The organism is Microbacterium murale, assembly GCF_014635185.1.
Classification (GTDB): domain Bacteria; phylum Actinomycetota; class Actinomycetes; order Actinomycetales; family Microbacteriaceae; genus Microbacterium; species Microbacterium murale.
The window spans coordinates 228319-285989 of the sequence record NZ_BMCM01000003.1; the positions used below are offsets into that span (position 1 = coordinate 228319).

General features: G+C 67.8%; 51 protein-coding genes (2 of these 51 only partly in view). 47 read left to right on the forward strand and 4 right to left on the reverse strand.

The window, feature by feature from the left end:
• The 7 genes from ruvC to IEV67_RS10715 all read left to right on the forward strand — a co-directional run.
• A protein-coding gene (gene ruvC, locus IEV67_RS10685) for a crossover junction endodeoxyribonuclease RuvC (protein WP_188436555.1) crosses the window boundary here: on the forward strand, positions 1-413 show its 3' portion. 172 nt of this gene lie to the left of the window's left edge; 413 of the gene's 585 nt are visible here — the last part of the coding sequence; its start codon lies beyond the left edge, outside the window; its stop codon occupies positions 411-413.
• 9 nt (positions 414-422) lie between these two features.
• Positions 423-1046, forward strand: a complete 624-nt coding sequence (ruvA, locus tag IEV67_RS10690) for a Holliday junction branch migration protein RuvA (protein WP_188436556.1) — start codon at positions 423-425, stop codon at positions 1044-1046.
• Positions 1039-2079 carry a Holliday junction branch migration DNA helicase RuvB gene (gene ruvB / locus IEV67_RS10695; RefSeq protein WP_229703026.1) on the forward strand — a complete coding sequence of 347 codons (1041 nt, stop codon included), beginning with the start codon at positions 1039-1041 and terminating at the stop codon, positions 2077-2079. Before ruvA ends, ruvB begins: the two co-directional genes overlap by 8 nt.
• Before the next feature lie 69 nt (positions 2080-2148).
• The gene (locus IEV67_RS10700; RefSeq protein ID WP_188436558.1) at positions 2149-2577 is read left to right on the forward strand and encodes a preprotein translocase subunit YajC; all 429 of its coding nucleotides are present in this window, start codon (positions 2149-2151) and stop codon (positions 2575-2577) included.
• A gap of 43 nt (positions 2578-2620) precedes the next feature.
• A complete protein-coding gene (gene secD / locus IEV67_RS10705; protein WP_188436559.1) occupies positions 2621-4348 on the forward strand; it encodes a protein translocase subunit SecD in 1728 nt (575 codons plus the stop codon).
• Complete coding sequence (gene secF, locus IEV67_RS10710; RefSeq protein WP_188436560.1) at positions 4348-5337, forward strand: protein translocase subunit SecF; 990 nt, start codon at positions 4348-4350, stop codon at positions 5335-5337. The genes secD and secF overlap by 1 nt, the downstream gene beginning before the upstream one ends.
• A 65-nt stretch (positions 5338-5402) precedes the next feature.
• Entirely contained in the window at positions 5403-7652 is a 2250-nt protein-coding gene (locus tag IEV67_RS10715; RefSeq protein ID WP_188436561.1) for a RelA/SpoT family protein, read from the forward strand.
• On the opposite strand, the gene IEV67_RS10720 is transcribed toward IEV67_RS10715, so the two are convergent.
• Together IEV67_RS10720 and IEV67_RS10725 are read right to left on the reverse strand one after the other, a co-directional pair.
• Complete coding sequence (locus tag IEV67_RS10720; RefSeq protein WP_188436562.1) at positions 7622-8212, reverse strand: type IV toxin-antitoxin system AbiEi family antitoxin; 591 nt, start codon at positions 8210-8212, stop codon at positions 7622-7624. The two genes, IEV67_RS10715 and IEV67_RS10720, sit on opposite strands and share 31 nt — an antisense overlap.
• A 51-nt stretch (positions 8213-8263) precedes the next feature.
• Positions 8264-9637 (reverse strand): DUF349 domain-containing protein, encoded by a 1374-nt coding sequence (locus tag IEV67_RS10725; protein ID WP_229703028.1) that lies wholly within the window; start codon positions 9635-9637, stop codon positions 8264-8266.
• 257 nt (positions 9638-9894) lie between these two features.
• On the opposite strand from IEV67_RS10725, the gene nirB reads away from it, so the two are divergent.
• From nirB to IEV67_RS10750, 5 genes are read left to right on the forward strand one after another with little or no spacing between them, the layout of a single operon-like run.
• The gene (gene nirB / locus IEV67_RS10730) at positions 9895-12423 is read left to right on the forward strand and encodes a nitrite reductase large subunit NirB (RefSeq protein WP_188436879.1); all 2529 of its coding nucleotides are present in this window, start codon (positions 9895-9897) and stop codon (positions 12421-12423) included.
• Positions 12420-12815, forward strand: a complete 396-nt coding sequence (gene nirD / locus IEV67_RS10735; RefSeq protein WP_188436563.1) for a nitrite reductase small subunit NirD — start codon at positions 12420-12422, stop codon at positions 12813-12815. Before nirB ends, nirD begins: the two co-directional genes overlap by 4 nt.
• Positions 12812-14068, forward strand: a complete 1257-nt coding sequence (cobA, locus tag IEV67_RS10740) for a uroporphyrinogen-III C-methyltransferase (protein ID WP_188436564.1) — start codon at positions 12812-12814, stop codon at positions 14066-14068. The genes nirD and cobA overlap by 4 nt, the downstream gene beginning before the upstream one ends.
• Entirely contained in the window at positions 14065-15198 is a 1134-nt protein-coding gene (locus IEV67_RS10745) for a uroporphyrinogen-III synthase (RefSeq protein WP_188436565.1), read from the forward strand. The genes cobA and IEV67_RS10745 overlap by 4 nt, the downstream gene beginning before the upstream one ends.
• Entirely contained in the window at positions 15195-15875 is a 681-nt protein-coding gene (locus IEV67_RS10750) for a sirohydrochlorin chelatase (protein ID WP_188436566.1), read from the forward strand. Before IEV67_RS10745 ends, IEV67_RS10750 begins: the two co-directional genes overlap by 4 nt.
• 109 nt (positions 15876-15984) lie before the next feature.
• Here IEV67_RS10750 and IEV67_RS10755 read toward each other — a convergent pair whose 3' ends face one another.
• Positions 15985-16926 carry a formate/nitrite transporter family protein gene (locus tag IEV67_RS10755; RefSeq protein WP_188436567.1) on the reverse strand — a complete coding sequence of 314 codons (942 nt, stop codon included), beginning with the start codon at positions 16924-16926 and terminating at the stop codon, positions 15985-15987.
• 144 nt (positions 16927-17070) lie between these two features.
• A complete protein-coding gene (locus IEV67_RS10760) occupies positions 17071-17355 on the reverse strand; it encodes a hypothetical protein (RefSeq protein WP_188436568.1) in 285 nt (94 codons plus the stop codon).
• A gap of 86 nt (positions 17356-17441) precedes the next feature.
• On the opposite strand from IEV67_RS10760, the gene IEV67_RS10765 reads away from it, so the two are divergent.
• The 35 genes from IEV67_RS10765 to hisG form a co-directional block, all read left to right on the forward strand.
• The gene (locus tag IEV67_RS10765; RefSeq protein WP_188436569.1) at positions 17442-18782 is read left to right on the forward strand and encodes a replication-associated recombination protein A; all 1341 of its coding nucleotides are present in this window, start codon (positions 17442-17444) and stop codon (positions 18780-18782) included.
• Positions 18783-18975: 193 nt separating this feature from the next.
• Positions 18976-19605: a 30S ribosomal protein S4 gene (gene rpsD / locus IEV67_RS10770; RefSeq protein WP_188436570.1), complete on the forward strand. Its 630-nt coding sequence runs from the start codon at positions 18976-18978 to the stop codon at positions 19603-19605.
• Positions 19606-19731: 126 nt separating this feature from the next.
• A complete protein-coding gene (locus tag IEV67_RS10775; RefSeq protein ID WP_188436571.1) occupies positions 19732-19926 on the forward strand; it encodes a hypothetical protein in 195 nt (64 codons plus the stop codon).
• 74 nt (positions 19927-20000) lie between these two features.
• Positions 20001-22661 (forward strand): alanine--tRNA ligase, encoded by a 2661-nt coding sequence (gene alaS, locus IEV67_RS10780; protein WP_188436572.1) that lies wholly within the window; start codon positions 20001-20003, stop codon positions 22659-22661.
• Entirely contained in the window at positions 22658-23131 is a 474-nt protein-coding gene (gene ruvX, locus IEV67_RS10785) for a Holliday junction resolvase RuvX (RefSeq protein ID WP_188436573.1), read from the forward strand. Before alaS ends, ruvX begins: the two co-directional genes overlap by 4 nt.
• A 2-nt stretch (positions 23132-23133) precedes the next feature.
• Entirely contained in the window at positions 23134-24609 is a 1476-nt protein-coding gene (gene mltG / locus IEV67_RS10790) for an endolytic transglycosylase MltG (protein ID WP_188436880.1), read from the forward strand.
• 4 nt (positions 24610-24613) lie between these two features.
• Positions 24614-25438, forward strand: a complete 825-nt coding sequence (locus tag IEV67_RS10795; RefSeq protein WP_188436574.1) for a shikimate dehydrogenase family protein — start codon at positions 24614-24616, stop codon at positions 25436-25438.
• A gap of 56 nt (positions 25439-25494) precedes the next feature.
• Complete coding sequence (gene aroC, locus IEV67_RS10800) at positions 25495-26724, forward strand: chorismate synthase (protein ID WP_188436575.1); 1230 nt, start codon at positions 25495-25497, stop codon at positions 26722-26724.
• Complete coding sequence (locus tag IEV67_RS10805; protein WP_188436576.1) at positions 26711-27229, forward strand: shikimate kinase; 519 nt, start codon at positions 26711-26713, stop codon at positions 27227-27229. The genes aroC and IEV67_RS10805 overlap by 14 nt, the downstream gene beginning before the upstream one ends.
• Positions 27226-28314, forward strand: a complete 1089-nt coding sequence (gene aroB / locus IEV67_RS10810; protein WP_188436577.1) for a 3-dehydroquinate synthase — start codon at positions 27226-27228, stop codon at positions 28312-28314. The genes IEV67_RS10805 and aroB overlap by 4 nt, the downstream gene beginning before the upstream one ends.
• A complete protein-coding gene (locus tag IEV67_RS10815; RefSeq protein WP_188436578.1) occupies positions 28311-28862 on the forward strand; it encodes a GNAT family N-acetyltransferase in 552 nt (183 codons plus the stop codon). Before aroB ends, IEV67_RS10815 begins: the two co-directional genes overlap by 4 nt.
• Positions 28859-29302, forward strand: a complete 444-nt coding sequence (aroQ, locus tag IEV67_RS10820; protein WP_188436579.1) for a type II 3-dehydroquinate dehydratase — start codon at positions 28859-28861, stop codon at positions 29300-29302. The genes IEV67_RS10815 and aroQ overlap by 4 nt, the downstream gene beginning before the upstream one ends.
• Before the next feature lie 94 nt (positions 29303-29396).
• Positions 29397-29957, forward strand: coding sequence for an elongation factor P (gene efp / locus IEV67_RS10825; RefSeq protein WP_033107080.1), 561 nt, complete (start codon positions 29397-29399; stop codon positions 29955-29957).
• 3 nt (positions 29958-29960) lie between these two features.
• A complete protein-coding gene (nusB, locus tag IEV67_RS10830; RefSeq protein ID WP_188436580.1) occupies positions 29961-30371 on the forward strand; it encodes a transcription antitermination factor NusB in 411 nt (136 codons plus the stop codon).
• Between the two features lie 65 nt (positions 30372-30436).
• The gene (locus tag IEV67_RS10835; protein ID WP_188436581.1) at positions 30437-33691 is read left to right on the forward strand and encodes a DEAD/DEAH box helicase; all 3255 of its coding nucleotides are present in this window, start codon (positions 30437-30439) and stop codon (positions 33689-33691) included.
• 205 nt (positions 33692-33896) lie between these two features.
• Positions 33897-35285 carry an MFS transporter gene (locus IEV67_RS10840; RefSeq protein WP_229703081.1) on the forward strand — a complete coding sequence of 463 codons (1389 nt, stop codon included), beginning with the start codon at positions 33897-33899 and terminating at the stop codon, positions 35283-35285.
• Between the two features lie 2 nt (positions 35286-35287).
• Positions 35288-36910 (forward strand): FAD-dependent oxidoreductase, encoded by a 1623-nt coding sequence (locus tag IEV67_RS10845; RefSeq protein WP_188436583.1) that lies wholly within the window; start codon positions 35288-35290, stop codon positions 36908-36910.
• On the forward strand, positions 36907-39009 hold the full coding sequence (locus IEV67_RS10850; protein WP_188436584.1) for a molybdopterin oxidoreductase family protein: 2103 nt from the start codon (positions 36907-36909) through the stop codon (positions 39007-39009). The genes IEV67_RS10845 and IEV67_RS10850 overlap by 4 nt, the downstream gene beginning before the upstream one ends.
• A gap of 90 nt (positions 39010-39099) precedes the next feature.
• Positions 39100-40677 (forward strand): Rieske 2Fe-2S domain-containing protein, encoded by a 1578-nt coding sequence (locus IEV67_RS10855; RefSeq protein WP_188436585.1) that lies wholly within the window; start codon positions 39100-39102, stop codon positions 40675-40677.
• Positions 40678-40748: 71 nt separating this feature from the next.
• Entirely contained in the window at positions 40749-41279 is a 531-nt protein-coding gene (gene pyrR / locus IEV67_RS10860; protein ID WP_188436586.1) for a bifunctional pyr operon transcriptional regulator/uracil phosphoribosyltransferase PyrR, read from the forward strand.
• On the forward strand, positions 41276-42241 hold the full coding sequence (locus tag IEV67_RS10865; RefSeq protein WP_188436587.1) for an aspartate carbamoyltransferase catalytic subunit: 966 nt from the start codon (positions 41276-41278) through the stop codon (positions 42239-42241). Before pyrR ends, IEV67_RS10865 begins: the two co-directional genes overlap by 4 nt.
• Positions 42241-43575, forward strand: a complete 1335-nt coding sequence (locus IEV67_RS10870) for a dihydroorotase (protein WP_188436588.1) — start codon at positions 42241-42243, stop codon at positions 43573-43575. Before IEV67_RS10865 ends, IEV67_RS10870 begins: the two co-directional genes overlap by 1 nt.
• A complete protein-coding gene (locus IEV67_RS10875) occupies positions 43572-44081 on the forward strand; it encodes a PH-like domain-containing protein (protein WP_188436589.1) in 510 nt (169 codons plus the stop codon). The genes IEV67_RS10870 and IEV67_RS10875 overlap by 4 nt, the downstream gene beginning before the upstream one ends.
• Entirely contained in the window at positions 44078-45220 is a 1143-nt protein-coding gene (gene carA / locus IEV67_RS10880) for a glutamine-hydrolyzing carbamoyl-phosphate synthase small subunit (protein ID WP_188436590.1), read from the forward strand. Before IEV67_RS10875 ends, carA begins: the two co-directional genes overlap by 4 nt.
• Complete coding sequence (gene carB, locus IEV67_RS10885; protein ID WP_188436591.1) at positions 45220-48507, forward strand: carbamoyl-phosphate synthase large subunit; 3288 nt, start codon at positions 45220-45222, stop codon at positions 48505-48507. Before carA ends, carB begins: the two co-directional genes overlap by 1 nt.
• Positions 48504-49349 (forward strand): orotidine-5'-phosphate decarboxylase, encoded by an 846-nt coding sequence (pyrF, locus tag IEV67_RS10890; RefSeq protein ID WP_188436592.1) that lies wholly within the window; start codon positions 48504-48506, stop codon positions 49347-49349. Before carB ends, pyrF begins: the two co-directional genes overlap by 4 nt.
• Positions 49342-50247: a guanylate kinase gene (gene gmk / locus IEV67_RS10895; RefSeq protein WP_188436593.1), complete on the forward strand. Its 906-nt coding sequence runs from the start codon at positions 49342-49344 to the stop codon at positions 50245-50247. Before pyrF ends, gmk begins: the two co-directional genes overlap by 8 nt.
• Positions 50248-50312: 65 nt before the next feature.
• Positions 50313-50570 (forward strand): DNA-directed RNA polymerase subunit omega, encoded by a 258-nt coding sequence (gene rpoZ / locus IEV67_RS10900; protein ID WP_033107065.1) that lies wholly within the window; start codon positions 50313-50315, stop codon positions 50568-50570.
• Positions 50571-50584: 14 nt separating this feature from the next.
• A complete protein-coding gene (gene metK / locus IEV67_RS10905; RefSeq protein ID WP_188436594.1) occupies positions 50585-51781 on the forward strand; it encodes a methionine adenosyltransferase in 1197 nt (398 codons plus the stop codon).
• Positions 51782-51824: 43 nt separating this feature from the next.
• Positions 51825-53765, forward strand: a complete 1941-nt coding sequence (locus IEV67_RS10910) for a primosomal protein N' family DNA-binding protein (RefSeq protein ID WP_188436595.1) — start codon at positions 51825-51827, stop codon at positions 53763-53765.
• A 25-nt stretch (positions 53766-53790) separates the two neighbouring features.
• Entirely contained in the window at positions 53791-54768 is a 978-nt protein-coding gene (gene fmt / locus IEV67_RS10915; RefSeq protein ID WP_188436596.1) for a methionyl-tRNA formyltransferase, read from the forward strand.
• Complete coding sequence (locus IEV67_RS10920) at positions 54765-56276, forward strand: RsmB/NOP family class I SAM-dependent RNA methyltransferase (RefSeq protein WP_188436597.1); 1512 nt, start codon at positions 54765-54767, stop codon at positions 56274-56276. Before fmt ends, IEV67_RS10920 begins: the two co-directional genes overlap by 4 nt.
• Before the next feature lie 4 nt (positions 56277-56280).
• Entirely contained in the window at positions 56281-56961 is a 681-nt protein-coding gene (gene rpe / locus IEV67_RS10925; protein ID WP_188436598.1) for a ribulose-phosphate 3-epimerase, read from the forward strand.
• A complete protein-coding gene (locus tag IEV67_RS10930) occupies positions 56958-57221 on the forward strand; it encodes a phosphoribosyl-ATP diphosphatase (RefSeq protein WP_188436599.1) in 264 nt (87 codons plus the stop codon). Before rpe ends, IEV67_RS10930 begins: the two co-directional genes overlap by 4 nt.
• Positions 57222-57258: 37 nt before the next feature.
• Positions 57259-57671, forward strand: partial view of an ATP phosphoribosyltransferase gene (hisG, locus tag IEV67_RS10935; protein WP_188436600.1) — the start only. The gene runs 427 nt beyond the window's last position; the window shows 413 of its 840 coding nt (coding positions 1-413); its start codon is at positions 57259-57261; its stop codon lies beyond the right edge, outside the window.

Consider the following 57671-nt stretch of genomic DNA (forward strand, 5'->3'; position numbering starts at 1 on the left):
TCAGGGCCGTTCTCGAGCAGCATCGACCGGATGCCGTCGCCGTGGAGCGCGTCTTCGCACAGCACAACAGCCACACCGTGATGGCGACGGCACAGGCGAGCGGAGTCGCACTGCTGCTCGCCGCAGAGGCGGGCCTGCCCGCCGCGACCCACACACCGAGCGAGGTGAAGGCCGCCGTGACCGGCTACGGCTCGGCGGACAAGAAGCAGGTGCAGGCGATGATCGCCCGCATCCTGCGTCTCGACGCGCCCCCGCAGCCCGCCGATGCCGCCGATGCTCTCGCGATCGCCCTCTGCCACGCCTGGCGCAGAGACGGTGCGACGGCAGGCGCATCCGAATCGCTGACGCCGGCGCAGCGCGCGTGGGCGGATGCTGAGCGTGTCGCTCGAACATACATACGATCAGGCTCGTAGGCTGGGAGGATGATCTCCTCGCTGCACGGGACCGTGCTCTCCACAGGCGCCGACCACGTCGTGATCGAGGTCGGTGGCGTGGGGTTCTTCGTCTTCGTCCCCGGCGACGTGGCGCACACGAGCCGAGTCGGCGAGCAGTTGCGCCTGCACACCAGTCTGATCGTGCGCGAAGACGCGCTCACTCTCTTCGGATTCGCGGAGCCGCTCGAGCTGGAGGTGTTCGGACACCTTCTGAGCGTCACAGGGGTCGGGCCGAAGTCGGCGCTGGGCGTGCTCGGACACCTCACGGTCGATCAGATCGCGACTGCCGTCGCCGATGATGACGACGCGCCGTTCCGGCGGGTCTCGGGGATCGGTCCGAAGACCGCGAAGCTCATCGTCGTGCAACTCGCGGGCAAGCTCAAGGCGCCATCGCCGCGCGCGGCCGATGCTCGCCCCGGTACAGGTACGGATGTCGTCGCACAACTGACCGCGGCTCTGGTCGGGCTCGGTTGGTCGGAGAAGGTCGCGAACGAAGCCGCGACGGAGACTGCGGAGGCGGCGAGCGATGCCGACCGCCGGTCCGTGTCAGCGCTGCTGCGTCAGGCCCTCGCCGCACTCGGCCCGGCCAAGGCAGGAGCACCACGTGGTTGACGAAGGGGCGTCGGAGGGCAGGAGCGCCGAACCCATCGACGAGGCAGAGCTCGCCATCGAAGGCGCACTGCGCCCCGGCAGTCTCGGCGAGTTCGTCGGACAGCCGAAGGTGCGCGGTCAGTTGCAGCTGCTGCTCGACGCCGCGCGGATCCAGAACCGCTCGCCCGACCACATCCTCCTGGCCGGCCCTCCAGGACTAGGCAAGACGACACTGGCGATGATCGTCGCGCACGAGAGCGAGCGCCCTCTCCGCCTCTCCAGTGGCCCCGCCATCCAGCACGCGGGCGACCTCGCCGCGCTGCTCTCGAGCCTGGTGCCTGGCGAAGTGCTGTTCATCGACGAGATCCACCGCATGGCACGCTCCGCGGAGGAGATGCTCTACCTCGCGATGGAGGACTTCCGCATCGACATCATGGTCGGAAAGGGCGCCGGTGCCACCAGCATCCCGCTCGATCTGGCACCCTTCACGCTCGTCGGCGCCACGACGCGCTCCGGACTGCTCCCCAATCCGCTGCGTGACAGGTTCGGCTTCACGGGGCACCTCGAGTTCTACGACGACAGCGACCTCGAGAAGGTCATCCTGCGATCGTCCGGCGTGCTCGGGGTGTCGATGCCAGGCGATGCACGTGCGGAGATCGCACGCCGCTCACGGGGAACGCCGCGCATCGCCAACCGTCTGCTGCGCCGTGTGCGCGACTACGCCCTCGTGCACGGAGAGCACGGCTCGGCCTCGATCGCCGAGGTGCGGGCCGCGCTCGAGCTGTACGACGTCGATCCGATCGGCCTGGACCGGCTCGATCGTGCCGTGCTCGACATGCTCGTGCGCAGGTTCCGCGGTGGTCCGGTCGGCCTCAGCACCCTTGCCGTCGCGGTCGGTGAGGAAGCAGAGACGGTGGAGAGCGTCGTCGAACCCTTCCTCGTACGGATCGGGTTCCTCGGCCGCACTCCGCGAGGCCGTGTGGCGACGCCGGAGGCATACGAACACCTCGGACTCCAGCATCCGGAGACTGCGGCATTGTTCAATGACCTATAATCGCTGGAGGCTTCCCCCGACCCTCTGCGCGTCCTTCGATGGCGTGCGCTCTTTGAAAGGCTTCGCCTGATGGAAATCGTCCTCTTCGGACTCCTCGCAGTTCTCCTCGTCTTCATGTTCCTCAACACGCGCAAGCGTCAGAAGCAGATGAAGGCCGAGCAGGAGGAGAAGGCCACCAAGACCGTCCCCGGTGTCAAGGTGCTCATGCAGGGCGGGCTCTACGGCACGATCGTCGCCTATGACGCCGACGACCTCGACTCGCCGGCGCTCGTGGAGATCGCTCCCGGCACCATCATCGAGGTGCACAGCCAGGCGATCCTCCGCATCGTCGAGCCGAAGGAAGCCGTCGTCGCCGACGACGACCTGGATGCCGATGCCGACGTGTCCGACGAGATCGTCGACGAGCCGCAGACGCCCCTCGACCCTCCGGCCGAGTCCTCGCTCGAGACCCCGGAGGAGACTCGGGCCCGCCTGGATCGCGACTCCGACGGCAAGTAGACCTTCGCCTCGCCCGCCCGGCATCGTAGAAAGCTGAACGTACGTGGCATCTTCTTCTCCAGTCCGTCACGCCTGGAAGGTCCTTCTCAGCCTTCTGATCGTGACGGCCGCGCTCTTCGGCGTGAACACGGTCGGCGTCATGCTCGGGAAGAGCTCTTGGGCACCCGAACTCGCACTCGACCTCCAGGGCGGCACCCAGATCGTGCTCGGCGCCGTCACGGAAGACGGCTCCGACCCGACGCAGGAACAGCTTGATCAGGCTGCGGCGATCATCCGGCAGCGTGTCGACGCCGCCGGCGTGGCCGAGGCCGACATCACCACCGAGGGCGGCCGCAACATCGTCGTCCAGATCCCGGGCACGGCCGATGAGGAGACGCGCGCGCGGATCCAGGCGAGCGCTCAGCTCGAGTTCCGTTCCGTGATCTACGTGGGAGACCCCGCCACCGAGTTCGTCGGCGAAGACGGCAACGCCACGCCGTATCCGACACCGGATCCCAGTGCCAATGACGTTCCGACCGCCGAGCCGACCGACGGCAGCGACATGTCGTGGGTCACGGAGAAGCTGCAGGCCGAGTTCCTGGCGTTCGACTGCGCCGACCCCGACAACACCGCGGCGGACGCCCCCGAGGACGAGCCGCTGATCACGTGCGACGACACCGGCGCCGTGAAGTACATCCTCGGTCCGATGGAACTCTCCGGAGACGCCATCGACGATGCGACCAGCGGACGCGCGCCCGACTCCGGCGCATGGACCGTGCAGTTGACACTCGACGCCAACGGCACCGATGTCTTCGGAAAGATCAGCCAGCGGCTGTACCAGAACAAGCTCGACGGCCTGAGCCCGCGCGACCAGTTCGCGTTCGTGCTCGACGGCAAGGTGATCTCTGCTCCGCAGATGAACGCCCAGATCCTGAACGGCAAGCCCAGCATCTCCGGCTCCTTCACTCAGGAGACGGCGGAGACTCTCGCCGACCAGCTCAGGTACGGTGCTCTGCCGCTCAGCTTCACGACCGAGAGCTCCGACACCGTCTCCGCGACGCTCGGCACGCAGCAGCTGCAGATCGGTCTGATCGCGGGCCTCATCGGCCTCGCACTCGTCGCGGTCTACTCGCTGCTCAGCTACCGTGCACTCGGCTCGGTGATCATCGCATCCATCGCGGTGATGGGTGTGCTGACCTACATCATCGTGTGCATCCTGGCGTGGCGTCTCGGCTTCCGCCTGTCGCTCGCCGGCGTCGCGGGTCTGATCGTGTCGATCGGATTCACCGCCGACTCGTTCATCGTGTACTTCGAGCGCATCCGAGACGAGCTGCGTGACGGGAAGTCGATCACCGGCGCGGTGGAAGACGGATGGGGTCGCGCGAAGCGCACGATCTACATCTCGAAATCGATCAACATCCTCGCCGCCGTCGTGCTCTACGTCCTGGCCGACTCCACGGTGAAGGGCTTCGCGTTCACGCTCGGTCTCACGACCCTGATCGACGTCTTCATCTTCGTGATCTTCACGCATCCCGTGATGCAACTGCTGGCGCGAACACGGTTCTTCGGGGGTGGCCACAAGCTGTCCGGCCTCGATCCCGACGCGCTCGGCGCGGTCTACCGCACACGCACGCAGTACCGTCAGGTGGCGCCAGCGACCGTCGGGCGTGCCGCCAAGAACAGTCGTTCGCGCGCCGAAGCAGAACGCCGACAAACCATCGCCGAACGCAAACGCGCCGAGGCGCTCGCCGGCGACAGAACCACCGATGCCGGAAGCGAGGGAGAGCGCTGATGGCCTCCATGAATGAATTCGGCAACAACCTCTACAGCGGGAAGACCTCGTTCCCGTTCGTCGGCAGGCGCCGCCTGTGGTTCATCATCGCGATCGCTCTCGTCGTCGCATCCGCTCTCGTTCCGCTGCTGCGCCCTGTGCAGTTCTCGATCGAGTTCACCGGCGGTTCGCAGTTCACGGTGCTCGCACCGGGCAGCACCGACCAGTCGATCGCCTCGGAAGCCGTCCAGTCCATCGTTCCCGAAGCCGCCGCCAAGGTCGCCATCGTGAACGGCACGGATGTGCGAGTGCAGACCTCGCAGATGAGCCCGGAGGAGACGCAGAGCGTCGCCGGCGCTCTGGCAGAGGCATACGACGTTCCCGCCGAGGAGGTCACGTCGTCGTTCATCGGTCCGGTCTGGGGCGAGAGCGTCACCAGGCAATCGCTCTGGGGCCTCGCGATCTTCCTCGCACTGACATTCCTGATCCTCGCGATCTACTTCCGCACCTGGAAGATGTCTGCCGCGGCGATCCTCGGTCTGCTCGATGTTCTCGTCATCACCGTCGGCGTCTACGCCCTGGCCGGTTTCGAGATCTCGCCGGCGGCGGTGATCGGCTTCCTCACGATTCTGGCCTACTCGTTGTATGACACGACGGTGGTGTTCGACAAGATCAGGGAGAACACGACGGAGGACGGTGAGAACTCCTCGCGTACCTTCGGCGAAGCCGTCAACCTTGCGGTCAACCAGACGCTGATCCGGTCGATCAACACCTCGATCGTCGCGGCGCTTCCCGTCGGAGCGATCCTGTTCATCGGCTCGTTCTGGCTCGGGGCGGAGACCCTCACAGACATCTCGCTGTCCATCTTCGTCGGCATCCTCGTGGCCACGTACTCGACGCTGTTCGTGGCGGCGCCGCTGTATTCGCTGTTCCGTGAGAAGGAGCCGCAGATCATCGCCAGGGACAACCGTGTGCTCGAGCTTCGCGAGCGCGCACGCGCCGACGCGTAGCACTGTCAGGCGCGAGTCCGTGCCTGTTCGGCACGCGTAGGATGTTCTGACCCGGAGGTGCAGTGATGGCGGAGGCTAACACTCAGGCGCAGGGATCCAGTCTGAGGAGACTGGTGCCGCGCATCTTCTCTCGCGCGCCCCGCATCAACGACCTCGACAACCTCGTCCGCACCGTCCGGGTGAACCACCCCAAGGGTGACCTCGCGATCATCGAACGCGCGTACCGGGTCGCCAAAGAGAAGCACGAGGGGCAGAAGCGGCAGAGCGGCGAGCCGTACATCACGCATCCGCTCGCCGTCGCGCAGATCCTCGCCGAGATGGGTCTCGGCCCTCGGGCCATCGCCGCGGCTCTGCTGCACGACACGGTCGAAGACACCGGCTACCCACTCTCCGAGCTGACCGAGGCCTTCGGCGACGAAGTCGCGATGCTCGTCGACGGCGTCACCAAGCTCGACAAGGTCAAGTACGGCGAGAGCGCTCAGGCCGAGACCGTCCGCAAGATGATCGTGGCGATGTCGAAGGACATCCGGGTGCTGCTGATCAAACTCGCCGACCGTCTGCACAACGCCCGTACCTGGGGGTTCGTCCCGCCGGAGAAGGCCGAGCGCAAGGCCAGGGAGACGCTGGAGATCTACGCTCCGCTCGCGAACCGCCTCGGCATCCAGGCGATCAAGTCCGAGCTGGAAGACCTCTCGTTCGCGGTGCTGCACCCCAAGATCTACGCCGAGATCAACAGCCTGATCGCGCAGCGCACCCCGCAGCGCGAGAAGTATCTCGGTCAGGTCATCGAGTCCATCAATGAGGACCTGCACGATCTGAGGATCCGAGGCAAGGTCGGCGGCCGTCCGAAGCAGCTGTACTCGGTGTACCAGAAGATGGTGATCCGCGGGCGCGAGTTCGACGACATCTACGACCTCATCGGCATCCGCGTCCTGGTCAACTCGGTGCGCGACTGCTACGCAGTGCTCGGTGCGATCCACGCGCGCTGGACACCGCTTCCCGGCCGGTTCAAGGACTACATCGCCACCCCGAAGTTCAACCTCTACCAGTCACTGCACACCACGGTCATCGGGCCGAGCGGCCGCACGGTCGAGATCCAGATCCGCACGCACGAGATGCATCAGCAGGCCGAGTTCGGTGTCGCAGCCCACTGGATGTACAAGGAGCGGATGAACGGCGGCAAGCCCGTCGCCGGTCCCACGGACACCGACATGACCTGGCTCGCCCACATCTCGGACTGGCAGGCCGAGACCGCCGACCCCAGCGAGTTCCTCGATTCACTCCGCTTCGAGATCGGCGCGAAAGAGGTCTACGTCTTCACCCCGAAGGGGCGGGTGATCGGACTTCCGGCCGGCGCGACGCCCGTCGACTTCGCATACGCCGTGCACACCGAGATCGGCCACCGCACCATGGGCGCGAAGGTCAACGGCCGCCTGGTTCCGCTCGAGACGGCCGTCAAGAGCGGCGACGTCGTCGAGGTCTTCACCTCCAAGAACCCGGATGCCGGCCCAAGCCAGGACTGGCTCAGCTTCGTCAAGAGCACCCGCGCACGCAACAAGATCCGCGGCTGGTTCACGAAGGAGCGCCGCGAAGAGGCGATCGAGCAGGGCAAGGAGTCCATCGCCCGCGCGATGCGGCGTCAGAACCTGCCGCTGCAGAAGCTGATGAGCCACGATTCGTTCGCCGAAGTGGCGCAGCAGCTGCACTACGAAGACGTCTCCGCGCTCTACGCCGCGGTCGGCGAGGGCCACGTCTCCACTCAGTCGGTGCTGGAGAAGGTCACCGCACTCATCGCGGTGAACGACACCACGACAGGTGCGATCGAGATTCCGGGAAGGCCCCGCTCCCGCGAGCCTCGGACGGGCGACTCCGGCATTCTCGTTCGCGGCGCTGATGACATCCTCGTCAAGCTCGCCAAGTGCTGCACCCCTGTGCCTGGTGATCCGATCGTCGGCTTCGTCACCCGCGGCAGCGGCGTGTCAGTGCACCGTGCGGATTGCGTCAATGTCAAGGCCCTCAGCGCCGAGGAGCAGCGCTTCGTCGAAGTCGAATGGGCCCCGACGACGAAGAGCGTGTTCCGGGTGCAGATCCAGGTCGAGGCGCTCGACCGCGCTGGTCTGCTCTCCGATGTCACGCGCGTGCTCAGCGAGCATCACGTGAACATCCTCTCCGCGACGGTGAACACCAACGACGAGCGACTGGCGATCAGCAGATTCGTGTTCGAGATGGGCGATTCAGTGCACCTCGATCGCGTACTCAACGCCGTCCGCCGCATCGAGGCGGTCTACGACGTGTACCGCGTGACCTCTTCCTGACGAGCGCCTTCACCCACTTCTTCGAGCAGCTCGGCGATGACGACCAGCGCCGCCCGCTTACCCGGCATCCGCGCCCGCGCGGCGAGCAGCGTCTGCACCAGCGGAACGAGTGACGGACACGCTGCCGCCATGGAGCGCATCCACAGCGCGCACTCGCCGTACCGACTCGAGGTCAGCACGAGATCCGTCAACGTGCGCAGCGGCGTCGTCACGGGCAACGTGGCGACCAGCATCAGATCATTCGACGGCACCTGCCCCTCGTGCACGATCACATTCTGCCGTGGCTGAACCCGAGGACGGCGATCGACGGCGCGCTGGATGTGATGATGCCGCGGCGGCGCGTCGCCGAACCCGTGCACCCATGCCGCAGTGGGCCCGCTCGCGGCGTACCCGGGAGAGAGGATCGGTGCGAGCGCTGCGGCTCTGGCACCGGCATCCTCCGGCAGATCGGCTGGCATGTACCCCTCACCGACTTCGACGAGCAGCCCGTCCAGGCGCGCAGCGCTCAGTTCCTGCTGAGACAGCAGTGCCCCGGGTCGGTAGAACAGTGACGGATCCACACGTTCAGTGTGGCTCCCTGCTCTCCTCGCCGGGGCGGGCTGTGGATAAGGTCAGCCGTCGAGTGCGTTCAGCCAGGCACGTCGCGCTTCGAGCGCGTCCGCTGCCTCCTTGGCGGCCTTCTTGTCGCCCGCCTTCTCGGCTGCGGCCTTCTCGCCCTCGAGCTTCTCGATCGCATCGAGGAGCTGCTGGCTCATGTCGTTCGCCCGCGCCTTGGTCTCGGGGTTGTTGCGCTTCCAGTCGACCTCTTCGCGCGACTTGAGCGACTGCTCGATCGTGCGCAGCTTGTCGTCAAGGGCACGCTCGCGATCGCGCGGGAAGATGCGTCCCACGTCATCCCACTGGCGCTGGATGCGCGTGAGGAGGGCGCGTGCCTGCTTGATGTTGGGCTCATCGGCGACGGCCCCCGCCTCTTCGAGCAGCGCTTCGCGGGCCTCGATCTTCGGAGCCGACTCCGCCTCTTCCGCGGCGGACTGCTCTGCACGCGCCGCGTACAGTGCATCGCCCGCGGCCTTGAACCGTGCCCACAGCGCGTCGTCGGCCTTGCGTCCTGCGCGACCGGAAGCCTTCCAGTCGTCGAGCAGCGTGCGATATGCCGGGATGCCGTCGACGCCCTTGGGCGCGAGTGCTTCGGCGCGCTCGATCAGCTGCGCCTTGCGGTCGCGCGCGGCCTTGTGCGTCTCATCGAGGTCGGAGTAGAACGCACGGCGGCTCTTGTCCACGACCGAGCGGGCATCGCGGAATCGCTTCCAGAGCTGCTGCGAGATGCCCTTGGGCAGGCGGGGACCGCTCTGCTGCTGTGCCTGCCACGCATCGAAGAGTGCGGTGACCTCTTCGGTGACCTGCTTCCACTGCACCTTCGCCAGGTCGCGAGCGGCGATCTGCTCGATGCTCTCGACGAGGACGGTTCGTTCGGCGATGGCCGCGTCCACGAGTTCCTTGGCCTGCTTGGCCTCAGCGGCACTGGCCTCCGACAGGGCGGTGGTGAGCGTCTCGAGCCTGGCGTGCAGCGATGCGAGATCGCCGACGGCAGCGGCACCCGTCACCTCGTCGACAAGGCGCTTGGCCTGTGTCGTCAGATCACTGGCGGAAGCACCGCCGGCCTGATGACGCTGCTCGAGCGTGTGCACCTTGAATGCGAGATCGTCGAACTTGCGCACGAAGTACGCCAGAGCCTCTTCGGAGGTGCCATCCGGATACTGACCGACGACGCGCCACTCTTCGCCTTCTCGTACCTCGACGGTGCCGTCTTCCGTCACGCGACCCCAATCCGCGGAGTCGGCTGCAGCCACCGGCGAGACCGGCGACGCGGGTGCAGCGGCCTGAGCCGCTGCGGGAGTGCGAGGCGGCATCGGGATGCGCGGGGGTCCGGGGACAGGAGGTGAGGGGACAGGGGGAGTCGGCTTCGAAGGCTCGGTGGCAGACACGATGTGCTCCTTGCGCGGTCAGCCCGCGGGAGAGGGAAAGGACGTTGTTCAGCCTAGTACGAGCCGGGCAGTGCTCGAGGGGCTCGGATCTCACAGTCTCGTTACCGTTTTGTGAGGAGAACGTTCGACGCGCGTAACGGGAGCCGCCGGGTCCGCGAAACACCGCGCTCATAGTGTCTGGTCATCCCCGACGTGCTGGAGGCGCAGTGAACGAGAACACCGAAGCGGCGACACGGGTCGTCGTGGTGGGCGCAGGCATGGTGGCGCACCGTTTCGTCGAGAGCGTGTTGAGCAACACCGAGGGCGCAGTGCTCATCACCGTGATCGGCGACGAAGGGCGGCATCCGTATGACCGCGTCGGACTCACCGGATACTTCTCCGGATCGACGCCGGCGGAGCTGACACTCGATCGTGCGGTCTTCGATGACGAGCGCGTCACCTTGATCGCCGACGAGCGCGTGGTCCGCATCGATCGGCGGACGCACACGGTGGTGACTCGCACGCGGCAGGCCATCGCCTACGACACGCTCGTACTCGCGACCGGGTCGTATGCCGCGCGTGTCGCGGTCGACGGCGCCGACCTGCCTGGATGCTTCGTCTACCGCACGCTCGACGACGTGCAGGAGCTTCGCCGGTTCGTGCAGCACCGCAGCGCCGAGCTCGGCCGACCGCTGCGTGGCGCCGTCATCGGCGGCGGACTGCTCGGGCTCGAGGCCGCAGGCGCCCTGCAGGGGCTCGACGTCGACTGCACGGTGGTGCAGTCATCCGATCGGCTGATGTCCGCTCAACTCGACCTCGCAGGAGGCGGGATGCTGCGCCGCCTGATCGAGGCGCGCGGCATCTCGGTGCGCACCGAATCGCGGACGACGAGAATCGATCCGGATGAATCCGGCGCCGTCACCGCACTCGAGTTCCAGGACGGCAGCTTCCAGCGTGCCGACGTCGTGATCTTCACCGTCGGTGTGCGCCCACGCGACGAGCTCGCCCGCAACGCGCAGCTCGACGTGCACCCGCGAGGGGGCGTGCTGATCGATGATCGCTGCCGCACGAGTGATCCCACGATCCTCGCGATCGGCGAGGTGGCGAACTTCGACGGTCGCAGCGTCGGTCTGGTCGCTCCCGGATACGCGATGGCAGAGGTCGCCGCGACCCGGCTGCTCGGCGGCGACGCGACGTTCCCCGGCTACGACGAGTCGGCGAAGCTCAAACTCTCCGGCGTCGACGTCGCGAGCTTCGGGGATGCATTCGCACAGACGCCGAACGCGCTCGATGTCGTGTACGCCGACCCCGTGGCCGGCGTCTACAAGAAGCTCGTGCTCTCGGACGATGCGCAGACCCTGCTCGGCGGCATCCTCGTCGGCGACGCCGCGGCGTACGGCTCGCTGCGTCCGCTGGTGGGTGCCCGACTCGGCGCCGACCCCGTCGCATACCTCATGCCGGAAGGTGGCGTAGAGGCACCAGGAGGCGCGCTGCCCGACGAGGCCGTGGTGTGCTCGTGCTCGAACGTCACCGCGGGCCGGATCCGGCAGGCCGTTCATGAAGAGGGCTGCATGGATGCGGGCGCCGTCAAGGCCTGCACCAAGGCGGGGGCGACCTGCGGCTCGTGCGTGCTCATGGTCAAGAAGGTCGTGGGGCAGGAGCTCACGAAGCTCGGCCAGACCGTGTCGAACGCGCTGTGCGAGCACTTCGACATGTCGCGCCGGCAGCTCTTCGATGCGGTGCGCGTATCGGAACTCACCACGTTCAGCACCGTGATCGAGCGGTTCGGCCGCGGTCGCGGCTGCGACATCTGCAAACCGGCCCTCGCCAGCATCCTCTCGGTTCTGGTCGGCGCGCATGTGCTCGACGGCGAGAACGCGACGCTGCAGGACACCAACGATCACGTCATGGCCAACATGCAGAAGGACGGCACGTACTCCGTCGTGCCGCGGATGCCGGGCGGCGAAGTCACACCGGCCGGGCTCGTCGTGATCGGACAGGTCGCCGAGGACTTCGGTCTCTACACGAAGCTCACCGGCGGACAGCGCATCGACATGTTCGGTGCGCGGCTGGAGCAGCTGCCGTTGATCTGGCAGCGACTGGTCGACGCGGGCTTCGAATCGGGGCAGGCGTACGGCAAGTCGCTGCGGACGGTCAAGTCGTGCGTGGGCTCGACCTGGTGCCGCTACGGCGTGCTCGACTCGGTGGGCATGGCCGTGCGGCTCGAGTTGCGATACCGCGGCCTCAGGGCGCCGCACAAGCTCAAGATCGGCGTCTCGGGATGCGCGCGAGAGTGCGCAGAGGCCCGAGGCAAGGATGTCGGCGTCATCGCGACCGAGACCGGCTGGAACATGTACGTCGGCGGCAACGGCGGGTTCACACCGCGCCACGCCGAACTGCTGGAGTCCGACCTCTCCGACGATGAGCTCATCCAGGCGATCGACCGATTCTTCATGTACTACATCCGCACGGCCGACCGCCTCCAGCGCACCGCCCCGTGGTGCGAGGAGCTCGACGGCGGGCTCGCCGGCCTCAAGGAGGTCATCTTCGACGATTCCCTCGGCATCTGCGGCGACCTCGACGCGGCAATGGCCAGGCATGTCGACAACTATGAGGACGAGTGGGCGGCGACACTGCGCGATCCGCAGAAGCTCAAGCGCTTCGAGTCGTTCGTGAATGCGGCCGAGACACCGGATCCCTCTCTCGCGTACGTCGCGACCCGCGGCCAGCTCCGCCCTGCGACGGCAGAGGAACGGGAAGCAGGCGGCGTGATGATCGCCGGAACCACTCTGGAGGTGCGTCGATGACGCTCATGCCCGATACCCGCAGCACTGTGCGCGTGTGCAGCATCCATGATCTCGAGGTGGAGCGAGGGCGTGCCGCGCTGCTCGGCACGGAGCAGGTCGCGCTCTTCCTGCTCCGTGACGGCACCGTGCACGCCGTCTCTAATCTCGATCCGTACAGCGGCGCGAACGTGATCTCGCGCGGCATCGTCGGCACGAGAGGCGATGCGCCGACCATCGCCTCGCCCATGCACAAGCAGGTGTTCGACCTGCGAACCGGCGAGTGCGTGGAGACCCAGGGAAAGCCCGCCCTGGCTCTCACCGTGTGGGCGGTTCGCACCGAGGGCGACGACGTCTATCTGCCGTCGGATGCGGCACGGTCGTCTGACGACGCGCTGCAGGAGGTGCTGAGATGACCACGATGCTCGGCCTCTCGCTGTCCGGACGACGTGTCGTGCTCGTAGGCGGCGGAGCCGTCGCCGCTCGGCGCCTCGGACGCTTCCTCGCCGACGGGGCACTGGTGCGCGTCGTGGCACCGGTGCTCGCGCCGCAGATGCAGGCCCTGATCGCCTCGCATCGTGAGGAAGCGGGCGCGGACGACCTCGAATGGATTCCGCGCCGCGTCATCGCGGACGACATCGACGATGCATGGCTCGTGCACTGCGCGACCGGCGACCTCACAGTCGATCGCGAAGTCGCTGCACTCTGCGACCAGCGACGGATCTTCTGCATCAATGCGTCCGACGGCGCGCACGGCAGCGCACGCATGACCGCGCAGACGACGTCCGGCGACGTGGTCGTGGGCGTGTCGAGCGAAGTCGGCGTCGATCCTCGTCGTGCTGCGGGAGTGCGCACGGCGATCGAGGGGATGCTGGAATCCGGTCGGCTTCCGCTGCGGCGACGCCGGAGTTGGGGCACCGGCCGCGTCGACCTGATCGGCGGCGGCCCGGGACCCATCGACCTCATGACGGTGCGTGCGAGACGACTGCTCGCCGAAGCCGATGTCGTCATCGCCGATCGGCTCGGGCCGACGGATGCGGTGATCGCCGAGCTGGATCCCGAGGTGCTCGTGATCGACGTGGGCAAACGCCCGCATCACCACCCCGTGCCGCAGCAAGAGATCAATGCACTCCTGGTCGAGCACGCGGCCGCCGGAAAGCGCGTCGTGCGCCTCAAGGGCGGAGATCCGTTCGTGTACGGTCGTGGCGGCGAAGAGGTCATCGCCTGCCAGCAGGCGGGGGTCCCGGTCGAGGTCACTCCCGGCGTCTCCAGCGCACTGTCGGTGCCGCAGGCCGCCGGCATCCCGGTGACGCATCGAGGCACGGCATCCGCCCTGCATGTCGTGAACGGCCAGGGCGACGTCTCGGCAACCACCCTTCACTCGCTCGCCGACCCCGACGTGACGACGGCGATGCTCATGGGGGTCGCGGCGCTGCCGAAAGTCGTGCGAACCGCGCTCGACCACGGGGTCAGCCATGACCTGCCGGTCGCGATCATCGAGAACGGTCACACCCCACGCCAGCGCACCACCCGCAGCACTCTGGGTGATGTCGTCGCACGTGCCGCGGCCGTCGGCGTGCAGAACCCCGCCGTGATCGTGTTCGGAGATGTCGCTCTGGCGGGCCTGCTCATGCCGGAGTCCGTCCGAACGACGGAGTCCCATAGGTGAGCTCCCGGAGCATTCTGGATGCCGCGCTCGCGGGCTGCACGATCGTCATCGCCGCAGACCGCCGAGCGGGCGATCTGGCGAGCGCTCTGGAGCGGCGGGGTGCTCAGATCTGCCGCGCTCCGGCTCTGAGCATCGTGCCCAACGCGGACGACGAAGAGCTCATCCGTCGCACACGTGAACTCGTCGAGCGTCCACCAGACATCGTCGTCGTCACGACCGGCGTGGGTTTCCGTGGCTGGATGGATGCCGCGCATGAGCATGATCTCGCTGAACAGCTGGCCGATGCGCTGCGCGGCTCGCAGTTCGTCGCCAGGGGTCCCAAAGCACACGGAGCCATCCAGCAGGCCGGGTTCGTCGCGGACTGGGTGGCCGAGTCGGAGACGGCGGCCGAAGTGGGTGAGTACCTGCTCTCGTCCTCTCTCACCGGAAAGCGCATCGCGGTGCAGCATCATGGCGCCGGCTCCGACGGACTGGACGAGCTGCTCGGGGCCGCAGGCGCGGACGTCGAGAGCCTCACGGTCTATCGGTGGGGCCCGCCCGCCGATCCGCATCTCGTCGAACGCTCGGTCGCCCACGCTGCAGGAGGCGAGGTCGATGCGGTGCTGTTCACCTCGGCGCCGGGAGCCGCGGAATGGATCCGCTCCGCCCGGCGCCTGAACGCTCTGGACGGCATCCGCGACCGCGCGGCATCCGGCAGGCTGCTGCTCGCTGCGGTCGGACCGATCACCGCGGCACCCCTGCGCGAGCACGGGCTCCGCGAGACGATCGCCGATCGCGGGCGGCTCGGCTCACTCGCTAGGTGCGTGATCGGTTACTTCGGCAGCGGGGGAGGTGCGCCCGTGCTGATGACCTCGGCGGGCAGCCTGTCGATGCGCAGCGGCGGGGTCGTGATCGACGGCGAGTTCATCGCACTCTCCCGCGCCGGCGCCGACCTGCTCGGCGCCCTCTTCGACGCGCGCGGCCATGTGCTGTCGCGAGAGGAGATCGCCGTGACGCTGCCACGCACAGGACGCAATGCCCACGCCGTCGAGATGGCGGTCGCACGCGTTCGGGAAGCACTCGGACCCGTCGATGTCATCCGGACCGTCGTGAAGAGGGGCTACCGCCTCGCTGTGGAGGACTCAGCGTGACCACACTGATCGCCTGTTCGCACGGCACGAACGATCGTGCCGGCCAGGATGCTGTTCGCCACGTGATCGATGACGTGAGGGCGCTGCTGCCCGGGGTGCGGGTCGTCGCGGCTGTGGTCGACGTGGAACAGCCGCAGATCGACGAGGTGATCGACCATGAGGCGCGACGAGACGACGTGATCGTCGTGCCGCTGCTGCTGTCGGTGGGCTACCACACCGCTGTCGACATCTCGCGAGCGGTCGACAGGCACGCCGGCGCTCGTCAGTCGGAACCGCTCGGCACGCATCCGCTCATCGCGGACGTGCTCGTCGATCGTCTCGCCGCGGCGCTGCCCGGAGGATGGCTTCCGCAGGACCACGTCGTGCTCGCCGCTGCGGGGTCGAGCAACCCCTCGGCGATGATCGATGTGGAAGAGGTCGCCGCCAGAGTTCGAACGATGCTCCCGGTTCCCGTCACCGTCGGGTATGCCTCGGCATCCGTTCCCCGCATCACGGATGCCGTCGCGGATGCGCGCCGGGGCGGTGCTGCGCGCGTGATCGCAGCGAGCCATGTGCTGGCGCCGGGCTTCTTCGCTGGTCTCGTCTCGGCCGCCGGTGCGGATGTCGTCAGTGCGCCCCTCGCGCCCGATCGGCGCATCGCCCAGGTCGTCGTGGACCGGTTCCTCGCGACGCGTTGACCGCCGCGATGACGGCCGCGCTGACAACGCGCCGACCACGTGGACTCTCGACGAGCACAGCAGGACGCCCCGGTGAGCTTCGGTCTCACCGGGGCGTCCTGGTCACGGGTCAGGCGATGCCGACCGGCTCACGCGCGGTCGATGCACCCGGGGCGAAAACGGGCTGGACGATCGGCCTGGCCGCGGAGTGCTCAGCGGTGGACGGCGCGTCGGCCGGCACGTCCTGCGTCACGACCGCGCGAGCGGCACGAGTGCGGCGGGTCGTGCGACCGTAGGTGATGAACAGCGGGAGCCCGACGAAGAGGAGCCCGCCGACGAGGTTGCCGATCACGGTGGGGATCTCGTTCCAGATCAGGTAGTCCATGATCGTGAAGTCCGCGCCCAGGAGCAGGCCGGACGGGAACAGGAACATGTTCACGATCGAGTGCTCGAAGCCCATGTAGAAGAAGAGCATGATCGGCAGCCACATCGCGACGATCTTCGCCACGACGTTGTCCGAGACCATCGAGAGGACCACGCCGGTGGAGACCATCCAGTTGCAGAGCACGCCGCGGATGAAGAGCGTCAGCATGCCTGCGGCGCCGTGATCGGCGTAGCCGACCGTGCGTGCGTGACCGATCTCGCTGATCGCATGGCCGACCGCGCTCGGCTCGGTGGAGAAGCCGTATGTGAAGTAGATCGCCATCAGGATCGCGACCATGAACGCACCGCCGAAGTTGCCCAGGAACACCAGCCCCCAGTTGCGGAACATCGCACCGACCGTCGCACCGGGACGCTTGTCGAGGACGGCCAGGGGCGTGAGTGTGAAGACGCCGGTGAGCAGGTCGAACCCGAAGAGGTAGAGGATGACGAAGCCGACCGGGAACAGCAGGGCACCGAGCAGGGGCTGTCCGGTGTTGGTCGAGACCGTGACGGCGAAAGCGGCGGCCATGGTGAGCAGCGCGGCACCCATGAAGGCGCGGATGAGCGTGTCCCGAGCGGACAGCTGCATCTTGTAGGCGCCTGCGTCGACCATTCTGGTGACGAGTTCGGCGGGTTTGACGTAGGACACGGGCAACCTCCACGGACGTATCGGATGAGCACAGGTGCTGGGCTTGCACCCAGCGTCGCTCACCGGCGTTTCCGGCAGAGGCCGTGATCGTTACGACCCTGAAGCGAACCCCTCACATCCGAGGATCGCGCGTGTGAGATGCCGCTACTCGGCAGCGGTGTCTGAGAAGAGTCCCGAGAAGGGGTTCTCGATCGGACCCGGCGTGGAGGTCTCGGTCGGCTCGGGCTCCGGAGCGAACACCGCCGCATGCACCGACTGACTGGCGACGGCACCGACCACGAGAAGGCCGCCGATGATGCCGGCGATCACGTTGTCGCGCGTGCGACGCCGGATCTGGCCGTCATGCCATGCCGTGCGAGCCGCGTAAAGGCGCGCCCGCTCCGACTCGGCACGTGAGCGCTGTGCGTTCTTCGGTCCGCGACCGGCCATGGGATCCTCCTCCGACGCCTCGCCTGAGCGCCGTCTGCGAGCCTATCGTGGGGAGCTTTGTCGGCACCGCGCATTAGCCTGGACGGATGACATCCGCGCCTCTGCTCTCGGGACAGACACCCCTTGCTGTGCGGATGCGACCCGTTTCGCTCGCCGAAGTGGCCGGACAGCAGCATCTGCTGCGCGCCGGTTCGCCGATCGTCGCGCTGGCAGACCCTGAGGCGACGTCGCCAGGCGCTGTGTCGATCATCCTCTGGGGTCCGCCCGGCACAGGAAAGACCACACTCGCCCAGGCCATCGCGCGCTCATCGGGCCGACGATTCGTCGAGCTGTCGGCCGTCACCGCCGGGGTGAAGGACGTGCGCGAGGTGATGCAGGAGGCGATCACGCAGCGTGATCTGTACGGGCAGACCACGATCCTTTTCCTCGACGAGATCCACCGCTTCACGAAGGCGCAGCAGGATGCGCTGCTGCCGGGCGTCGAGAACGGCTGGGTCGTCCTGATCGCCGCGACCACCGAGAATCCTTCGTTCTCGGTCATCTCCCCGCTGCTGTCGAGGTCGCTGCTGCTCACCCTTCAGCCACTCACCGACGACGACATCGCGATGCTGATCGATCGTGCGATCTCCGATGCACGCGGGCTCAACGGCGTCGTATCGATCGAAGAGGGCGCACGGTCGGCGCTGGTGCGACTGGCATCCGGCGACGCGCGTCGCGCACTCACCGGACTCGAGGCCGCAGCCGCCGTCTCGATGTCAGGCGCCGAAGGCGACGACGCCGAGGCGGAGGTCACGGCGATCTCGGCCGACGACGTCGCACAGGCCGTCGATCGCGCACTGCTGCGCTACGATCGCCAGGGCGACGAGCACTACGACGTGATCAGTGCGTTCATCAAGTCGATCCGCGGCTCGGACGTCGATGCGGCGCTGCACTACCTCGCACGCATGATCGAGGCGGGGGAGGACCCGCGCTTCATCGCACGGCGCCTGGTGATCTCCGCATCCGAGGACATCGGCCTGGCAGACCCGCAGGGACTGGTCATCGCGACAGCGGCCGCCGACGCGGTGGCTTTCATCGGCATGCCGGAGGGTCGAATCCCCCTGGCAGAGGCGACCGTGTATCTCGCGACCACCGCGAAATCGAACGCCTCCTACGACGGCATCAACGCGGCGATCGCCGATGTGCGTGCCGGCAATTTCGGGCGCGTACCCGTGCACCTTCGCGATGCGCACTATGCGGGCGCAAAGCGCCTCGGCCATGGCAAGGGCTACGTCTTCCCGCACGACAACGAGTACGGGATCGTGCCGCAGCAGTACCTTCCCGATGAGCTCGTCGGCCGTCGCTACTACGAGCCCAAGCAGCTCGGAGCCGAGCGCGACATCTCGGCCAGGCTCGAGCGCATCCGCCGTATCCTCGGTGATCGCTGAACCGTCGCTCGTGCAGCCGCTCCGGGCGCGGATCGCGATCTGTTAGACTTGAGCGGCTCGAAACACAGTTTTCGGGCATCCCCTCGTTCACCCCTCACCTTCTCGGCGCCCCGGCGTGCGCCCGAAGGCAGAACGCCGGAGATACGTCCGTGAGGCGTGAAAGACACGTCCACGTCATCGGAAGGAAAACTTCGTGGTCACGAAGTCCCAGGACCGCCGCAAGGTCCGCCTGTCCCGCGCCCTCGGCGTGGCACTCACCCCGAAGGCCGCCCGCTACCTCGAGAAGCGTCCCTACGCTCCGGGCGAGCACGGCCGCACCAAGCGCAAGACCGACAGCGACTACGCCGTCCGTCTGCGCGAGAAGCAGCGTCTGCGTGAGCAGTACGGCATCCGCGAGAAGCAGATGCGCAACACGTTCAACGAAGCACGTCGCCATGATGGCCTGACCGGTGAGAACCTGGTCGAGCTGCTCGAGATGCGTCTCGACGCCCTCGTCGTGCGCGCAGGCTTCGCCCGCACCACCGCGCAGGCTCGTCAGCTCGTCGTGCACCGTCACATCCTCGTCGACGGTCAGCTCGTCGACCGCCCGTCGTTCCGCGTGAAGCCGGGTCAGCTCATCCACGTCAAGGCCAAGAGCGAGGGCACCGAGCCCTTCCAGGTGGCAGCAGCCGGCGGTCACGCCGAGGTGCTTCCTCCCGTTCCCGGCTACCTCGAGGTCGAGCTCGACAAGCTCCACGCGCGTCTGCTGCGTCGTCCGAAGCGCGCCGAGGTCCCCGTGACCTGTGAAGTGCAGCTCGTCGTCGAGTACTACGCGGCTCGCTGAGCCATACGGCTCGCTGATACGGCGAACCATTTCTGCAGAGGGCGTCGGGATTCATCCCGACGCCCTCTGTCGTTTCCGCATACGATGGAGAGACCGCGCCTCGCGGTCCAAGGCAAGGAAGACGACATGAAGACGTTCCTGTGGTTCCTGATCGGTGTGATCGGCGGATTCGTCGCCGCCCACTTCATGAACAAGGATCCTCGCGGTCACGACATCCTCGCCGAAGTGGACGCCAGGATCAACGGCTTCACCACCGTCCTCAGCGACGCCTACCGGGCGCAGGAGGCTCGCCTGGTCGAACCGTCGCCCATCGACCGCTGAGCACTGACCCCCAGCGCACTGCATCGCGGCCGTCGCGATGTTCATCCTCCTCACTCAAGGACAGTCGTACCCCTATGAAAACTGCGGACATCGCGCAGCGCTATCTCAGCTACTTCGAGAAGAACGGCCACACAGTGGTGCCGTCGGCATCGCTCGTGAGCGACGATCCCACAGTGATGTTCAACATCGCAGGCATGGTGCCGTTCGTTCCGTACCTCACCGGGCTCGTGCCTGCCCCGTTCTCCCGGGCCACCGATCTGCAGAAATGCATTCGCACCAGCGACATCGAAGAGGTCGGCAAGACGGTGCGTCACGGCACGTTCTTCCAGATGCTCGGCAACTGGTCGTTCGGCGACTACTTCAAGGAAGGGGCGATCACGTACGCGTGGGAGCTCCTGACCACCAGCGAAGCCGATGGCGGGCTGGGGTTCCAGGAGAAGGACTTCTGGGTCACGGTCTACGAGACCGACGACGAGGCCGCCGACATCTGGCGGCGCGTGATCGGGCTTCCCGAAGAGCGCATCCAGCGACTCGGACGTGAGGATAACTACTGGCACACCGGCCAGCCCGGCCCAGGTGGCCCTGACTCGGAGATCTTCTTCGACCGCGGTGCGCAGTTCGGCCGCGAAGGCGGTCCTGCGGCGGACGACAACCGGTACATGGAACTGTGGAACCTCGTCTTCATGCAGGACCTGCTCAGCGATGTGCGCTCCCAGGTCGACTTCGACATCGCAGGTCCGCTGCCGAAGAAGAACATCGATACGGGCATGGGCCTCGAGCGTGTCGCGTTCCTCAAGCAGGGCGTCGCGAACATGTACGAGACCGACCAGATACGTCCTGTTCTCGACCGTGCGGTCGAGCTGTCGGGCAAGCGCTACGGCGCCGTCCACGAGGACGACGTCCGCTTCCGCGTCATCGCGGATCATGTGCGCTCCTCGCTCATGCTGCTCTCGGACGGTGTGAAGCCGTCGAATGAGGGCCGTGGGTACGTACTTCGCCGGCTCATGCGCCGCACGGTCCGCGCGATGCGGCTGCTCGGTGTGGATGCGCCGGTGTTCCCCGAACTCTTCGCGACGTCGCGCGACGCCATGAAGACGGCTTACCCGGTGCTCGAGACCGACTGGACCCGCCTCTCGGGTCTGGCCGTCGCTGAGGAGGAGACGTTCCTGCGCACGCTCGCGCAGGGATCCACGATCCTCGACCTCGCACTCGCCGACACCAAGAAGGCCGGCAAGCAGACCCTCGCGGGTCCCGAGGCGTTCCTGCTGCACGACACCTACGGCTTCCCGATCGACCTCACGCTCGAGATCGCCGAGGAGGCGGGGCTCAACGTCGATCGCACCGCTTTCGACACATTGATGCAAGAGCAGCGCGCCCGTGCAAAGGCCGATTCGAAGAGCCGCAAGCGCCAGCTCGCCGATGTCTCGGTGTACCGCGACTTCCGTGCACTCGGCGAGACCGGCTTCGCCGGCTACACCGATCTCGACATCGAGTCCCGTGTGCTCGGCATCCTCGTCGACGGCCAGCCGGTGGCATCCGCCGGTGAAGGCCAGGTCGCCGAAGTGATCCTCGCCGAGACGACCCTGTACGCCGAGTCCGGTGGTCAGGTCGCCGACAAGGGCACGATCGTCGGCGCCGGATTCGAACTCGACGTGCTCGATGTGCAGAAGCCGATCGCCGGCCTCATCAGCCACACCGTGCAGGTCATCAGCGGAAGCGTCGCACTCGACGATCGTGCGACCACAGTGGTCGACGCCGCGAACCGCCGTGCGGCTCGTCAGGCGCACTCCGCGACGCACCTGGTGCACGCCGCACTGCGCGACACGCTCGGTCCGACCGCCACCCAGGCCGGATCGCTCAACCGCGCCGGCTACATGCGCTTCGACTTCTCGTGGTCGCAGGCGCTTTCCGCCGACGCGCGCACCGAGATCGAGGGGATCACCAACCGCGCCGTGCAGGACGCCCTCGAGGTGACGACGCGCATCGTGTCGCTCGATGAGGCCAAGGATGCCGGCGCCATGGCGCTGTTCGGCGAGAAGTACGGCGACGTCGTGCGGATGGTCGACATCGGCGGCCCGTGGTCGCGTGAGCTCTGTGCGGGCACGCACGTGAACACCAGCGCGGAGATCGGTCTGGTCAGCGTCGTGGGCGAGTCGTCGGTCGGCGCCTCGAACCGCCGCATCGAGGCCTTGGTCGGTCAGGACGCGTTCCGCGAACTCGCCGCAGAGCGTGCGATCGTGTCACAGCTCACGAGCGCGCTCAAGACCCCGCGCGAGCAGCTGCCGGAGCGGATCGCCGAGATCGCCGCGAACCTGAAGATCGCCGAGAAGCGCATCGCGCAGTTCGAGGCGAAGCAGCGCGAGGGGCAGGTGCCAGCGATCGCCGAGGCAGCCGAGCGCGTCGGCGCATATCGTGTGGCGGCGGTGTCGCTCGGTGACGTGGCTTCGGCGGATGACGTGCGCACTCTGGCGCTCAGCGTGCGCGAACGCCTCGGCTCGGATGCCGCGGTGGTCGCCCTCGGCGGCATCGCCGCCGGACGCCCGGTCGTCGTGGTCGCCACCAACGATTCCGCACGCGCGGCGGGCGCCAAGGCGGGTGCGCTCGCGAAGCGTGCCGCCGGTGTGCTCGGCGGCGGCGGCGGCGGGCGCGATGATGTCGCACAGGGCGGGGGCACCGATGCTTCGGCATTGGGCGCGGCACTGGAAGCCGTGACACAGGAGCTGCGCGGCGCGTGAGCGGATTTCGCCGCGGAGTGCGGCTCGGCATCGATGTCGGCAAGGCGCGGGTGGGCGTGGCGCGCTGCGACCCTGATGGCATGCTCGCTGTGCCCGTGGAGACCGTGCAGCGCTCGGAGCACTCGCTCGCACGCATCGCCGAGATCGCCGCGGAGTACGAACCGCTGGAATTCGTCGTCGGCCTTCCGGTGAACATGCAAGGTGCGGACACCCCCTCCACAGCGGATGCTCGTGAATTCGCATCGGCGCTGCAGCGGCTCACCGGGGTCCCGGTGCGCATGATGGACGAGCGGCTCAGCACCGTCACAGCGCATGCTGCGTTGCGTTCTTCTGGCAGAACTCAGCGAAACTCTCGTAGCATTGTCGATCAGGTCGCGGCCGTGGTTCTTCTGCAGCACGCGATCGACACGGAGAAGAGCACCGGCAACCCGGCCGGTTCCGTGGTTCCAACCGACGAGGAGCCCACTTGAGCATGCCCGAACGTGAGAGTCCAGAGCGCAGGTCGAACTCGCTCTCCGACGACCTGTTCTCCAAGCTCCCCGCCCCGGGACACCAGGTTCCCACCGCCGACACCGCGCCACCGGCACCGGGTTCGCGACGCGCACTGCGCGAAGCCGCGCAGTCCGAGACGGCACCGTCCAAGCAGGCCCGGTCCGAGCAGGCCCTGTCCGAGAAGGTGCGGTCCGCGGCCGCAGAGCGCGAGACCGCACAGCCTCACGAGGCCGCGGAGTCGATGTCGGATGATCCGGCCGAGAACGATTCGCCTTTCGACGAGGCCGCGGATCCGGCGACGCGACCGGTGACCACGTCGTCGCCGGCGTCCCTCGATGATCTCTTCGCGGCCGAACACGACGACGCTGATGGCAGTGCACCGCACAAGAAGAAGCGGCGCACCGGCTGTCTCGTCGCACTCATCATCGTGCTCGCCCTCATCGGCGGCGCAGTGGCCGGTGGTGCGTGGGCGTGGAACACCTACGGCGACAAGATCAGCGAGGTCATGGGCTGGGGCGAGCCGGATGACTACGAAGCAGGCATCGCATCCGGCGAGGCGCTGGTCACCATCCATGAGGGCGACACCGGTTCTCCGGTGTCGACGGCATTGCACGAGGCGGGCGTGACCAAGACGGAGAGCGTCTTCTACGACTACCTCGTCAAGGAGAACATCGCGGTGACGTTCTACCCCGGTGTGTACAAGCTGCAGCAGAAGATGACCGCCGAGGCGGCGCTGGAAGCGCTTCAGGACGAGTCGAACAAGCTCGAGAACTCCGTCGGCATCTCTGAAGGGGGCACTCTCGAGTCTTCGCTCCCCGTGATCACCGAGAGCATCGGTATCCCTCTCGAAGACCTGCAGGCGGCAGTCGCCGACCCCAGCGCTTATGGGGTTGCGTCAGACAGCCTCGAAGGCTGGTTGTTCCCGGCCGTCTATACGTTCGATCCAGAGGCCACCGCCACCCAGGTGATCCAGCGAATGGTCGATCGCACGCGTGAATCGCTCACCGCAGCCGGCGTGCCGGCGGGCGACGAGCAGCGCATCCTGACGATCGCGTCGATCATCCAACGCGAGGGTCGCACCGACGACTTTGCCAAGGTGTCCCGCGTCATCCAGAACCGTCTGGACGACGGGATGAAGCTGCAGATGGATTCGACGGCGCAGTACGGCTATGGCGAGCTCCATGCCGGGGTCGTTAGCACCTCTTCGGAGGCGCAGAACGACGATAACCCCTGGAACACCTACGTGCGTGAGGGGCTGCCAGCCGGCCCGATCGCGAACCCGAACGATGCCGCGATCGAGGCTGCGATGCATCCGGCCGATGGACCGTGGCTGTACTTCGTCACGATCAACCTGCAGACCGGCGAGACGGTGTTCTCGAACACGTACGAAGAGCATCAGGCTGCCATCAAGACGTGGCAGGAATGGTGCAGTGCGAACCCCGACCAGGGCTGTTGACTCGATGAGCGGCGTTCGCCTGGCGGTATGGGGCGATCCGATCGACCACAGCAAGTCGCCGCTGCTGCATGCCGCCGCGTATCGAGCGCTCGGTCTGGACTGGGAGTACGGGCGTCGTCAGGTGGATGCCGGGAGCTTCCCCGCGGCGATTCATGGACTGGACGATTCGTGGCGCGGCCTCTCGCTCACGATGCCGCTCAAAGAGCAGGCGTTTCGTGTTGCGAAGACCCATGACCGTCACGCCGAGCTGACCGGTGCCGTCAACACCCTGCTTCTGGGTGAGTCGTTCGCCGGCTTCAACACGGACGTCGGCGGCATCATCGATGCGTTCGCGGAGCATGACGTCCGCAGCGCATCACGTGCGCGCATCCTCGGTGCCGGTGCCACTGCCGCGTCAGCCCTGGTGGCCGTCGCGGAGATGGGCGCGCAGCATGTCGACGTGCGCGCGCGTCGCCCGGAACGGGCACTGCCGATGCAGTCGCTGGGGGAGCGGCTCGGCGTCGAGGTCGCCGTCAACGGTTTCGCCGATCCCGTTGCCGCGGTGGATGTCACCGTCGCCACGCTTCCCGGTGGAGCCATGCTGGACACCGCCGCCGCCTTCGCCACAGACGGTGGCACCCTGCTGGACGTGGCCTATGCGCCGTGGCCGTCGACGCTGGCTGCAGCGTGGCCGAACGAGCAGGTCATCTCCGGGGTGGCGATGCTGCTGCACCAGGCCGTGCGGCAGGTGCGCGTGTTCGTCCACGGAGATCCGGCCGATGAACTCGAGGATGAAGCCGGTGTTCTCGCTGCCATGCGCACGGCGTTGACGCATCCGGCGCAGCACTGACGGGACTCCGCGACATGCGGCGAGAACAGGGTCTCCGCTCATGGGAGACTGGAGCAATGCTCCGCGTGCTCACGGCCGGCGAATCGCACGGTCCCGAACTCATTGCCGTCATGGAAGGGCTGCCGTCCGGCGTCCCGATCTCGTCCGAGGCGATCCAGCAGGATCTCGCCCGCCGCAAGCTCGGCTATGGACGCGGATCGCGCATGAAGTTCGAGCAGGACGAGCTGACGATCTCGGGCGGCGTCCGCCATGGCAAGTCCCTCGGCAGCCCGGTCGCCCTGCGCATCGGAAACACCGAGTGGCCGAAGTGGATCGAGGTCATGAACCCCGAGCCCGTCGAGATCACCGACAAGTCGCGCGGCCGTTCGGCGCCGCTGACCCGGCCACGACCAGGGCACGCCGACCTCGTGGGCATGCAGAAGTACGACTTCGACGAAGCACGACCGATCCTCGAGCGCGCGAGCGCGCGCGAGACGGCGGCACGTGTGGCACTCGGCGCGGTCGCCCGCTCGTTCCTCGGCGAGCTCGGCATCCGTCTCGTCAGCCACACATTGTCCATCGGCCCCGTGCGGGTTCCCGATGGCGCCGCGCTGCCCACGCCGGACGACGTCGACGCGCTGGACGCCGATCCGCTGCGGTGCTTCGACGCCGACACCTCTGCCGCAATGGTCGCGGAGGTCGACGACGCCCGCAAGGACGGCGACACGCTGGGCGGCATCGTCGAGGTGCTCGCCTACGGCCTTCCGCCCGGGCTTGGCTCGCACGTGCACTGGGACCGCCGTCTGGATGCCCGTCTCGCGCAGGCGCTCATGAGCATTCAGGCGATCAAGGGCGTCGAGGTGGGCGACGGCTTCGAGACCACGCGTCGTCGCGGCTCTGCCGCTCACGATGAGCTGTTCTCCGCCGACGCGGGTATCACCCGCGGTTCCGACCGGGCCGGCGGCACCGAGGGCGGCATGTCCACGGGGACCGTGCTGCGCGTGCGCGCCGGGATGAAGCCGATCGCGACAGTGCCGCACTCGCTGCGCACGATCGACGTCGCCACCGGTGAGACCGCGACCGCTCATCATCAGCGCTCCGACGTGTGCGCGGTTCCGGCGGCAGGTGTCGTCGCCGAGGCGATGGTCGCCGTCGAGCTCGCGAACGCCGTGCTGGAGAAGTTCGGCGGAGACAGCGTCCGTGAGACGGCCCGCAACCTGAAGAGCTACCTCGACGCGATCCCGGCAGAGCTGCGCACCGCGCCCGCCTCGGAGGCGGCACTGATCGCACACGATGAGCACGCCTGAGCAGCTGACCGTCGTGCTCGTCGGTCCGATGGGCGCCGGTAAGACCAGCGTCGGACGGCAGGTGGCCAAGCGCCTCGGCGTCAGGTTCATCGACACCGACAAGCGGATCGCCGCGGAGCACGGTCCGATTCCGGAACTCTTCGCGTCGCGGGGCGAACCGCACTTCCGCGAACTCGAGCAGGCGGCCGTGGCGACGGCGCTCCGAGAAGGGGGAGTGATCTCCCTGGGCGGCGGTGCGGTCAGCTCATCGGCGACACGTGCGCTTCTGCGTCAGCATCCGGTCGTCTTCCTGGCGGTGTCCCCGGAGGCCGTGGCCGAACGCATCCACAGCGGCGGGCGACCGCTCCTCGCGGGCGACGACGATCCGCTGGAACGTTGGAATCAGATCTACGAGCAGCGCCGCGGCTGGTACGAGGAGGTCGCGGACGTGACCTTCGACACCTCGCGTCGGCCGATGCAGCGCATCGCCGACGAGATCGCAGCATGGAGGAGAAAACAGGCATGAGCACCACCACGATCAGCGTGACAGGCCAGGCGTCATACGACATCACCGTCGGACGCGGCATCCTCGATCGGGTGTCCGCAGCTCTCGATCCCGCGGTGCGGAAGATCCTCGTGGTGCATCCGCCCACGCTCGCCGCCCGCGCTGCGGAACTGCGCGACCGTCTGCTCGCCGACACGACCGATGGTCCCCGAGAGGTGCTGCTGGCCGAGGTGCCTGACGCAGAGCAGGGCAAGCGCATCGAGGTCGCGGCGTTCTGCTGGCAGATCATGGGCCAGTCCGACTTCACCCGCACCGATGCGGTCGTCGGATACGGCGGTGGCTCCGTGACGGATCTCGCCGGCTTCGTCGCGGCCACCTGGCTGCGCGGCGTGCAGATCGTGCAGGTCCCGACCACCGTGCTCGGCCTCGTCGACGCCTCGGTCGGCGGCAAGACCGGCGTGAACACCGCCGAAGGCAAGAACCTCGTCGGTGCATTCTGGGCGCCGCGCGCCGTCATCGGCGACCTCGACGAGCTGAGCAGCCTCAGCACCCACGAGGCCACAGCAGGGTTCGCCGAGGTGGTCAAGGCCGGCTTCATCTGGTCGCCCGAGATCCTCGACATCATCGAGGCCGACCCTTCCCGTGCGGTCGACACGACGACCGACGAGTTCCGTCGCACGATCGAACTCGCGATCGACATGAAGGCGCAGGTCGTGTCGGAGGACTTCCGCGAGGCCGGTCAGCGGGAGATCCTCAACTACGGCCACACCCTCGGTCACGCGATCGAGCACGCCGAACGTTATCGCTGGCGCCACGGCGCCGCGATCTCGGTCGGGATGCTGTTCGCCGCCGAGATCTCCCGGCTCGCCGGCCGGCTCTCCGACGAGGCCGCAGACCGCCACCGCACCCTGCTGGAGTCTCTCGGCCTGCCCACCAGCTACCGCGCAGGCGCATGGCCGCAGCTGCTCGCGACCATGCAGCGCGACAAGAAGAGCCGTGGCGGGATGCTGCGCTTCATCGTGCTCGACGACATCGCCAAGCCCACCGTGCTGCGGGCGCCGGATGAATCGCTGCTCTTCGCCGCCTACCAGGAAGTCGGGGCATGAGCTTCGCAGTGCGTCGTATCCGCGCGGACGAGTGGGAGCGAGTGAGGGACCTGCGGCTGGACGCCGTTCGCGACCCCGCCGCGTCGATCGCGTTCCTGCACTCCTTCGAGGAGGAATCGACGCACGATGACGCGTTCTGGCAGCAGCGCGCCGCCGGCGCCGCGTCCGGAGAGGGCGTCGCGCAGTTCATCGCGGAGGCAGATGGCGATTGGATCGGCACGGTCTCGGTGCTGCGGCACACTGCAGGCTCGACCGACCACCACGGGCGTCCCGTCACCTCGTCACGGGGCGATGTCGTCGGCGTCTTCATCCGCCAGGAGAGCCGGGGCCGAGGCATCATCGACGCGCTCTTGGACGCAGCGGCGGAATGGGCCGCCTCGTTGGGAGACGCGAGGCTGACCCTCGACGTCCATGCGGACAACGCCAGGGCCCAGGCCGCGTACCGACGCGCCGGCTTCGCGGACACCGGAGTGCGCTTCACCGCATCCATCGGCCCCGAGATCGAGATGGCGCGGGAGATCGTCGACGGCGATAGGGTGCAGGCGTGACTGCACAGCGCCGCATCCTGCTCGTCAACGGACCGAACCTCAACCTGCTCGGCACTCGTGAACCCGAGGTGTACGGCACCGCGACGCTGACGGACGTCGTGCGGGTCACGACCGACGCCGCGGCAGCAGCGGGGTTCGAGGTGCGCAGCATCCAGAGCAATCATGAGGGCGTGCTGATCGACGCGATCCACGCGGCACGTGAGGACTGCGCCGGCATCGTGATCAACCCCGGCGGGCTCACGCACACCTCCGTCGCGTTGCGCGATGCGCTCACCGGCGTGTCCCTGCCGTTCGCCGAGGTGCATGTCTCGGACGTACATGCGCGAGAGGAGTTCCGGCACTTCTCCTACCTCCAGGACGTCGCGGCAGTGCGCGTGATCGGCGAGGGCGTTGACGGCTACGCGAACGCCGTACGTCAGCTCACGGCACTCATCCCGTAGAATCGACTGTCGGCCGGCACTTCGAACCAGCAACGGCTCGAACCCGAAACGGCGAAGACCGGCCCCTCATCAACGGAAACGGAACATTCAGCGCATGGCATCCACCGCAGACATCAAGAACGGCGTCGTCCTCAGCATCGACGGACAGCTCTGGAACGTCATCGAGTTCCAACACGTCAAGCCCGGCAAGGGCGGCGCGTTCGTGCGCACCAAGCTGAAGAACGTCGTCTCGGGCAAGACCGTGGACCGCACGTACAACGCCGGCGCGAAGATCGAGATCGAGAACGTCGATCGCCGCGACTTCACCTACCTGTACGCCGACGGCGACGGCTTCGTGTTTATGGACACGACCGACTACGACCAGATCACCGTCGGTGCGGCCACCGTCGGCGACGCGAAGAACTTCCTGCTGGAGAACCAGCAGGTCACGATCGCTCTCAACAACGGCAACCCGCTCTACATCGACCTTCCCGCATCGGTCACGCTCGAGGTGACATACTCCGAGCCCGGCCTGCAGGGCGACCGCTCCTCGGCCGGCACCAAGCCGGCGACGGTGGAGACCGGGTACGAGATGCAGGTGCCGCTGTTCATCGAGACCGGAACGAAGATCAAGGTCGACACCCGCACGGGTGAGTACCTCGGTCGCGAGAAGTAAGGCGTGGGCGCTCGGACGAAGGCGCGCAAGCGCGCACTCGACATCCTCTTCTCCTCGGACGTCCGCGGAGACGACCTCGCGGTCGCTCTCGCCGCAGAAGCCAAGCGTGCCGCCAGCGAACCCGCTCGCGAGGCCTCCTGGCTGTACGCACGCGAGATCGTCGATGGGATCGTCGATCACCGCGACGAGATCGACGAGCACATCGTGACGCACAGCCGTGACTGGAAGATCGAGCGGATGCCCGCCGTCGATCGTGCGCTGCTGCGCATCGGCGTGTGGGAGATCCTGCACAACGACGAGGTGCCGACCGCGGTCGCGATCGACGAGGCCGTGGAACTCGCCAAGGAGTTCTCCACCGACGACTCCGGCGCATTCGTGCACGGCGTGCTCGCGAGGGTGGCCCGCGCCAGCTGATCCGATGGGTGCGCGCATGCGCGCCCGTGGAGCGCAGTGTCGGTGCTCACCGAGAGGATGCCGGTATGCCAGCGCCGTACGTCGACCCCGCTGCCATCCGTGCCCTGACGGACGACGGCGGGTTCGGCCGCGGCCTGTCGTATCAGCGTTCGGGCATGGTGACACGCACCTCGTGGGACGATGCCGAGCGAGTACTCACATCTGTCGTGGCGGGGTCGGCCGGCCACTCGTACCGCTGCTCGATCCGCTTCTCCGCAAGCGGTGTGACCGCTTCTGTGGCGTCGGCGTTCTGCTCGTGTCCGGTGGCGCAGGGCTGCAAGCACGTCGTCGCGACGCTGCTCGTGAACAATGACGATGCCGTGCTGTCACCGGCGGTCACCCGTGACCGGCCGGCACCCGCCGCCTGGCGCGCCCTCGTGCCAGCGGCCTCCGCCGACGGCTCGACAGCGATCGCCCTCGGAGTGGAACTGCGCCAGCGGGCGGCCGGTGGAGCGCATCACTGGTCGCCGCGGCCCGTGCGCCCCGTCACCCCGCGCGACCTCGCCAAAGGAACAGGAGAGCTGCTCCTCGGCATCCGTCCGCTCATGCGCAGCGCGGCGACCGGTTCCTGGATCCAGGGCGATGTGTCCTGGGACTCGGTGCGCCGTTCGGCCGCGCTGTTCGGTCGTGAGCGCGTGCGCTGGTTCGCCGACCTGCTGAGCCTTTCGCGCGACTCCCTGCTGTCTGGCACCGCGGGTGACTGGCTCTCGATGGATCTGATCGAATCCTCGCTGCTGTGGGGCCATCTTCGTCAGGCATCCGGCCTCGGCATCCCGTTGGTGCCGACCCAGAAGAGCACGACGGTGGCGCTCGGAGAGACCGCGTCCGTCGCGGCGGAGTTCACGCGGCAGGAAGACGGCGCGCTCAGCATCGGTGCGGAGATCATCCTCGACGATCGGGTGGTTCCCACTTCGTCGGTACGGGCCATCGGTCACTCGGGGATCTACACGGCCGAGTCGCTCGGCAGCCGCATCGCCCTCACGCTGGCCGAGGTCGAACTCAGCGACCCGGTCCACGCGCTCCTCAAGGCCCAGGGCGCGATCACCGTCTCGAAGGCCGACGAGGCGGCGTTCCTCCGCGAGGCGTACCCGGCGCTGGCCAGACGTGCGCCGATCCGCACCGTCGGCGCGGTGAAGCTGCCAGCCGTGCCGTTGCCGCAGCCGACCCTGGTCGTGACGTTCCGTGCCGGCGACACGATCGACTACGCATTCGAATGGACCTACAAGGGCCATGGACGATTCCCTCTCTCGCCGACAGCGGATGCCGTGCGCGATGCGCCGGCCGAACGGGAGCGTCAGAGCGAGCTAGAGCAGCTCTGGCAGCGGCTCTCCGACTCCGTCTTCACGGCATCCGCGACGCTGCACGACATCGACGCCGCCGAGTTCGTCGCGCACGTCGTTCCCGCCTTCCAGGCACAGGGCGTCAGCATCGTCGAGAACGGCACGCGCAAGGACTACCAGGAGATCACCGGCATCCCGGAGATCACCGTCTCGACCGTGGAGACCGTCGACGCCGACTGGTTCGACCTCGGGGTGCTCGTGAAGATCGACGGGCGCACCATCCCGTTCACGCCGCTGTTCACGGCGATGGCCAAGGGCAGACGCAAGCTGCTGCTCGTCGACGGCAGCTATCTGTCGCTCAATCACCCCGCACTCGACCGGCTCCGTGAGCTGATCGACGAGGCCTCAGAACTGCAGGAGTGGGAGACCGGCCCGCGCATCAGCCGCTACCAGACGGATCTGTGGGAGGAGTTCGAAGACCTCGCGGACGAGGCGCTCCCCGCCGTGAACTGGCGCGCCACGGCGGAAGGGCTGCGCGCGGCGACCGAGGTGCCTGCGACGCCCGTGCCGGTGGGGCTTCACGCCGAGCTGCGGCCGTATCAGAGGGCCGGATTCGACTGGCTCGCATTCCTGTGGACGCATCGCCTCGGCGGCATCCTCGCCGACGACATGGGGCTCGGCAAGACCATCCAGCTGCTCTCGCTCGTGCTGCACGCCAAGGAGGCGGGGGAGAAGCGGCCTTTCCTCGTCGTCGCCCCCACGTCCGTGCTCGGCTCCTGGCACAGCGAAGCCGCGCGCTTCGCTCCAGGCCTGCGGGTACGCGTGATCGACAGCAGCAGCGTCAAGCGCGACGCCATGACGGATGCTGCGCAGAACGCCGACGTCGTGATCACCTCGTACACGCTGGTGCGCCTCGACGAGAAGGAGTTCGCCGAGACCCGATGGGCCGGACTCATCCTCGACGAGGCGCAGTTCGTGAAGAACCCCAAGACGAAGCAGCACCGCGCCGTCGCCGCTCTGAAGGCCGACGTCGTGTACGCCGTGAGCGGTACCCCGATGGAGAACAGCCTCACCGATCTCTGGGCGCTGCTGAAGCTCGCGGCCCCTGGCCTGTTCGCGTCGGCGAGGAAATTCGGCGAGGAGTACGTGCAGCCCATCGAGAAGGGCAAGGTTCCGGAGAACGAGGAGGGCGGAGAGTACCGGCAGCGGCGCCTGGAAAGGCTGCGCCGCCGCATCCGTCCGCTCATGCTCCGACGGACCAAGCAACTGGTGGCCGCAGATCTGCCCGAGAAGCAGGAGCAGCACCTGCACGTCGAGCTCAGCCCCTCGCACCGACTGCTGTACGACACGGTGCTCCAGCGAGAGCGGCAGAAGGTGCTGGGTCTGCTCGAAGACCTCGACCGCAACCGATTCATCGTCTTCCGCTCCCTCACGATGCTGCGGCTGCTGAGCCTGTCGCCGGGTCTCGTGGATCCGGCGGACGCGAAGATCGGGTCACGCAAGCTGGATGCGCTTCTCGAGCACGTGCAGGAACTGCAGGCAGAAGGCCACCGGGCGCTCGTGTTCAGTCAGTTCACCTCGTTCCTGAAGGAGGCGGCGACGCGGCTCGAGCATGCCGGCATCGCGTACGCGTACCTGGACGGATCGACGACCAGACGTCCCCACGTCATCGACGCCTTCCGGACGGGCGAACAGCCCGTGTTCCTGATCAGCCTGAAGGCCGGCGGGTTCGGCCTCACCCTCACTGAGGCCGACTACGTGTTCCTGCTGGATCCCTGGTGGAACCCGGCCGCCGAAGCGCAGGCGGTGGACCGTACGCACCGCATCGGGCAGCAGAACCCGGTCATGGTTTACCGGATGATCTCCTCCGGCACGATCGAGGAGAAGGTCCTCGCCCTCCAGGAGCGCAAGGCGCGCCTGTTCACGGCGGTCATGGACGACGAGGAGATGTTCGCCCAGTCGCTCACCGCTGACGACATCCGGGGACTGTTCGAGAGCTGAGCGCGGCGGTGCTGCACGAACCCAACCGGCGCACCGCGTGTTACGACGACGTCACGCACCCCTCACCGAGTCCATTCGCGCAGGTGACGCAGAAGTGACGCAGCGGAAACGAAACCCGTCATAGCCCGAAACAGCGCACTCCTATCGTCGATGCCGTACCGTCCGGAAGTCTCGGACCCGCGCGTATCAGGGGGCAGCCGTGGTCATCTCGTCCGTCGCAGCATCGCAGCATCAGCGCACGCAGCCGATCGTGCTCACCCGTCGGCCAGGGCGGTGGATCGACGGGTTCGATCCTGAGAACTCCGATTTCTGGCGCACCGAGGGCCGCCCGATCGCCCGGCGCAACCTCGGGTGGTCGATCTACGCGGAGTTCCTCGGCTTCATCGTCTGGCAGTTGTGGAGCGTCGTGGTCGTGCTGCTGCCGGCGGCAGGCTTCACCTTCACCAGCGCGGAGACGTTCTGGTTGCTGTCCGTGCCCAGCCTCCTCGGCGCGACGCTGCGCTTCCCCTACACGTTCATGGTGCCGCGCTTCGGCGGACGCAACTGGACGATCGTCTCGGCGCTTCTGCTGCTCATTCCCGCCTCACTGCTGGCCGTCGTCGTCGGCAACCCGGAGACGCCGTTCTGGCTGATGCTGGTGATCGCCGGACTCGCCGGATTCGGCGGAGGGAACTTCGCCAGCTCGATGGCGAACATCACCTACTTCTTCCCCCAGCGGGAGAAGGGCTGGGCACTCGGCCTCAACGCCGCAGGTGGAAACCTCGGCACCTCGGTCGCGCAGTTCTTCGTGCCGATCGTGGTCTCGGTCACAGCCGGCATAGGTCTCGGTCTGCCGCTGGCCGGCTGGATGTGGGTGCCGTTCATCCTGGTGGCCGCCTGGGGAGCGTGGCGGTTCATGGACAACCTCTCGTCGGCCAAGGCCGATCTCGCCGGCTCGGCCGCCGCGCTGCGAGAGGGCCATCTGTGGTTGCTGTCGCTCCTGTACGTCGGCACATTCGGATCGTTCATCGGCTTCTCCAGTGTCTTCCCGAAACTCCTCGTGGACGAGTTCCCGGAGTTCGCCGCCGTTCACGTCGGTGCCGCCGTCGTGTCTCTGGCGTTCCTGGGTGCTCTCGTCGGGTCTCTGTTCCGACCCCTCGGTGGCCGCCTGGCCGACCGTTTCGGCGGAGCGCGAGTGACGATCGTGGCCTTCGCGGTGATGGCGCTCGGAGCGTTCGGCATTCTCGGTGTGCTGGCGCTCGGACAGTTCTGGCTGTTCCTCGCCTGCTTCCTTGTGCTCTTCGCCGCCACCGGAGTCGGCAACGGCTCTACGTACCGGATGATCCCGATCGTCTTCACCGCCAGGGCGGTCGCACGACGAGAAGGAGACGGCGCGCTGGTCGCACGTCGCGCTGCAGCGGCGCTCGGGCTCATCTCCGGAATCGGCGCCTACGGCGGATTCGTCGTGCCGCAGGTGCTGAACGCCTCACAGCTCGCGTCGGGCGGCTACGAGGCCGCCTTCATCGGATTCGGCGTCGCGTACCTCGTGCTCCTCGTCATCACGGTCGTCGTGTACGCCGTGCCCCGTGCCTCTCTCGACGGACGGCGGATCTGAGCGTGCCGGGCGGCGACGGACGACTTCGGGTGGTGATCGTCGGGTTCGGTCCGGTCGGTGCGCGGCTCTGCGAAGAGCTGCTGCCGACAGTGAAGGCGGGGCTGATCGATCTCACCGTCATCGGTGCCGAGTCGGATGCGCCGTACAACCGCGTCCTGGTGGCCGAGATGACGGTCGGCCGGACGGATGCCGCGAACATCACCATGCACGACCCGCAGGAGAGCAGGAACGCAGGGGTGGACGTGCGCCTCGGCACCCGGGTCGTCGGTATCGACAGGGCGAGGAGGCAGGTCGAGTTGTCGACCGGCGACCGGGTGACGTACGACCGCCTCGTGCTCGCGACGGGTGCACGCGCGAACGTGCCCACTCTCACCGGCATCGACCGGCCGGTCTTCGATCTGTCGTCGCTGTCCAGGGCGGGCTCCGGTGCGATCGGGACTGACCCGGTGCTGCCGACGGGGGTGACGGTGTTGCGAGACCTCACGGACGCCGACCGCATTCGTGCGGCACTGCGTGAAGGGGCGAGGATCGTCGTGCTGGGCGCCGGTGTCCTCGGCCTGGAGTTCGCCTTGCTCGCGGCCGGCACCGGCACAGAGGTCGCGGTCGTGCATCACGGCGCCACGCCCATGCCGCGCAACCTCGACCGAGGTGCCGGTATCGTGCTCTCCCGCGCGCTGCGGGCCGGCGGCGTCACGGTGTACGCGCACAGCCGTGCCGAGGCGGTCGCCTTCCGCACGCGCGATGACGGCACGCCCGGCTTCGACGCATTGGTCACAGCGGACGGCAACTACGTCCGAGGCGACTTGCTCGTGCTCTCCTGCGGCGTCGGCGCGCGGGCGGAGCTCGCGACGACATCGGGTCTGCGCACGGCTGCGGGGATCGTGGTCGACGAGCAGCTGCGTTCCTGGAGCGACGACGACGTCTTCGCGATCGGCGATTGCGCTCACATCGTGGAGCGCACTGCCGAGACGAACGGACGTGCGCGTCTGCCAGGTGCGCCGGCCGGTCTCATCGGTCCCGGATGGCGGCAGGCCGAGTGGCTCGCTCGTCGCCTCGCGGCTGAAGCAGCGGGTGTCGCGCTTCCCGCGGGTGCACCGCCGGAGCGGGACTCGGTCGTCATGCTGAAGGCCGAGCAGATCGATGTCGCGGCTGTGGGCGACGTCGACGTGGACATCTGGGATGCGCCGGCGCCCGACGACACGGCACCCCACCGCCACGTCGCCCAATGGGCCGACCCGCAGCACGGCCGCTATCTCAAGGTGGTGACGAGGGACGGGGTTCTCGAGGCGTTCGCCAGCGTCGGGATGCCGCGCACAGCCGCCGAACTCACACTGCTGTTCGACCGCAGGGGGGAGCTGCCTGCTGATCGCTCGCTGCTGCTGCGGATGGATGGGGCGGATGACGGCGCGGTCGCGAGCGCGGACGCGTTCGCCCCGACCGCGACGGTCTGCTGGTGCAACGGCGTCAGCGTGCACGGCATCGAGGACTCGGTGGCCAAGGGCAATGACACCGTGGCCTGTCTGGGACGCGACACGCGGGCCGGAACAGGGTGCGGCGGATGCAAGCCCCGTCTCGCCGAACTCATCGAGAGGTTCACCGCTTCCGAACAGGTCGCACCGGCATGACGATCGAGACGCACACGCACTGTCCGTACTGCGCCCTGCAGTGCGCGATGACGCTCACGCCCAGAGCGCTGGACGCTGCGAGCGGCGAACCGTCCCTGACTGTCACCGGACGCTCCTTCCCGACCAACCGCGGTGGGCTGTGCAAGAAGGGCTGGACGTCTTCGACGCTGCTCGACTCGGACGACCGCATCCGCACACCTCTCGTCCGCGACGACAACGGTGAGCTCGTGCCGGCCGAGTGGTCCGCGGCGCTCGACCTGCTCGCGCAGCGCATCCGAGCGCTGCAGGACGAGCACGGCCGCGACAGCATCGGTGTGTTCGGCGGTGGCGGCCTCACCAACGAGAAGGCCTACCAACTGGGCAAGTTCGCGCGCATCGCGCTCGGCACGTCGCGCATCGACTACAACGGACGCTTCTGCATGTCCTCGGCCGCCGCGGCCGCGAACCGTGCCTTCGGCATCGATCGCGGCCTGCCGTTCCCACTCACCGATCTGGACGCGGCGAAGACGGTGCTGATGCTGGGCTCGAACGTCGCAGAGACCATGCCGCCGTTCCTGTCGCACCTCGCCGGCGTACGCGGCGCCGGCGGCCTCATCATCGTCGACCCGCGCCGCAGCGCGACGGCGAGACTCACCGAGGAGGGGCAGGGCATTCACGTGGCGCCGGCCCCGGGGACGGACCTCGAACTGCTGCTCGGTCTCACGCACATCGTGATCGCCGAGCGCCTGTTCGACATCGCCGGTCTCGAGGAGCACAGCACCGGATTCGATGACCTGCGCCGCAGCGTGGCGGCGTGGTGGCCGGCCCGCGTGCAGCAGGTGACAGGCGTACCCGTCACCGTGCTGAGAGATGTGGCGCGACGCCTGTCGTCCGGCGAGGAGACCTTCATCCTGACCGGTCGGGGCGTGGAACAGCACGCGAACGGCACCGACACAGCGACCGCCGCCATCAACCTCGCACTGGTCCTCGGACTGCCCACGCGACCGGGCAGCGGGTACGGCACGCTCACCGGTCAGGGCAACGGCCAAGGCGGCCGCGAGCACGGGCAGAAGTGCGATCAGTTGCCCGGCTATCGCAAGATCACCGACCCGGCTGCCCGTGCCCATGTGGCCGGCGTGTGGGGCGTGCGCGCCGAGGACCTGCCAGGCCCTGGTCTGCCCGCCGTGCAGCTGCTGGCCTCGATCGACGAGCCGGATGGGATCCGCGCATTGCTGGTGCACGGCTCCAACCCCGTCATCTCCGCACCCGATGTCGGCGCCGTGCGCGGTCGGCTCGCACGCCTGAACCTTCTCGTGGTGTGCGACTTCTTCCTCTCCGAGACCGCGGCGATGGCGGACATCGTCCTGCCTGTCACGCAGTGGGCCGAGGAAGAGGGCACGATGACGAACCTCGAAGGACGGGTGATCCGTCGCAGGCGTGCGGTCGATCCGCCCGACGGAGTGCGCAGCGAGCTGTGGATCTTTGCCGAGCTCGCCCGTCGGCTGGATGCGCCGGGTCGCTTCGACCTCGAACCGGCACTGGTGTTCGACGAGCTGGCGCGCGCGTCGGCGGGTGGCGTCGCCGACTACTCAGGACTCAGTCATGATCTGCTCGACGACGGTGGTGAGGCGTACTGGCCCTATCCGAGCGGCAGCGAAGGCACACCGCGCCCGCTGCTCGACGGGTACCGGCATCCAGACGGCCGAGCGCGCATCGTGCCGGTGTCGGTCGCACCTCGCCCCGAGAGCACGGCCACCGGAAGCCAGCTCACGCTCATCACCGGTCGGCTGCTCGAGCACTACCAATCCGGCGCGCAGACGCGACGCGTGCCCGAGCTGATGGCCGCGCGCGGCGCGCTCGAGGTGACGTTGCATCCGTCCACCGCAGCAGATCGCGGCCTCCGCGACGGAGACCACGCCGTGCTCGAGAACGCCCGCGGCACCGTCACTGCGAGGGTCGTGACGAGCGTCGACATCAGGCCGGACACGGTGTTCCTGCCCTTTCACTTCACCGGAGCACACAGCGCGAACCTTCTGACGATCGATGCCACCGATCCGATCTCGGCGATGCCGGAGTTCAAGACCGCCGTCGTCCGCGTGCGCGCAGCCGCGGTCCACTGACGCCGTCGCGATCGACCCGCCCGGCCCGGCCTCGGCGTGCGTTCAGAGGGCCCCGGGTACAATCGTGAGGTCAATCTCAGAAGGAGCGCAATGCGGATCACGGGGCTCGGCCACGCCGGAATGTTCATCGAGACGGTCGGCGGAAACATCATCTGCGACCCGGTGATGGGCCCTTCGTTCTACGGCTCCTGGTTCCCGTTCCCCGACAACCGCGGGCTCGACTGGGAGAAGCTCGGCCGCGAGGCGGACTTCCTCTACATCTCGCACCGCCACCGCGATCACTTCGATCCCGCGTTGCTGCAGCGCTACATCCGCAAGGACATCGAGGTGCTGCTGCCGGACTATCCGATCGACGATCTCGAGAAGGACATCCGCGCCCTCGGCTACGACAACATCACGTATGCGCCGGCAGGCGAAGTCATCGAGCGCGGTGAGTTGAAGATCATGATCACGCCGCTGCGCGCCCCCAGCGACGGACCGATCGGCGACTCGTCGCTCAGCGTCGACGACGGCACGGCATCCGTGCTCAACCAGAACGACTCGCATCCGCTGGACCTCGAGAAGCTCCTGAGCTTCGGCAAGCCGGATGCGTACTTCACGCAGACCTCCGGGGCGATCTGGTGGCCGATGGTCTACGACCTGCCGCAGGACGCGAAGCAGAACTTCGCGCGACTCAAGCGCGACGCGCAGAACAAGCGGGCGATGTTCTACATCGAGAAGGTCGACGCCCCGCACGTGTTCCCGATGGCGGGACCGCCGATGTTCCTGCGTGATGAGCTGTTCAGGTACAACGGCTTTGGACTCGACGACGACTCGATCTTCACCGACCAGAAGCAGTTCCTCGCGCACCTCGAGGAGAAGGCGCCGCAGTACGACGGGCAGCTGTTCGTGCCAGGCACGGTCGTCGAGCTGGACCACGCCGATATGACGATCACCCAGACTCTGTACACGGATGCCGAGATCGCCCACATCTTCGACGAGAAGTGGGAGTACCTCGAAGAGCAGCGCGCGAGCCGCCAGCAGGAGATCCGTGATGAAGAGGCGTCTCGCGCCGCGATCATCGCGCCCGACGAGATGCTCGCCACTCTCAAGGCGTGGTGGGAGCCGCTGCTGAAGAAGTCGCGCACCATCCGCCTCGGCGTCGGCGGCTGCGTGCGTTTCCGCATCGGCGACCTCGACATGGTGGTCGACTTCCCGCGGGCCAAGGTCCGCGAGTACGCGGGGGAGGAGTGCATCTACTGGTACACGATCCCCGCCGATCTGGTCTCCACGAACATCCGCGACCACGAGATCGACTGGTCCAACTCGATCTTCCTGTCGATGCAGTTCCACGTCGGCCGCAGCGGCAAGTTCAACGAGTTCCTCACGACCTTCCTCAAGTGCCTCTCGGTCGATCGCATCGAGTACGTCGAGAACTGGTACTCGGAGCAGACCGATCAGACCGAGGATGCCGAGATCGGCGACTGGGTCGTGCAGCGCCGCTGCCCCCACCTGCGTGCCGACCTCACCAAGACCGGAAAAGTCGACGAGGACGGCGTGCTCACGTGCAGCATGCACGATTGGAAGTGGGACCTGAAGACCGGGCGGTGCCTGACGACCACCGGACACCCGATCCGGGCCACCAGCATCGATGAGGTCACAGACGACGCACTGCGTCTGGGCGTGTGATCGCGCACGCTAGAGTGGATTGTGCAAGCAACCTTTAACACCGTCCAGAGAGGCGGAGAAGGGAGCGGTGAATGAGCGCACGAACTGTGCTGCATGAAGCCGATATCTCGCGGGCTCTGACCCGTATCGCGCATGAGATCCTCGAATCCAATCGAGGAGCCGAGAACCTCGTCCTGCTGGGCATCCCGACCCGCGGAGTCACTCTCGCTCACCGCCTCGGCGCGCTGGTCAGCAGCATCTCCCAGACCTCGGTCCAGGCCGGCTCCCTGGATGTGACACTGTTCCGCGACGACCTCGCGAAGCAGCCCACCAGGTCGCCGCAGCCCACCGACATCCCCGCCGGCGGCATCGACGGCAAGACGGTCGTGCTCGTCGACGACGTGCTGTTCTCCGGGCGCAGCATCCGCGCCGCCCTCGACGCGATCCAGTCGATCGGCCGCCCTTCGACCGTGCGTCTGGCGATTCTCGTGGATCGCGGACACCGCGAGCTTCCGATCCGCCCGGACTTCATCGGCAAGAATATCCCGTCCTCCCGCCAGGAGCGCGTGAACGTGCGCCTGTTCGAGAACGACGGCGCCGAGGAGGTGACGATCGGAGAATGAGGAACCTCCTCGACACCCGTACCCTCGATCGCGAGAGCGCTCTGCGCATCCTCGACGTCGCCGAGGACATGTCGGACACGCAGTCCCGCGAGAACAGGAAGCTGCCGACACTGCGCGGCAAGACCGTGGTCAACCTGTTCTTCGAGGACTCCACCCGCACGCGCATCTCATTCGAGGCCGCCGCCAAGCGCCTCTCCGCCGACGTCATCAACTTCGCCGCAAAGGGCTCCAGCGTCTCGAAGGGCGAGAGCCTGAAGGACACCGCGCAGACCCTGCAGGCCATGGGTGCGGATGCCGTCGTCATCCGCCACCACGCCTCCGGCGCACCGCGGACACTCGCGACCAGCGGCTGGATCACCGCTGGCGTCGTCAACGCCGGCGACGGCACGCACGAGCATCCGACCCAGGCGCTGCTCGACGCCTTCACCATCCGCAAGCGCCGATTCGGGGCCGACAGCCGCGGCCGCGATCTCTCCGGCATCCGCGTCGTGATCGTCGGCGATGTGCTGCACTCGCGCGTCGCGCGCTCGAACGTCTGGCTGCTCACGACCCTCGGCGCGGAGGTCACCCTCGTCTCACCGCCGACACTGGTGCCGCAGAACGTCTCGCAGTGGCCGGTGCGCGTGCTCTACGACCTCGACGAGGCACTCGCCGACGGCCCGGATGCGGTGATGATGCTGCGCATCCAGCTCGAACGGATGAACGCCGCGTATTTCCCGAGTGAGCGGGAGTATTCCCGGCGTTGGGGGCTGGACGCCGTGCGTGCGGCGACTCTGCCGGGCGATAGCATTGTCATGCACCCCGGACCCATGAATCGCGGCCTGGAGATCTCCGCCGAAGCCGCGGATTCGCCGCGCTCGACGGTACTGGAACAGGTCACCAACGGTGTGTCAGTGCGCATGGCGGTGCTCTACCTGCTGCTGGCAGGAGAACGAGACGACGAACGAGGAGAAGGCAGCTGATGGACACCCTCGTGATCACCGGGGCACAGCTTCTCGGTGCGGACAGCGCCGACATCGTGGTGGAGAACGGCGTCATCGCCGAGATCGGCACTGGCCTGAGCCGTGCAGGCGCCCGTGTCATCGATGCGAACGGCCTCGTCGCGCTGCCGGGCCTCGTCGACCTGCACACGCACCTGCGCGAGCCGGGGTACGAGGCGTCCGAGACGATCCTCACCGGTACCAGGGCCGCCGCAGCCGGCGGCTTCACCGCCGTCTTCGCGATGCCGAACACCTCGCCGGTGGCCGACTCCGCCGGCGTCGTCGAGCAGGAGCTCGCGCTCGGCGAGGCGGCCGGCTACGCCACCGTGCAGCCGATCGGCGCCGTCACCGTCGGGCAGAAGGGCGAACGACTCGCCGAGCTCGGCGCCATGGCCACCTCACGTGCCAAGGTGCGCGTCTTCAGCGACGACGGGTTCTGCGTCTTCGATCCGCTGATCATGCGCCGCGCACTCGAGTACGTGAAATCGTTCGGCGGCGTGATAGCGCAGCATGCACAGGACCCGCGTCTCACCGAGGGCGCGCAGATGAACGAGGGCGTCGTCTCCGCAGAGCTCGGGCTCGCCGGATGGCCGGCCGTCGCCGAGGAGTCGATCATCGCCCGCGATGTGCTGCTCGCAGAGCATGTCGGATCGCGCCTGCACGTGTGCCACCTGTCGACCGCCGGTTCGGTCGACATCATTCGCTGGGCCAAGAAGCGCGGCATCGACGTCACGGCGGAGGTCACTCCGCACCACCTGCTGCTCACGGACGAACTGGTCCGCGGCTACGACGCCCGCTACAAGGTGAACCCTCCGCTGCGTCGCGAGGAAGACGTACTCGCCGTCCGTGAGGGACTGGCCGACGGCACGATCGACATCGTCGCCACCGACCACGCCCCTCATCCCAGCGAGAACAAGGCCTGCGAATGGCAGGCCGCCGCGAACGGCATGGTGGGCCTCGAGAGCGCACTGCGCGTCGTGCACCAGTCGATGGTGCAGACCGGCCTGATCGGATGGGCCGACGTCGCCCGCGTCATGAGCGCGACGCCCGCACGCATCGGACTTCTCGACGGTCATGGCACGCCGCTGGAGGCCGGTCAGCCTGCGCAGATCACGCTGTACGACGCCTCGCGCGAGGGCACCTTCACGGCTGCCGACCTGCACGGTCGCAGCCGCAACTCGCCGTACCTCGGGCGCGACCTGCCCGGCCGTGTCGAATGGACGATCCACCACGGCGTCGTCACGGTGGAGTCCGGCGCCGTCGTCGAAGAGCTCGCGGCTTTCGATGCCCCGAGCGACCGCGGGAGCATGAAATGAGCATGCGAGACTTCGCGGTCGCCATCACCATCGTGGTGGCGGTGCTCGTCCTGCTGTCCATGTATCTGGCGTGGCGACGACGCCTGCGGCGCGACGGCGTGCACGTCGCGCCGATGGGCGTCCCCGAGCACGCGGAGGTCCTGGCCAGGCACGAGGTGCTCTACGTCTCGACGACACGCCACGATCAGCCGCTCGAGCGCCTGGCGATCACACCGCTCGCATACCGTGCCCGCGGCGAGATCGCGGTGACGGACCGTGGCGCCGCGCTCTGCCTCGACGGCGCACCCACGGTCTTCCTCGCATCCGCGGCACTCGTGCAGGTCGACCGTGCAACGGTCACGATCGACCGCGTCGTCGAGCCGAACGGTCTCGTGCGACTCGCATGGAACGTGTCCGACGACACGGTCGTCGACTCGTACCTGCGCGTCACGACCGGCGACCCACAGAACCTCATCTCAGAACTCCAGCGGCTCATCCCCGCGAAAGACACAGGAGCCGAATCATGACCCTGCCAGATCCCGCCGTCCTCGTCCTGGAAGACGGCACCCGCCACGTCGGCCGCGCTTATGGCGCACGGGGGACCACGCTCGGTGAGGTCGTCTTCTCGACCGGCATGAGCGGGTACCAGGAGACGCTGACCGACCCGTCCTACGCCGGCCAGATCGTGCTGCAGACCGCACCCCACATCGGCAACACCGGCATGAACGACGAAGACACCGAGTCACGACGCATCTGGGTCGCCGGCTACATCGTGCGCGATCCCTCACGCGTGGTGTCGAACTGGCGCGCGAACGCGTCTCTGGACGAGATCCTCGTCCGCGACGGCATCGTCGGCATCAGCGGCATCGACACCCGGTCGATCACCCGGCACATCCGCTCCGCCGGTTCCATGCGCGGCGGCATCTTCTCCGGCGCGGATGCCGCGCTGGATGCTGACGAGCAGCTGCGCCGCGTGCAGCAGGCCCCCGAGATGAGCGGTCAGAACCTGTCGGCACAGGTCTCGGTCGAGGTCGCAGAGGTCACGACGGCGGTGGGGGAGCGCATCGGCAACCTCGCTGTGCTCGACCTCGGCGTGAAGCAGGCGACGATCGACAATCTCGCCGCCCGCGGTTTCGAGGTGCACGTGCTGCCGCAGTCCGCGACCATCGAAGACATCCGCGCGGTCGATCCGGTCGCGGTGTTCTACTCCAACGGACCGGGTGACCCTGCAGCATCCGGCGATCACGTCGCCCTGCTGCGCAACGTGCTCGACGACGGCCTGCCGTTCTTCGGCATCTGCTTCGGCAACCAGCTGCTGGGTCGCGCACTGGGTCTCGGCACCTACAAGCTGCCCTTCGGCCACCGCGGTATCAACCAGCCCGTACTCGACAAGAGCACAGGCAAGGTCGAGATCACCGCGCACAACCACGGCTTCGCGGTCGAGGCGCCACTCGAGGGCGCGTTCGACAGCCCGAACGGCTACGGAAAGGTCGAGGTCAGCCACGTCGGCCTCAACGACAACGTCGTCGAGGGCCTCCGTGCCCTCGACATCCCCGCCTTCTCGGTGCAGTACCACCCCGAGGCCGCGGCCGGCCCGCACGACGCCAACTACCTCTTCGACCGGTTCCGTGACCTCGTCATCGCAAGCCAGAAGGACGCCAAGTAATGCCAAAGCGCGACGACATCAACTCCGTCCTCGTCATCGGATCCGGCCCGATCGTCATCGGTCAGGCCTGCGAGTTCGACTACTCCGGCACCCAGGCGTGCCGTGTGCTGCGCGAGGAGGGCGTGCGCGTCATCCTCGTCAACTCCAACCCGGCCACGATCATGACCGACCCGGACTTCGCCGATGCGACCTACATCGAGCCGATCACCTGGCAGGTCATCGAGACGATCATCGCGAAGGAGAAGCCCGACGCGATCCTTCCGACGCTCGGCGGCCAGACGGCGCTGAACGCCGCGATCGAGTTGCACAATCACGGCATCCTGGAGAAGTACGACGTCGAGCTGATCGGCGCGAGCTTCGAAGCCATCAACAAGGGCGAGGACCGGCAGATCTTCAAGCAGCTGGTGCTCGATGCGGGCGCCGACGTCGCGAAGAGCCGCATCGCCCACACCATGGACGAGGTCCTCGCCGCGGCCGACGAGTTGGGCTACCCGCTCGTCGTGCGCCCAAGCTTCACGATGGGCGGTCTCGGCTCCGGCTTCGCATACGACGAGAAGGACCTCCGGCGCATGGCGGGCGCCGGGCTGCACGATTCGCCGACCAGCGAAGTGCTCCTCGAGGAGTCGATCCTCGGCTGGAAGGAGTACGAGCTCGAGCTCATGCGCGACACCGCCGACAACACGGTCGTCGTCTGCTCCATCGAGAACGTCGACCCCGTCGGCGTGCACACCGGCGACTCCATCACGGTCGCCCCGGCGCTCACGCTGACCGACCGCGAGTACCAGAAGCTCCGCGACATCGGCATCGACATCATCCGCGCCGTCGGCGTCGACACCGGCGGCTGCAACATCCAGTTCGCGATCGACCCGGCCGACGGCCGGATCATCGTGATCGAGATGAACCCCCGTGTCTCGCGCTCCAGCGCCCTCGCCTCGAAGGCCACCGGGTTCCCGATCGCCAAGCTCGCCGCGAAGCTCGCGCTCGGCTATCGCCTCGATGAGATCCCGAACGACATCACGGGTGTGACCCCCGCGAGCTTCGAGCCCACGCTGGACTACGTGGTCGTCAAGGTGCCGCGCTTCGCGTTCGAGAAGTTCCCGGCCGCCGACCCGACCCTGACCACCACTATGAAGTCGGTGGGCGAGGCCATGGCGATCGGCCGCAACTACGCCACCGCGCTGCAGAAGGCACTCCGTTCGCTCGAGAAGCGCGGCTCCAGTTTCCACTGGGGTGAGGAGACGCGCAGCGTCGACGAACTGCTCGAGATCTCGAAGACCCCGACCGATGGCCGCATCGTCGTGCTGCAGCAGGCGCTGCGCAAGGGCGCGACGATCGAGCAGGCGTTCGACGCCACGGCGATCGACCCGTGGTTCCTCGACCAGATCGTGCTGATCAACGAGGTGGCAGAGACCGTCCGCACGGCCGGCGAGCTCGATGCCGCCACGCTCCGCTACGCGAAGGAGCACGGCTTCTCCGACGTGCAGCTCGCCGAGATCCGCGGCATCAGCGAGGCGGAGGCGCGCGGCGTGCGCCACGGTCTCGGCATCAGCCCGGTCTACAAGACGGTCGACACATGTGCGGGGGAGTTCCCCGCACTCACGCCCTACCACTACTCGAGCTACGACTTCGAGACCGAGGTCGCGCCATCCGAGCGCACCAAGGTCGTCATCATCGGCTCTGGCCCGAACCGCATCGGTCAGGGCGTCGAGTTCGACTACTCGTGCGTGCACGCGTCGTTCGCGCTGTCGGATGCCGGCTACGAGACGGTGATGGTCAATTGCAACCCCGAGACGGTCTCGACCGACTACGACACCTCCGACCGGCTGTATTTCGAGCCGCTCACGCTGGAGGACGTTCTCGAAGTGCTCGACGCCGAAGCCGCCAGCGGCACGATCCTCGGTGTCGTCTGCCAGCTCGGCGGTCAGACTCCGCTCGGGCTCGCCAAGGGCATCGAAGCGGCCGGCTACACCGTGCTGGGCACGAGCCCAGAGGCGATCGACATCGCCGAGGAGCGCGAGCTGTTCTCGCAGTTGCTGGACTCGGCAGGCCTCATCGCCCCGCGTCACGGCACGGCCACCGATGTGGACGGCGCCGTCGTCATCGCGGAGGACATCGGCTACCCGGTGCTGGTGCGTCCGAGCTTCGTGCTCGGCGGACGCGGCATGGAGATCGTGTACGACACCGCGAGCCTGCGCGACTACTTCGTGCGCACGGCCGGCGAGGTCATCGTCGGCCCCGGCACGCCGCTGCTGGTCGACCGCTTCCTCGACGACGCCATCGAGCTCGATGTCGATGCCCTCTACGACGGGAACGAACTGTACATCGGCGGCGTCATGGAGCACCTCGAAGAGGCCGGCATCCACTCCGGCGATTCCAGCTGCACGCTGCCGCCCATCTCGCTGGGGCGCAGCGACATCGATCGGGTGCGCATCGCGACCCTCGCGATCGCCGAGGGCGTCGGCGTGCGCGGCCTGCTGAACGTGCAGTTCGCGATCAGCGCCGGAGTGCTCTACGTCATCGAGGCGAATCCGCGGGCCAGCCGTACGGTGCCGTTCGTGTCGAAGGCGCTCGGCATCCCACTGGCGAAGGCCGCGAGCCGCATCATGGTCGGCGCCACGATCGATGAGCTGAAGACCGAGGGCCTGCTGCCGGTCTCGGACGGATCGCGCGTGCCGCTCGGCGCGCCGGTCGCCGTCAAGGAGGCCGTGCTGCCGTTCAAGCGGTTCCGCACCAGGGATGGCAAGATCGTCGACTCCGTGCTCGGGCCGGAGATGCGCTCGACCGGTGAGGTCATGGGCATCGACAAGGACTTCCCGACCGCGTTCGCGAAGAGCCAGGCCGCGGCCTACGGCGGCATGCCGACCTCAGGCACCGTCTTCATCTCGGTCGCCGACGCCGATAAGCGCGCTGTGATCCTCCCAGCGCACCGGCTGCAGCAGCTCGGATTCCACCTGGTCGCCACCGAGGGGACCGCCGAGATCCTGTCGCGCAACGGCATCGCGGTCACCGTGGTGTCGAAATACAGCGAGACGCTCGAGAACGGCGAGCAGAACATCGTCGACCTCATCAACGACGGCGAGATCGACATCATCGTCAACACGCCCTCCGGTGGGGCCGCGCGAGCGGACGGCTACGAGATCCGCGCCGCAGCCGTCGCCGCGGACAAGGCGCTGTTCACTACGATGGCAGTTCTCGGTGCCGCCGTCAGCGGTATGGACGCCGCCGACGAGGGCTTCGATGTGAAGAGCCTCCAGGAGTACGCGATCGAGCGAGAGGCAGCCCTATGACCGAACGCTTCGGGGAGCGCGTCAGGGCCGCACTCGGCGCCCATGGTCCGCTCTGCGTCGGCATCGACCCGCACCAGGCGCTCCTGGCCTCATGGAGGCTGCCGGATTCCGCAGAAGGAGTGCGAGAGTTCGGCCTGCGAACCGTGGATGCCGCCGCGGGACGGGTGGGGATCGTGAAGCCGCAGGTGTCGTTCTTCGAGCGCTTCGGCTCTGCAGGATTCGCCGCACTCGAAGAGGTGCTCGCCGCGGCGCGTGACGCAGGTCTCATCGTGATCGCCGACGCGAAGCGCGGAGATATCGGCACGACGATGGACGCGTACGCCGCAGCGTGGTTCACGCCCGGCTCGCCGCTCGAGGCGGATGCGCTCACGGTGAACCCGTTCCTCGGCGTCGGCTCGCTCGAGAGCACGTTCGCTCTCGCAGACGAACTGGGCAAGGGAGTCCTGGTGCTCGCCGCGACCAGCAATCCTGAGGCGGCCCCCGTGCAGCGCGCACGGACCGCGGACGCGCAGACCGTATCGGCCGCGATCATCGGCGAGGTCAGCGCACGCAACGCGCGTTCGACCCCGGACGGCGAATGGGCCGATCTCGGATTCGTGATCGGTGCGACAGTGGACTGGACGAATGCCGGCATCGCCGAGTTCGCCCCCGCCACCCCCATCCTCAGCCCCGGCTTCGGCGCGCAGGGCGCAGGTCCCGCGGATCTGCGCGCACGGTTCGGCGCGCATGCGCCGATGGTCATCGCATCGGAGAGCCGCAGCATCCTCTCCGCCGGCCCAGACGGGATCGCCGCGACCATCGACGCCCGCGCCGCCGAGTACCGGGAGGCGCTGAATGTCTGAACGCACCGTTCCCGAGGTCGACCGCGCCGCAGCCGCACGTCGCGCCGTCGAACGGCGCCGTGCAAGGGCCGCGCTCAAGCGCGACCTGACGATGCGCGTCGTCGCCCCGCAGACCATCGCAGCACAGGCATTCGACGATGCGGAATCCGTCGCCGGATCCATGCGCATCACCGACTTCCTGCTCGCGCTGCCCGCGATCGGCGTCGGCAAGCGCGACCGGATCCTCGTCGAACTCGACATCTCACCGGTGAAGCGGCTCGGCGGGCTCGGCGTACGCCAGCGTGTGAGCCTCAAGCGATGGCTCGACGAGCGCTTTCCCGCGCAGGCGCCACGGTCCGGACGCAGCCGGCTGCTCGTGCTGGCGGGTCCGACCGCCGTCGGCAAAGGAACCGTCGCTGCCCACATCCGTGAGAACCACCCCGAGATCCACCTCTCGGTGTCCGCGACCACCAGGCCGCCACGCCCGGGCGAGGTCGACGGCGTGCACTACTTCTTCGTCGACGACGCGGAGTTCGATCGGCTGATCGCCGAAGACGCGCTCCTCGAGCACGCGGTCGTCCACAATCGCTCTCGCTACGGCACGCCGCGCGCGCCGATCGACCACGCCCTTTCCGAGGGCAAGACCGTGCTTCTCGAGATCGATCTGCAGGGAGCACGCCAGGTGCGCGCCGCCGAACCGTCTGCGACGCTCATCTTCCTGCTGCCGCCCTCGTGGGACGAACTGGTCCATCGGCTGGTCGGCCGCGGCACCGAGAACGAGGAGGAACGCGCCCGCAGACTGCGCACCGCGAAGGTCGAATTGGCCGCTCAGAGCGAGTTCGATTACCGCATTGTGAACGAGGACGTCGCCACTGCCGCTCGCGAGGTCGTAGAATTGTCTGAGGCGACTGCGCGCTGAGGGTATTCGCGCGCCCGCCGATTCGACTTCGCGACGAACCCGTCGCCTGATCTGGAGGTCCCACCATGGCCGGACACCACACCAAGGGCATCATCGACCCGCCGATCGACAACCTGCTCGACCGCGTCGAGTCGAAGTATGAACTGGTCATCTACGCGTCCAAGCGCGCGCGCCAGATCAACGACTACTACGCAGACCTCCACGAGGGCAACCTGTTCGACAACGTCGGACCGCTGGTGGACTCGTCCGTCGAGGACAAGCCGCTGACGATCGCGCTCCACGAGATCAACGAGGACAAGCTGCGCCTTCGCCACGCTGAGTGAAGGCAGCTTCCTCGATGAGCGCACTGCGCCTTTTCACCTCTGAGTCCGTCACCGAGGGGCACCCGGACAAGATCTGCGACCAGATCTCGGACAGCATCCTCGACGGTCTGCTCGCCCAGGACACCGGCTCGCGCGTCGCGGTGGAGACCCTTGTCACGACGGGGCTCGTGCACGTCGCGGGAGAGATCCGCACCGAGGCGTACGTCGACATCCCCACCATCGTCCGTCAGGTCGTGAACGGGATCGGCTACACGTCGAGCGAGACCGGGTTCGACGGGGACTCGTGCGGCGTCAGCGTCTCGGTGGGGGAGCAGTCCAGCGACATCGCTCACGGCGTCGACCAGGCGCAGGAGCAGCGTGACGGCAGCTCTGTCGACGCACTCGACAGTCTGGGCGCTGGCGACCAGGGCATCATGTTCGGTTTCGCGACGATCGAGACGCCCGAGCTCATGCCCATGGCGGGCCACACGGCGCACCGCATCGCGGAGCGTCTCACCGAGGTGCGTCGCTCCGGCGAGCTCGCGTACCTGCGTCCAGATGGCAAGACGCAGGTCACGCTCGGCTACGAGGGCTTCACGCCGAAGACCATCGACGCCGTCGTGCTCTCGACACAGCATCACCCGGACATCTCGCAGGACGAGCTCAAGGAGCAGGTGCGCCGGCTCGTGATCGATCCCGTGCTCGAGGGCACCGGGCTCGAGATGCCGGCCGACGACCGCTACTTCATCAACCCCGCCGGCCCGTTCGTCACCGGCGGCCCGAAGGGCGATGCCGGACTGACCGGTCGCAAGATCATCATCGACACGTACGGAGGCGCTGCGCGCCACGGTGGTGGTGCGTTCAGCGGCAAGGACCCGTCGAAGGTCGATCGCTCCGGTGCCTACGCCATGCGCTGGGTCGCGAAGAACGCCGTCGCCGCAGGACTCGCCGAGCGGCTCGAGGTTCAGGTCGCGTATGCGATCGGCGTCGCGCGCCCTGTCGGGCTCTACGTCGAGACGTTCGGTACGGGCAAGGTCTCGGACGAGGTCATCACCGATGCGATCCGTGAGGTGTTCGACCTGCGCCCGCAGGCGATCATCGAAGAGCTCGATCTGCTGCGCCCGATCTACCGCCAGACCGCCGCCTACGGCCACTTCGGCCGTGAGCTCGCGGACTTCACCTGGGAGCGCACGGACCGCGCCGACGAGCTCCGCCGCGCAGCCGGACTCTGATGTCCGGGCGCGGGGCACGGATGCCCACGCACGGAGCGCGGAGTTGAGCCGGCGCATCGCGCGGGTTCTCCTCGACTCGCCGCTGCCGCAGTTGGATCGACTCTTCGACTACGCCCTGCCTGAAGAACTCGGCGACGTACCGATCGGGGTGCGCGTGCGCGTGCCGCTGCGCACCGCCGGCCGGATGATCGACGCCTACGTGGTCGAGGTCGCCGAGGAGGACGACGCCGAGCGTCCGCTCTCGACCGTCGAAGCGGTGGTCTCCACGGCCGCCGTGATGCCGGAGCGCCTCTATCGCCTCGCCCGCAGAACAGCGGATCGTGCGGCCGGATCCGCCAGCGACATCCTCCGGCTCGTCATCCCGAAACGACAGGTCCGCGTCGAGAAGGCGTGGAAGGGCGATGCCGAGTCACCGTCTGTGACCGCGGACGCGATCGAGCGTGCGGATGCCGTACTGGCGGAGTACACCGACCTCGATGAACTGCTCGAGGCCGGAGAGCGCGGCGCCGTCGAGGCGATTCCCGGCATCCGTGACGGCGTGCTGCGGTGGACGGAGATGCTTGCGGCGGCCGCGACACGGATGCTGGCATCCGGGCGTTCGACGATCCTCGTCGTGCCCGATCACCGTGACCTGGACAGGCTCCTCGCGACGCTCGACTCCCTGCTTCCCGCTGAGGCGATCGTGCGATACGACTCCCGGCAGACCAACCCCGACCGCTATCGAGGCTTCCTCCGCACGCTGGAGGACGCCCCGTGCGTCGTCGTCGGCAATCGCTCGGCCGTCTACGCACCGGTGAAGGCTGGGCTCGTGGCGATCTGGGACGACGGCGATCCGCTGCTCGGCGAGCAGCTCGCACCGTACGTGCACGCACGCGATGCGGCACTGCTGCGCCAGGAGCAGGAGGGCTCTGCGCTGCTGCTGGCGGGCCACACTCGTACGACGGACGCTGAACGTCTGGTCGCCCGCGGCTGGATGAAGGACATCCTCGCCACCCGGCGCGTGCTGCCCAAGGTCGTGCTGAGCACGCCGCAGGAGATGGAGCAGTCGACGCAGCGTGTGCATTCGAGTGCATTCGCCAGCGCACGCAAGGCCACTGAGCATGGCCCGGTACTGGTGCAGGTCTCGCGGCCCGGATTCTCACCGAGTCTGGTGTGCGCGGAATGCCGTGCTCCGGCGCGCTGTGAGCCGTGCGGAGGCCCGCTCGGCGCGCGCCACCGCGGCGCGGTGCCGGTGTGCGGATGGTGCGGGCGCTCTGCCCGTGCCTGGACCTGCCCCTCGTGCTCGTCGACGAAGCTGCGACTCGCGTCCTCCGGCAGTGAGCGCACGGCGGACGAGCTCGGACGCGCGTTCCCCGGGGTGCGGGTCATCATCGCCGACGGCGCTCATCCCGTCGAGACGGTGTCCGACAAGCCGGCGCTGGTCGTCGCGACGCGCGGTGCCGAACCTGTCGCCGACGACGGCTATCGTGCCGTCGTGCTGCTGGACGGATCCAGGATGCTGCAGGCACCCGATCTTCGCGTGGGGGAGTCATGCCTGCGGTGGTGGTCGAATGCCGCCGCCCTCGCTGCCCCCGGTGCGCCGATCCATCTGGTGGGCGTCGACGGCCCGGTGGGGAGGGCGCTGGCGACGTGGAATCAGGCCGGATACGCGCGTTCCGAGCTCGCTGAGCGCGCCCCGCTGCACATGCCGCCGGCCACTCGTGTCGCGCTCGTCGAGGGGATGCCCGCCTCCGTCGATCGTGCGCTGGCCGCCCTCAGCGAGCTTCCGCTTCCGTCCGACGCGATCCTGGGGCCGGTGCCGATCGAGACCGACGAGGGACGAGTGCGCGCGCTGGTGCGCTTCGAGTACGCCGCCGGAACCACGGTGGCCACCACACTTCGTGCTGCGGTGGTGGCAGAGGCGGTGAAGCGTCGCCGCGGTCGCGGCCAGAGCAACCGCAGCCCACTGTCCCTTCGGCTCGATATCCTCGATCCTGAGCTGTGACACCCATCCCTTCCGGAGAACCTTCATGAGACTCGTCTTCGCCGGCACCCCTGCCGCCGCCATCCCCACTCTGCGCACGCTCGCACGTCAACACGAGATCCTGGCCGTCGTCACGCGTCCCGATGCGCCCCTGGGGCGCAAGCGGGTGCTGACGCCGTCACCCGTTGCACAGGCTGCTGAGGATCTGGGGCTGCCCGTCATCAAGGCCGCACGTCTGGATGACGAGGCGACCGGCCGTATCGCGGCGCTTCGGCCCGAGCTCGGCGTGATCGTGGCATACGGCGGACTCGTCCGAGAGCCGCTGCTGTCGACTCCGGAGCACGGCTGGATCAACCTGCACTTCTCGCTGCTGCCCGCCTGGCGCGGTGCGGCGCCCGTACAGCGCGCGCTCATCGCCGGAGATCCCGAGCTGGGCGTGAGCGTCTTCCAGCTGGTTCCGGCCCTGGATGCCGGCGATCTCTTCGCCACGCGCTCCGTGCCGCTGCAGTCCGACGCCAACGCCGACTTCGCGCTCGACGTGCTCGCCCACGACGGCGCCGGCCTCACGGCCGAGGTCATCGCGGGGATCGAGAACGGAACCGCGGTCGCTGTGCCGCAGGAGGGCGAGATCTCGTTGGCGCCGAAGCTCACGCTCGAGGACGGCCTGCTGGATTGGACGCTGCCAGTGGAGGCCGTCTACGCACGGTTCCGCGGTGTCACGCCGGAGCCAGGCGCGCACACGACCGTCGCCGGTACACGTCTCAAGCTGATCGAGGCCCGCCCGGCAGACGCCGAACCGCTGTCGCCCGGCGAGATCGCCGCGACCAAGCAGGCGCTGCTGATCGGTACGGCGACCACGCCGCTGGAGGTCCGGCGCGTGCAGCCGGCGGGCAAGGCCCCGATGAATGCGACGGACTGGTGGCGCGGGTTCCGCGCCCCTGCACAGGAAGGCTCAGCACAGGAAGGCTCAGCACAGACCGGCTCGACCAAGGCCGGCGACGACACGATACGGGCGGGCGCATGAGCGGCGAGAACAGGCGCGAGAACCGCCAGTCGGGCGCCAAGAACAACGGCGCCGCGCGGCGACAGTCATCGCAACCCCAGCGGTCGCCGCGGAACTCCCGCACCGTGCAGCCGGCACGCCGTGTCGCGTACGACGTGCTGCGCGCGGTGAGCGGATCCGATGCGTATGCGAACCTGCTGCTGCCGTCGAGCATCGCGGACGCCGCGCTGAACCCTCAGGACGCTGCCCTCGCCACCGAGCTGACCTACGGCACCCTCCGTCGGCGCGGTACCTATGACGCCATCATCGCCTCGGCGGCCGGGCGCTCGATCGATGACATCGATGAGGCCGTCCTCGACGCGCTGCGGCTCGCGACGCACCAGCTCCTCGCGACCAGGGTCGCATCCCACGCCGCTGTCAACGAATCCGTCAATCTCGTGGCGTCTGAATCCGGGAGAGGATCCTCCGGTTTCGCGAACGCGGTTCTCCGACGGATCTCGCGCGACACTCCTGGCGAGTGGCAGGAGCGCATCGAGCGCGAGGCGCGCTCCGACGACGAACGTCTCGGCCTGCGCACGGCGCATCCGGTCTGGATCATCCGCGCTCTGCGCCGCGCCCTCGCCGCCGAGAACAGGGAAGAAGAGCTCGAGTCGCTGCTCGAGGCGGACAACCTCTCGCCCGAGGTCACGCTGGTCGCGCTGCCCGGCCTGGCCGAGCGCGGCACCCCTGCCAGGCCTTATGCGGCCACCGCGTTCGGATCTCCCGGTGGCGACCCGCACACGATCATCACCGCATCCGGCGGCACGGTGCGCGTGCAGGACGAGGGCTCGCAACTGGTCGCACTCGCACTCGCCGGCGCCGCGCCGATCAGGTCGGGGGAGCAGTGGCTCGATCTCTGCGCCGGCCCTGGCGGCAAGACCGCGCTTCTCGCCGCGATCGCCCGGCAGCACGACGTGACGTTGGAGGCGAACGAGGTCGTACCGACACGTGCGCGGCTGGTGCGCAATGCCCTGAAGGCCGTACCGGGCGACGTCACCGTCCACGAGGAGGACGGACGAGGCCTCACAGCCGCGAGCCACGGACGCTACGACCGCATCCTCGTAGATGCGCCGTGCACCGGCCTCGGCGCACTGCGCAGACGACCGGAGGCACGCTGGCGCAAGACCCCCGCCGACGTCGCCGAGCTCGTCCCGCTGCAGGAGCAGCTGCTCGCCGGAGCCCTCGACGCCCTCGCACCGGGAGGCATCGTCGCCTACGTCACGTGCTCACCGCATCTCGCAGAGACGTCCGGCGTGGTGAGCGAGGTGCTGCGCACGCGTGACGATGTCATCGAGATGGATGCCGCGGGCGTGCTCTCGGGCGTGGCGCAGAGCCCGATAGACCTCGCGTCCGACGGCAGCGGCCGCGTGCAGCTGTGGCCGCATCGGCACGGCACCGACGCGATGTTCCTCGCGCTGCTCCAGCGCAGCGATGCATCCGCGACCCCGAGGACCACGGAAACCACAGAGACCATCGAGACGGAAGAATGACCACATGAGTCTTCCTGCAGCTCCCCGCATCAACCCCAGCGTCCTCGCAGCCGATTTCGTGAACATGCAGGCGGATCTCGCCCGCATCGCTGCGGCCGACTTCGCGCACGTCGACGTGATGGACAACCACTTCGTGCCGAATCTCACCTTCGGACCGCAGATGGTCGAGCGCATCCAGGCGACGAGCCCGATCCCGCTCGATGTGCATCTCATGATCACCGACCCGGATCGTTGGGCACCCGAGTACGCCGAGCTCGGCGCCGCGAGCGTCACTTTCCATCTCGAAGCCGCAGATGACCCGGTGGCCCTCGCCCGTCGGCTGCGTTCGATCGGTGCCCGTGCCGGGGTGGCGCTCAAGCCCGGTACCGACGGGGAGAGTCTCTACGAGCTGTTCGACGAGTTCGATCAGATCCTCGTGATGACCGTCGAACCGGGCTTCGGCGGACAGGGCTTCATGGCCGAGACGATGCCCAAGCTGCGCGCGCTCGCGGATGAGGCACGACGTCGCGGATCCGACGTGTGGTTCCAGGTCGACGGCGGTATCGCCGACGACACGATCGCCCAGGCCGCAGCGGCCGGTGCCGACACCTTCGTCGCCGGATCCGCCGTGTACGGTGCGACCGACATCGAAGCGGCCATCGCCGGGCTTCGAGAGCGCGCGCGAGCCGCTAGCCTTGAATCGTGAAGACTTTCGACGAGCTGTTCGCTGAGCTCAGTGCCAAGGCCGAGACCCGCCCTGCAGGTTCCGGCACGGTCGCTGAACTCGACGGCGGCGTGCACACGATCGGAAAGAAGATCGTGGAAGAGGCCGCTGAGGTGTGGATGGCCTCCGAGTACGAATCCGACGCCGAGGCTGCGGAGGAGATCTCCCAGCTGCTGTACCACCTGCAGGTGATGATGATCGCGAAGGGGCTCAGCCTCGAGGATGTGTACCGACATCTCTGATGCGCACCGTCCCCTTCCTCTGATCTGAAAGCTCCCCATGCTGCGCATTGCTGTTCCCAACAAGGGCTCGCTCGCCGAGACCGCCGCCGAGATGCTCGCCGAAGCCGGCTACGCCGGACGTCGAGACTCCAAGACCCTCCACGTGATCGACGCACAGAACGACGTCGAGTTCTTCTTCCTCCGCCCGCGCGACATCGCGACCTACGTGGCATCCGGCGCGCTCGATGTCGGCATCACCGGCCGCGACCTGCTGCGCGATGTGCCCCAGCAGGCCCGTGAGGTGCAGGCGCTCGGCTTCGCCCGCTCCACGTTCCGCTTCGCGGCCCCCACCGGCCGCTACAGCACGGTCGAGGATCTCGCCGGAGTGCGAGTCGCCTCCGCATACCCAGGGCTCGTCGACGCCTTCCTGCGCGAGCACGGCGTCGAGGCGACACTCGTGCCGCTGGACGG

Excerpts from the sequence above, each read along its gene's own strand:
- ruvA (WP_188436556.1), top strand. The coding sequence starts at position 423 with ATGATCTCCTCGCTGCACGGGACCGTGCTCTCCACAGGCGCCGACCAC.
- IEV67_RS10700 (WP_188436558.1), top strand. The coding sequence starts at position 2,149 with ATGGAAATCGTCCTCTTCGGACTCCTCGCAGTTCTCCTCGTCTTCATG.
- secF (WP_188436560.1), top strand. The coding sequence starts at position 4,348 with ATGGCCTCCATGAATGAATTCGGCAACAACCTCTACAGCGGGAAGACC.
- IEV67_RS10715 (WP_188436561.1), top strand. The coding sequence starts at position 5,403 with ATGGCGGAGGCTAACACTCAGGCGCAGGGATCCAGTCTGAGGAGACTG.
- nirB (WP_188436879.1), top strand. The coding sequence starts at position 9,895 with ATGGTGGCGCACCGTTTCGTCGAGAGCGTGTTGAGCAACACCGAGGGC.
- nirD (WP_188436563.1), top strand. The coding sequence starts at position 12,420 with ATGACGCTCATGCCCGATACCCGCAGCACTGTGCGCGTGTGCAGCATC.
- cobA (WP_188436564.1), top strand. The coding sequence starts at position 12,812 with ATGACCACGATGCTCGGCCTCTCGCTGTCCGGACGACGTGTCGTGCTC.
- IEV67_RS10760 (WP_188436568.1), bottom strand. The coding sequence starts at position 17,355 with ATGGCCGGTCGCGGACCGAAGAACGCACAGCGCTCACGTGCCGAGTCG.
- IEV67_RS10765 (WP_188436569.1), top strand. The coding sequence starts at position 17,442 with ATGACATCCGCGCCTCTGCTCTCGGGACAGACACCCCTTGCTGTGCGG.
- IEV67_RS10775 (WP_188436571.1), top strand. The coding sequence starts at position 19,732 with ATGAAGACGTTCCTGTGGTTCCTGATCGGTGTGATCGGCGGATTCGTC.
- alaS (WP_188436572.1), top strand. The coding sequence starts at position 20,001 with ATGAAAACTGCGGACATCGCGCAGCGCTATCTCAGCTACTTCGAGAAG.
- mltG (WP_188436880.1), top strand. The coding sequence starts at position 23,134 with ATGCCCGAACGTGAGAGTCCAGAGCGCAGGTCGAACTCGCTCTCCGAC.
- IEV67_RS10795 (WP_188436574.1), top strand. The coding sequence starts at position 24,614 with ATGAGCGGCGTTCGCCTGGCGGTATGGGGCGATCCGATCGACCACAGC.
- aroC (WP_188436575.1), top strand. The coding sequence starts at position 25,495 with ATGCTCCGCGTGCTCACGGCCGGCGAATCGCACGGTCCCGAACTCATT.
- IEV67_RS10805 (WP_188436576.1), top strand. The coding sequence starts at position 26,711 with ATGAGCACGCCTGAGCAGCTGACCGTCGTGCTCGTCGGTCCGATGGGC.
- aroB (WP_188436577.1), top strand. The coding sequence starts at position 27,226 with ATGAGCACCACCACGATCAGCGTGACAGGCCAGGCGTCATACGACATC.
- IEV67_RS10815 (WP_188436578.1), top strand. The coding sequence starts at position 28,311 with ATGAGCTTCGCAGTGCGTCGTATCCGCGCGGACGAGTGGGAGCGAGTG.
- efp (WP_033107080.1), top strand. The coding sequence starts at position 29,397 with ATGGCATCCACCGCAGACATCAAGAACGGCGTCGTCCTCAGCATCGAC.
- IEV67_RS10835 (WP_188436581.1), top strand. The coding sequence starts at position 30,437 with ATGCCAGCGCCGTACGTCGACCCCGCTGCCATCCGTGCCCTGACGGAC.
- IEV67_RS10850 (WP_188436584.1), top strand. The coding sequence starts at position 36,907 with ATGACGATCGAGACGCACACGCACTGTCCGTACTGCGCCCTGCAGTGC.
- IEV67_RS10855 (WP_188436585.1), top strand. The coding sequence starts at position 39,100 with ATGCGGATCACGGGGCTCGGCCACGCCGGAATGTTCATCGAGACGGTC.
- pyrR (WP_188436586.1), top strand. The coding sequence starts at position 40,749 with ATGAGCGCACGAACTGTGCTGCATGAAGCCGATATCTCGCGGGCTCTG.
- IEV67_RS10865 (WP_188436587.1), top strand. The coding sequence starts at position 41,276 with ATGAGGAACCTCCTCGACACCCGTACCCTCGATCGCGAGAGCGCTCTG.
- IEV67_RS10870 (WP_188436588.1), top strand. The coding sequence starts at position 42,241 with ATGGACACCCTCGTGATCACCGGGGCACAGCTTCTCGGTGCGGACAGC.
- IEV67_RS10875 (WP_188436589.1), top strand. The coding sequence starts at position 43,572 with ATGAGCATGCGAGACTTCGCGGTCGCCATCACCATCGTGGTGGCGGTG.
- carA (WP_188436590.1), top strand. The coding sequence starts at position 44,078 with ATGACCCTGCCAGATCCCGCCGTCCTCGTCCTGGAAGACGGCACCCGC.
- carB (WP_188436591.1), top strand. The coding sequence starts at position 45,220 with ATGCCAAAGCGCGACGACATCAACTCCGTCCTCGTCATCGGATCCGGC.
- pyrF (WP_188436592.1), top strand. The coding sequence starts at position 48,504 with ATGACCGAACGCTTCGGGGAGCGCGTCAGGGCCGCACTCGGCGCCCAT.
- gmk (WP_188436593.1), top strand. The coding sequence starts at position 49,342 with ATGTCTGAACGCACCGTTCCCGAGGTCGACCGCGCCGCAGCCGCACGT.
- rpoZ (WP_033107065.1), top strand. The coding sequence starts at position 50,313 with ATGGCCGGACACCACACCAAGGGCATCATCGACCCGCCGATCGACAAC.
- metK (WP_188436594.1), top strand. The coding sequence starts at position 50,585 with ATGAGCGCACTGCGCCTTTTCACCTCTGAGTCCGTCACCGAGGGGCAC.
- fmt (WP_188436596.1), top strand. The coding sequence starts at position 53,791 with ATGAGACTCGTCTTCGCCGGCACCCCTGCCGCCGCCATCCCCACTCTG.
- IEV67_RS10920 (WP_188436597.1), top strand. The coding sequence starts at position 54,765 with ATGAGCGGCGAGAACAGGCGCGAGAACCGCCAGTCGGGCGCCAAGAAC.
- rpe (WP_188436598.1), top strand. The coding sequence starts at position 56,281 with ATGAGTCTTCCTGCAGCTCCCCGCATCAACCCCAGCGTCCTCGCAGCC.